At 63.0% G+C, this 54014-nt stretch carries 64 protein-coding genes (2 of these 64 cut by a window edge); 33 read left to right on the plus strand and 31 right to left on the minus strand.

Features of this window, described 5'->3' with window-relative positions; all coding sequences use genetic code 11:
* The 4 genes from NKI52_RS10825 to NKI52_RS10840 all read left to right on the plus strand — a co-directional run.
* Positions 1–413, plus strand: the 3' portion of a protein-coding gene (locus NKI52_RS10825; protein WP_352697926.1) for an ABC transporter permease. Its footprint begins 427 nt before the window's first position; the window shows 413 of its 840 coding nt (coding positions 428–840); its start codon lies off the left edge, out of view; it ends in the stop codon at positions 411–413.
* Positions 410–2158 (plus strand): ABC transporter ATP-binding protein, encoded by a 1749-nt coding sequence (locus NKI52_RS10830; protein WP_352697927.1) that lies wholly within the window; start codon positions 410–412, stop codon positions 2156–2158. The genes NKI52_RS10825 and NKI52_RS10830 overlap by 4 nt, the downstream gene beginning before the upstream one ends.
* 69 nt (positions 2159–2227) lie before the next feature.
* A complete protein-coding gene (locus NKI52_RS10835) occupies positions 2228–3229 on the plus strand; it encodes a serine hydrolase domain-containing protein (protein WP_352697929.1) in 1002 nt (333 codons plus the stop codon).
* 5 nt (positions 3230–3234) lie between these two features.
* Positions 3235–4365 carry an anhydro-N-acetylmuramic acid kinase gene (locus NKI52_RS10840; protein WP_352697931.1) on the plus strand — a complete coding sequence of 377 codons (1131 nt, stop codon included), beginning with the start codon at positions 3235–3237 and terminating at the stop codon, positions 4363–4365.
* On the opposite strand, the gene NKI52_RS10845 is transcribed toward NKI52_RS10840, so the two are convergent.
* Together NKI52_RS10845 and NKI52_RS10850 are read right to left on the minus strand one after the other, a co-directional pair.
* Complete coding sequence (locus NKI52_RS10845) at positions 4366–4794, minus strand: GNAT family N-acetyltransferase (protein WP_352697933.1); 429 nt, start codon at positions 4792–4794, stop codon at positions 4366–4368.
* A 49-nt stretch (positions 4795–4843) separates the two neighbouring features.
* The gene (locus NKI52_RS10850; protein ID WP_023676054.1) at positions 4844–6025 is read right to left on the minus strand and encodes an MFS transporter; all 1182 of its coding nucleotides are present in this window, start codon (positions 6023–6025) and stop codon (positions 4844–4846) included.
* Positions 6026–6073: 48 nt separating this feature from the next.
* Here NKI52_RS10850 and NKI52_RS10855 point away from each other — a divergent pair, with 48 nt between their 5' ends.
* The 3 genes from NKI52_RS10855 to NKI52_RS10865 all read left to right on the plus strand — a co-directional run bounded on the left by NKI52_RS10855 (position 6074) and on the right by NKI52_RS10865 (position 8220).
* Complete coding sequence (locus NKI52_RS10855) at positions 6074–6613, plus strand: Lrp/AsnC family transcriptional regulator (RefSeq protein WP_023676055.1); 540 nt, start codon at positions 6074–6076, stop codon at positions 6611–6613.
* Positions 6614–6752: 139 nt separating this feature from the next.
* On the plus strand, positions 6753–7292 hold the full coding sequence (locus NKI52_RS10860) for a dihydrofolate reductase family protein (RefSeq protein ID WP_023676056.1): 540 nt from the start codon (positions 6753–6755) through the stop codon (positions 7290–7292).
* Positions 7293–7302: 10 nt separating this feature from the next.
* Positions 7303–8220 (plus strand): sigma-70 family RNA polymerase sigma factor, encoded by a 918-nt coding sequence (locus NKI52_RS10865; RefSeq protein ID WP_036238331.1) that lies wholly within the window; start codon positions 7303–7305, stop codon positions 8218–8220.
* 75 nt (positions 8221–8295) lie between these two features.
* Here NKI52_RS10865 and NKI52_RS10870 read toward each other — a convergent pair whose 3' ends face one another.
* Genes NKI52_RS10870 through NKI52_RS10895 form a run of 6 tightly spaced genes read right to left on the minus strand, consistent with a single transcriptional unit; the run spans position 8296 to position 12675 of the window.
* Complete coding sequence (locus NKI52_RS10870; RefSeq protein WP_023676058.1) at positions 8296–9555, minus strand: ABC transporter substrate-binding protein; 1260 nt, start codon at positions 9553–9555, stop codon at positions 8296–8298.
* Between the two features lie 48 nt (positions 9556–9603).
* Positions 9604–10032 (minus strand): DUF4440 domain-containing protein, encoded by a 429-nt coding sequence (locus NKI52_RS10875; RefSeq protein WP_023676059.1) that lies wholly within the window; start codon positions 10030–10032, stop codon positions 9604–9606.
* Between the two features lie 8 nt (positions 10033–10040).
* Positions 10041–11096 (minus strand): aldo/keto reductase, encoded by a 1056-nt coding sequence (locus tag NKI52_RS10880; RefSeq protein WP_023676060.1) that lies wholly within the window; start codon positions 11094–11096, stop codon positions 10041–10043.
* Positions 11093–11452: a TIGR04076 family protein gene (locus NKI52_RS10885; protein ID WP_352697935.1), complete on the minus strand. Its 360-nt coding sequence runs from the start codon at positions 11450–11452 to the stop codon at positions 11093–11095. The genes NKI52_RS10880 and NKI52_RS10885 overlap by 4 nt, the downstream gene beginning before the upstream one ends.
* Positions 11453–11941 carry a DUF3830 family protein gene (locus NKI52_RS10890; protein ID WP_031211593.1) on the minus strand — a complete coding sequence of 163 codons (489 nt, stop codon included), beginning with the start codon at positions 11939–11941 and terminating at the stop codon, positions 11453–11455.
* Positions 11942–11946: 5 nt separating this feature from the next.
* A complete protein-coding gene (locus tag NKI52_RS10895) occupies positions 11947–12675 on the minus strand; it encodes a GntR family transcriptional regulator (protein WP_023676063.1) in 729 nt (242 codons plus the stop codon).
* 126 nt (positions 12676–12801) lie between these two features.
* Here NKI52_RS10895 and NKI52_RS10900 point away from each other — a divergent pair, with 126 nt between their 5' ends.
* From NKI52_RS10900 to NKI52_RS10925, 6 genes are all read left to right on the plus strand, one after another.
* Complete coding sequence (locus NKI52_RS10900; RefSeq protein WP_352697936.1) at positions 12802–13599, plus strand: ABC transporter ATP-binding protein; 798 nt, start codon at positions 12802–12804, stop codon at positions 13597–13599.
* Positions 13596–14345, plus strand: a complete 750-nt coding sequence (locus tag NKI52_RS10905; RefSeq protein WP_352452381.1) for an ABC transporter ATP-binding protein — start codon at positions 13596–13598, stop codon at positions 14343–14345. The genes NKI52_RS10900 and NKI52_RS10905 overlap by 4 nt, the downstream gene beginning before the upstream one ends.
* The gene (locus NKI52_RS10910) at positions 14342–15250 is read left to right on the plus strand and encodes a branched-chain amino acid ABC transporter permease (protein ID WP_023676066.1); all 909 of its coding nucleotides are present in this window, start codon (positions 14342–14344) and stop codon (positions 15248–15250) included. The genes NKI52_RS10905 and NKI52_RS10910 overlap by 4 nt, the downstream gene beginning before the upstream one ends.
* On the plus strand, positions 15247–16224 hold the full coding sequence (locus NKI52_RS10915; protein ID WP_352569443.1) for a branched-chain amino acid ABC transporter permease: 978 nt from the start codon (positions 15247–15249) through the stop codon (positions 16222–16224). The genes NKI52_RS10910 and NKI52_RS10915 overlap by 4 nt, the downstream gene beginning before the upstream one ends.
* On the plus strand, positions 16221–17513 hold the full coding sequence (locus tag NKI52_RS10920; RefSeq protein ID WP_352697938.1) for an NAD(P)/FAD-dependent oxidoreductase: 1293 nt from the start codon (positions 16221–16223) through the stop codon (positions 17511–17513). Before NKI52_RS10915 ends, NKI52_RS10920 begins: the two co-directional genes overlap by 4 nt.
* Before the next feature lie 76 nt (positions 17514–17589).
* Positions 17590–17736 (plus strand): hypothetical protein, encoded by a 147-nt coding sequence (locus NKI52_RS10925; RefSeq protein WP_352452379.1) that lies wholly within the window; start codon positions 17590–17592, stop codon positions 17734–17736.
* A gap of 51 nt (positions 17737–17787) precedes the next feature.
* Here the strand turns inward: NKI52_RS10925 and NKI52_RS10930 are convergent, their stop codons facing one another.
* From NKI52_RS10930 to NKI52_RS10955, 6 genes are all read right to left on the minus strand, one after another.
* Positions 17788–18624: a GNAT family N-acetyltransferase gene (locus NKI52_RS10930; protein WP_352569307.1), complete on the minus strand. Its 837-nt coding sequence runs from the start codon at positions 18622–18624 to the stop codon at positions 17788–17790.
* A 5-nt stretch (positions 18625–18629) separates the two neighbouring features.
* The gene (locus tag NKI52_RS10935; RefSeq protein ID WP_023676071.1) at positions 18630–19370 is read right to left on the minus strand and encodes an aspartate/glutamate racemase family protein; all 741 of its coding nucleotides are present in this window, start codon (positions 19368–19370) and stop codon (positions 18630–18632) included.
* A gap of 2 nt (positions 19371–19372) precedes the next feature.
* Positions 19373–20191, minus strand: coding sequence for an ABC transporter permease (locus NKI52_RS10940; RefSeq protein WP_352451583.1), 819 nt, complete (start codon positions 20189–20191; stop codon positions 19373–19375).
* A 4-nt stretch (positions 20192–20195) separates the two neighbouring features.
* Entirely contained in the window at positions 20196–21107 is a 912-nt protein-coding gene (locus NKI52_RS10945) for an ABC transporter permease (protein ID WP_023676073.1), read from the minus strand.
* Positions 21108–21310: 203 nt separating this feature from the next.
* Positions 21311–22600, minus strand: a complete 1290-nt coding sequence (locus NKI52_RS10950; RefSeq protein WP_023676074.1) for an ABC transporter substrate-binding protein — start codon at positions 22598–22600, stop codon at positions 21311–21313.
* A gap of 36 nt (positions 22601–22636) precedes the next feature.
* Entirely contained in the window at positions 22637–23725 is a 1089-nt protein-coding gene (locus NKI52_RS10955; protein WP_352569303.1) for an ABC transporter ATP-binding protein, read from the minus strand.
* Positions 23726–23983: 258 nt separating this feature from the next.
* Here NKI52_RS10955 and NKI52_RS10960 point away from each other — a divergent pair, with 258 nt between their 5' ends.
* Positions 23984–24697 carry a GntR family transcriptional regulator gene (locus NKI52_RS10960; protein ID WP_352697940.1) on the plus strand — a complete coding sequence of 238 codons (714 nt, stop codon included), beginning with the start codon at positions 23984–23986 and terminating at the stop codon, positions 24695–24697.
* 7 nt (positions 24698–24704) lie between these two features.
* Here the strand turns inward: NKI52_RS10960 and NKI52_RS10965 are convergent, their stop codons facing one another.
* On the minus strand, positions 24705–25802 hold the full coding sequence (locus NKI52_RS10965; protein ID WP_352569302.1) for a lactonase family protein: 1098 nt from the start codon (positions 25800–25802) through the stop codon (positions 24705–24707).
* 190 nt (positions 25803–25992) lie between these two features.
* Between NKI52_RS10965 and NKI52_RS10970 the strand changes: the two genes are divergently transcribed.
* The 9 genes from NKI52_RS10970 (at position 25993) to NKI52_RS11010 (ending at position 34156) form a co-directional block, all read left to right on the plus strand.
* Positions 25993–26544 (plus strand): MaoC family dehydratase, encoded by a 552-nt coding sequence (locus NKI52_RS10970; protein ID WP_023676078.1) that lies wholly within the window; start codon positions 25993–25995, stop codon positions 26542–26544.
* Positions 26545–26547: 3 nt separating this feature from the next.
* Positions 26548–27708, plus strand: coding sequence for a CaiB/BaiF CoA transferase family protein (locus NKI52_RS10975; protein WP_352569300.1), 1161 nt, complete (start codon positions 26548–26550; stop codon positions 27706–27708).
* A 20-nt stretch (positions 27709–27728) separates the two neighbouring features.
* Entirely contained in the window at positions 27729–28871 is a 1143-nt protein-coding gene (locus NKI52_RS10980; protein WP_352575676.1) for an extracellular solute-binding protein, read from the plus strand.
* A 20-nt stretch (positions 28872–28891) separates the two neighbouring features.
* A complete protein-coding gene (locus tag NKI52_RS10985) occupies positions 28892–30079 on the plus strand; it encodes an ABC transporter substrate-binding protein (protein ID WP_352697942.1) in 1188 nt (395 codons plus the stop codon).
* 57 nt (positions 30080–30136) lie between these two features.
* Entirely contained in the window at positions 30137–30874 is a 738-nt protein-coding gene (locus NKI52_RS10990; RefSeq protein ID WP_352621016.1) for an ATP-binding cassette domain-containing protein, read from the plus strand.
* A complete protein-coding gene (locus NKI52_RS10995) occupies positions 30867–31610 on the plus strand; it encodes an ATP-binding cassette domain-containing protein (protein ID WP_352697944.1) in 744 nt (247 codons plus the stop codon). Before NKI52_RS10990 ends, NKI52_RS10995 begins: the two co-directional genes overlap by 8 nt.
* A complete protein-coding gene (locus tag NKI52_RS11000; protein WP_352697946.1) occupies positions 31607–32557 on the plus strand; it encodes an ABC transporter permease in 951 nt (316 codons plus the stop codon). The genes NKI52_RS10995 and NKI52_RS11000 overlap by 4 nt, the downstream gene beginning before the upstream one ends.
* 5 nt (positions 32558–32562) lie before the next feature.
* On the plus strand, positions 32563–33528 hold the full coding sequence (locus NKI52_RS11005) for an ABC transporter permease (RefSeq protein WP_352697948.1): 966 nt from the start codon (positions 32563–32565) through the stop codon (positions 33526–33528).
* A gap of 199 nt (positions 33529–33727) precedes the next feature.
* Positions 33728–34156 carry a hypothetical protein gene (locus NKI52_RS11010; protein WP_352697950.1) on the plus strand — a complete coding sequence of 143 codons (429 nt, stop codon included), beginning with the start codon at positions 33728–33730 and terminating at the stop codon, positions 34154–34156.
* Positions 34157–34287: 131 nt separating this feature from the next.
* On the opposite strand, the gene NKI52_RS11015 is transcribed toward NKI52_RS11010, so the two are convergent.
* Complete coding sequence (locus tag NKI52_RS11015; RefSeq protein ID WP_352697952.1) at positions 34288–35124, minus strand: amidohydrolase family protein; 837 nt, start codon at positions 35122–35124, stop codon at positions 34288–34290.
* Positions 35125–35189: 65 nt separating this feature from the next.
* Positions 35190–35978: an IclR family transcriptional regulator gene (locus NKI52_RS11020; protein WP_352575508.1), complete on the minus strand. Its 789-nt coding sequence runs from the start codon at positions 35976–35978 to the stop codon at positions 35190–35192.
* Between the two features lie 159 nt (positions 35979–36137).
* On the opposite strand from NKI52_RS11020, the gene NKI52_RS11025 reads away from it, so the two are divergent.
* From NKI52_RS11025 to NKI52_RS11060, 8 genes are all read left to right on the plus strand, one after another.
* Positions 36138–37454 carry a type 2 periplasmic-binding domain-containing protein gene (locus NKI52_RS11025; protein ID WP_352697954.1) on the plus strand — a complete coding sequence of 439 codons (1317 nt, stop codon included), beginning with the start codon at positions 36138–36140 and terminating at the stop codon, positions 37452–37454.
* A gap of 142 nt (positions 37455–37596) precedes the next feature.
* Positions 37597–38493 carry a carbohydrate ABC transporter permease gene (locus NKI52_RS11030; protein ID WP_352575504.1) on the plus strand — a complete coding sequence of 299 codons (897 nt, stop codon included), beginning with the start codon at positions 37597–37599 and terminating at the stop codon, positions 38491–38493.
* Between the two features lie 2 nt (positions 38494–38495).
* A complete protein-coding gene (locus NKI52_RS11035) occupies positions 38496–39362 on the plus strand; it encodes a carbohydrate ABC transporter permease (RefSeq protein ID WP_352451567.1) in 867 nt (288 codons plus the stop codon).
* Position 39363: 1 nt separating this feature from the next.
* Positions 39364–40461, plus strand: coding sequence for an ABC transporter ATP-binding protein (locus tag NKI52_RS11040; protein WP_352697956.1), 1098 nt, complete (start codon positions 39364–39366; stop codon positions 40459–40461).
* Between the two features lie 4 nt (positions 40462–40465).
* A complete protein-coding gene (locus NKI52_RS11045) occupies positions 40466–41578 on the plus strand; it encodes a mandelate racemase/muconate lactonizing enzyme family protein (RefSeq protein WP_023676092.1) in 1113 nt (370 codons plus the stop codon).
* Between the two features lie 9 nt (positions 41579–41587).
* Positions 41588–41917: an L-rhamnose mutarotase gene (locus tag NKI52_RS11050; protein WP_352697958.1), complete on the plus strand. Its 330-nt coding sequence runs from the start codon at positions 41588–41590 to the stop codon at positions 41915–41917.
* Positions 41910–42986, plus strand: coding sequence for a Gfo/Idh/MocA family protein (locus tag NKI52_RS11055; protein WP_023676094.1), 1077 nt, complete (start codon positions 41910–41912; stop codon positions 42984–42986). The genes NKI52_RS11050 and NKI52_RS11055 overlap by 8 nt, the downstream gene beginning before the upstream one ends.
* A 1-nt stretch (position 42987) precedes the next feature.
* Positions 42988–43467, plus strand: coding sequence for a MaoC/PaaZ C-terminal domain-containing protein (locus NKI52_RS11060; protein WP_023676095.1), 480 nt, complete (start codon positions 42988–42990; stop codon positions 43465–43467).
* 214 nt (positions 43468–43681) lie between these two features.
* Here the strand turns inward: NKI52_RS11060 and NKI52_RS11065 are convergent, their stop codons facing one another.
* From NKI52_RS11065 to NKI52_RS11105, 9 genes are all read right to left on the minus strand, one after another.
* Complete coding sequence (locus tag NKI52_RS11065) at positions 43682–44638, minus strand: C-terminal binding protein (protein WP_023676096.1); 957 nt, start codon at positions 44636–44638, stop codon at positions 43682–43684.
* Positions 44639–44650: 12 nt separating this feature from the next.
* A complete protein-coding gene (locus NKI52_RS11070) occupies positions 44651–45409 on the minus strand; it encodes an HpcH/HpaI aldolase family protein (protein WP_023676097.1) in 759 nt (252 codons plus the stop codon).
* Positions 45410–45451: 42 nt separating this feature from the next.
* A complete protein-coding gene (locus NKI52_RS11075; RefSeq protein ID WP_023676098.1) occupies positions 45452–46171 on the minus strand; it encodes a hypothetical protein in 720 nt (239 codons plus the stop codon).
* A 26-nt stretch (positions 46172–46197) separates the two neighbouring features.
* Entirely contained in the window at positions 46198–47508 is a 1311-nt protein-coding gene (locus NKI52_RS11080; RefSeq protein WP_023676099.1) for a TRAP transporter large permease, read from the minus strand.
* A gap of 3 nt (positions 47509–47511) precedes the next feature.
* Positions 47512–48024 (minus strand): TRAP transporter small permease, encoded by a 513-nt coding sequence (locus NKI52_RS11085; RefSeq protein WP_352451558.1) that lies wholly within the window; start codon positions 48022–48024, stop codon positions 47512–47514.
* Positions 48025–48101: 77 nt separating this feature from the next.
* Positions 48102–49079 carry a TRAP transporter substrate-binding protein DctP gene (gene dctP / locus NKI52_RS11090; protein ID WP_352569265.1) on the minus strand — a complete coding sequence of 326 codons (978 nt, stop codon included), beginning with the start codon at positions 49077–49079 and terminating at the stop codon, positions 48102–48104.
* A 91-nt stretch (positions 49080–49170) separates the two neighbouring features.
* Complete coding sequence (locus NKI52_RS11095) at positions 49171–49716, minus strand: flavin reductase family protein (RefSeq protein ID WP_352697960.1); 546 nt, start codon at positions 49714–49716, stop codon at positions 49171–49173.
* Positions 49716–50810, minus strand: a complete 1095-nt coding sequence (locus NKI52_RS11100) for an LLM class flavin-dependent oxidoreductase (RefSeq protein ID WP_023676103.1) — start codon at positions 50808–50810, stop codon at positions 49716–49718. Before NKI52_RS11100 ends, NKI52_RS11095 begins: the two co-directional genes overlap by 1 nt.
* Positions 50810–51526, minus strand: coding sequence for a GntR family transcriptional regulator (locus NKI52_RS11105; RefSeq protein WP_352569263.1), 717 nt, complete (start codon positions 51524–51526; stop codon positions 50810–50812). The genes NKI52_RS11100 and NKI52_RS11105 overlap by 1 nt, the downstream gene beginning before the upstream one ends.
* 447 nt (positions 51527–51973) lie before the next feature.
* On the opposite strand from NKI52_RS11105, the gene NKI52_RS11110 reads away from it, so the two are divergent.
* Positions 51974–52249: a hypothetical protein gene (locus tag NKI52_RS11110; RefSeq protein WP_352634508.1), complete on the plus strand. Its 276-nt coding sequence runs from the start codon at positions 51974–51976 to the stop codon at positions 52247–52249.
* Positions 52250–52292: 43 nt separating this feature from the next.
* On the opposite strand, the gene NKI52_RS11115 is transcribed toward NKI52_RS11110, so the two are convergent.
* The 5 genes from NKI52_RS11115 to NKI52_RS11135 all read right to left on the minus strand — a co-directional run bounded on the left by NKI52_RS11115 (position 52293) and on the right by NKI52_RS11135 (position 53820).
* On the minus strand, positions 52293–52511 hold the full coding sequence (locus NKI52_RS11115; RefSeq protein ID WP_352697962.1) for a hypothetical protein: 219 nt from the start codon (positions 52509–52511) through the stop codon (positions 52293–52295).
* A 3-nt stretch (positions 52512–52514) separates the two neighbouring features.
* Positions 52515–52694 carry a hypothetical protein gene (locus NKI52_RS11120; protein WP_292657139.1) on the minus strand — a complete coding sequence of 60 codons (180 nt, stop codon included), beginning with the start codon at positions 52692–52694 and terminating at the stop codon, positions 52515–52517.
* A gap of 127 nt (positions 52695–52821) precedes the next feature.
* The gene (locus NKI52_RS11125) at positions 52822–52980 is read right to left on the minus strand and encodes a hypothetical protein (protein ID WP_023676108.1); all 159 of its coding nucleotides are present in this window, start codon (positions 52978–52980) and stop codon (positions 52822–52824) included.
* Positions 52981–53129: 149 nt separating this feature from the next.
* Positions 53130–53567, minus strand: coding sequence for a GFA family protein (locus tag NKI52_RS11130; RefSeq protein WP_352575475.1), 438 nt, complete (start codon positions 53565–53567; stop codon positions 53130–53132).
* A 34-nt stretch (positions 53568–53601) separates the two neighbouring features.
* Positions 53602–53820 (minus strand): hypothetical protein, encoded by a 219-nt coding sequence (locus tag NKI52_RS11135; RefSeq protein ID WP_023676110.1) that lies wholly within the window; start codon positions 53818–53820, stop codon positions 53602–53604.
* A gap of 145 nt (positions 53821–53965) precedes the next feature.
* Here NKI52_RS11135 and NKI52_RS11140 point away from each other — a divergent pair, with 145 nt between their 5' ends.
* Positions 53966–54014, plus strand: partial view of an FdhF/YdeP family oxidoreductase gene (locus NKI52_RS11140; RefSeq protein WP_352697964.1) — the beginning only. Its footprint extends 2252 nt past the window's final position; the window shows 49 of its 2301 coding nt (coding positions 1–49); its start codon is at positions 53966–53968; its stop codon lies off the right edge, out of view.

Here is a 54014-nt window from a genome sequence, read left to right on the forward strand (position 1 = left end):
CCATCGCCATCGTCTACACACCGATCTTCACGCGCGTCATACGAGGTCCGGCTCTGTCGCTCAAGGCGCGCGAGTTCGTCGACGCGGCCCGCACGTTCGGCAGCAGTGCGGGCTATATCGTAACACGGCATCTGCTGCTCAATCTGGTGGCGCCACTGACGGTTCAGGTGACGCTGGCGCTGGCCTGGGCACTGCTGACCGAAGCCGGCTTAAGCTTCCTCGGGCTCGGCACGCAGCCGCCCGCCGCGTCGCTCGGCCTGATGCTGAGCGACAGCCGCAATCTGATGGAGACAGCTCCCTGGCTGATGATCTTCCCGGGCGTGGCGATCATGATCGGCATCCTCGGTTTCAACCTGCTCGGCGATGCGTTGCGCGATGTCCTCGACCCGAAGATGCGGAGATCGATCGCATGATCTCGCTGCTGTCCGTCAGCGGATTGCGCGTCGGCTTCGGTCGCAACCCGCAAGCCAATGAGGTCGTGCGCGGCGTCAGCTTCGATCTCGCCGACGGCGAAACGCTGGCCATCGTCGGCGAAAGCGGTTCGGGCAAATCGGTTACGGCGCTGTCGATCAATCGCCTTGTCGATTATGGCGGCGGCCGCATCACCGGCGGGTCGATCAAGCTGAGGCGGGCCGACGGCAGCACCTTCGACCTGACAGCCGCAGCCGAGCCGCAATTGACGAAGATCCGCGGGGGCGAAATCGGCATGATCTTCCAGGAGCCGATGACCTCGCTCAATCCGGTGCTGACCATTGGCTGGCAGATCGAGGAATCATTTCGCCTGCATCGCGGCCTGACCGGCCGGCGAGCGACGGCGGCGGCCAAGGACGCGCTCGACCGCGTCCGTATTCCGGACGCAGCGAGGCGGTTGAAATATACGCCCAACCAGCTGTCGGGCGGCATGCTGCAGCGGGTGATGATCGCCATGGCGATTGCGTGCAACCCGCGCCTGCTCATTGCCGACGAGCCAACGACGGCGCTGGATGTTACGGTGCAGGCGCAGATCATGGCGCTGCTCGCCGAGTTGAAGCAGGAAACCGGGATGTCGATGATCTTCATCACCCACGACATCGGTCTGGTTGCAGGCATCGCCGACAAGGTGATGGTGATGCAAGGCGGAGAAGCTGTCGAGCAGGGCGCATTGAACCAGATATTGGACGATCCGCAGCATCCCTATACGCGGCATCTGCTGCATGCGGTGCCGCATTTCGCCGGCGGCGGTGCGACACGCAGGGACGCGCAACGCGAAAAGCAAAAAGCTGCCGAGCCGGCGCTGAAGGTCGATGGCCTCGTGGTGCGATTTCCGGTCAAGGGTGGTTTTCTCAGCCGCGCCAGCGGTGCCGTCCATGCCGTGGACGGTGTGGATTTCGAGCTAATGCCGGGCGAGACATTGGCGGTCGTCGGCGAGAGCGGTTCCGGAAAGTCCACCACCGCCCGCGCGATTCTGGGGCTGGTGCGCTCGACGCGCGGCACAATCTCGGCCAGCGCGCGCAAGGCCGCCGCCGGGCAGAGCGCCCTTCCCGTGCAGATGGTGTTCCAGAATCCCTATGGCTCGCTCAATCCCAGACTCACCGTCGAAAACCTCCTCGCAGAGCCGGTGATCGCTACCGGCGGACGGATAACTGCTGAAACGCGGGCGAAAATGGCAGCGCTGCTGAAACGCGTCGGCCTTCCGGAAAACAGCCTGCAGCGCTATCCGCACGAATTCTCCGGCGGCCAGCGGCAACGCCTGTGCATCGCTCGCGCGCTGATGCTCAATCCTTCGGTTATCGTCCTCGACGAAGCGGTTTCGGCGCTCGATGTGTCGGTGCAGGCCAGGGTGTTGAAGCTTTTGATCGAGCTGCAGCGTGAATTCGGGCTGGCCTATCTGTTCATCTCGCATGACATGGCTGTCGTCGAGCGGATCGCCCATCGCATCGCGGTCATCTATGCCGGCCAGATTGTCGAGATCGGCGATGCCAGATCGGTGCTCTCGGAGCCGAAGCACTCCTATACCAAACAGCTTATCGCGGCCGTTCCTACTATAGACCGGCGGCATGAACGTTTCGAGCTGGACACGCGCCAGGTCCCCTCGCTCGTGCGTCCGCTGGGGTTTGAGCCGGGCCCGGCCAATTGGCAGCAATTCGGGCCGGATCATAGAGCACGGGTGGAAGTGTGATGATTGTCGCCCAAGGATATGAAAGGCCGGAGGGACAGCCCCATCGCTGCCTTCCAAACGGAGGCGTAGTTGATCGACCATGATCTCTTCTCCCGCGCATTCGCCCCGCTCGAAGCGGCCGTGACCGCATCGCGCATTCCGGGCGGCGTGCTCGGCATAGTTGACGGGGACGGCGAACGCATCGTCCGGGCAATCGGCTCAGCCCAAGTCGTGCCCAAGATACGGCCGATGCATGTCGGGACATGGTTCGACCTGGCATCCCTGACCAAAGTCATCTTCACCACGTCGCGTATCCTGGCGCTGGCGGAAGAAGGCGTCGTCGACCTCGACGCGCCGCTGATTTCCGTCCTGCCCGACCTTCGCCAATATGACGAAAAAGCCTGGGAACGGAACGTAACGTTTCGCCAGTGTCTCGGCCATCAGACACCGTTTCCCCCCGTCGCGCCAATCTACACCTATGGGCGTGACCCCGAGCTGCTGCGCGCGTTCATCCTGCAGCGCGAATGGCAGGCTGGCGAGCCGGTCTATTCCGATATCAACTTCATCCTGCTCGGCTTCGTCCTGGAACGCCTGTCTGGCAAGACCATTCGCGACATAGATCCCGGTCCGGGCTTCGCGTTCTCCGCCGAACCGGATCAAGCGGCGGCGACCGAAGACTGCACATGGCGCCATCGCGTGCTCTGCGGCGAAGTCCACGACGACAATTGCTCGGCCTTGCAAGGTGCCGGTCACGCCGGCCTGTTCGGAACGGCGGCTTCGGTCCTCGACTTTGCGCAAGGGCTGCTGGACGGGACCGGCGCGTCGCAGCGTTCGATCGCGCTGATGCGCACGCCCTTGTCGGCAACCCGCACCCATGGCTGGGAGCGACCCTACGAAGGCTGGTCCGGCGGCCGGCTGTGCAGCCCCGAAACCATCGGGCATACCGGCTTTACCGGTGTCGGGCTGTGGGTCGACTTCGACAAATGCAGAGCCTGGACCTTGCTCACCAACCGGATCCATCCGACACGTCATTTCAACAGCGGGATCGCAGCGCTTCGCCAAGCGGTCGGCGATCTCGTTAACGGAGCCTGACAACCATGATTGCGAAAAATGGCGAACCAATGTGGGCCGTCGGCCTGATGACCGGCACCGTGCTGGACGGCAATATCGACGTCGCGCTGATCAAGACCGACGGCGAACGGATCGTGGATTTCGGCACCTACACGCTGGCCCCCTACCCGCAGTCGATCCGGGCCTTGCTGGAAGAGACGTTGCGCCAGGCAAGGAGCTGGAATTTCACAGGGCCGGAACCGGCAATCTTCCACGAGGCAGAGGAGGCGCTGACGCGCGCCCAATCCGCCGCGGTCAAGGATCTTGTCGAAAGTCACGGTCTGACCATGGCCGATATCGGCGTCGTCGGCTTCCATGGCCAGACCGTGCTGCACCGTGCCCCGCAAGTGGGCCGACTGGGCCAGACCCGCCAGCTTGGCGACGGCGAGCTGATGCATGCCGTCCTTGGCACCAGGGTCGCCTATGACTTCCGCTCGGCCGACATGCGCGCCGGCGGCCAGGGCGCGCCGCTGTCGGCCGCCTATCACGCCGCGCTGCTGCGCGAAGCCGACGCCACCGGCGACACGGCGGTGCTCAATCTCGGCGGCGTCGCCAACATCACCTGGTGGGACGGCACGGACAATGTTGTTGCCTTCGACACCGGGCCCGCCAACGCACCGCTGAACGATTTCATCAAATCGAAGGGGCTCGGCGAAATGGACCGCGACGGCGCCCTTGCCCGCGCCGGCACGGTCGACGAGGCACGGCTGGCCAAGCTCCTGCAGCATCCGTATTTGACCAAACCCTACCCGAAATCGCTGGACCGTTTCGATTTCGGCGCCTCGATGGCGGACGGAATGAACGCCGAGGATGGCGCAGCCCTGCTGACGGCCTTCACCGCGGCCGCCGTCGGCAAGGCGCTCGATCTTCTGCCGCGCCGGCCGAAGCGGCTGGTGGTCAGCGGTGGCGGTCGACACAACCCAACGATCATGGCCATGCTTGCCAGCCGCGCTGGCGTCGAAGCGGTTCCGGCCGAGGCGCTTGGCTGGAAGGGCGATGCGGTGGAGGCGGAGTGTTTTGCGTTCCTGGCAGTGCGCGTGCTCAGAGGCTTGCCGATCAGCTTCCCCAGTACGACCGGCGTGCCCCAGCCGATGCGCGGCGGACGCCTTGCCAGCTAACTAAGCCAACAATTTCTTCTGCAGGAAGATACGGCTGCGGCCAATGGGGAAATCGGCAAGCACGCCGAAGGGCAAATAGCCCTGGCGCTCATAGGCCTTGGCGGCCTTGGGATTGAACGTGTCGATCCAGGCGCCGTGACAGTCGCGCGCGATCGCCTCCCTCTCGGCCGCTTCGAGCATCCTGCCAGCCATGCGGTGACCGCGCAGTTTTTCATCGACCCAGAGCCATTGCACATAGAGCCAGCCCCAGGCTGTATATCCCGAGATGCCGGCGACAATAGCGCCGTGCTCATCGCGCACGAACACGGCCAATGCCTTCCTGCAGGAGGCGCCGACATCACTGTCGTTGAACGCCGCAAGCCGCTCTCCGAGAAAAGCCAGGTCGTGCGGCAAGGGATCGGCGGTTGTCTCAAGCGTTGTATTGTCCATCCACCAAGCATCTATCGAAGGACGGGACCGAGAAGCAAGCCTTGCTGCGCTATAGCTTCGGCGAACGCCACGCCGCTGCCGCAGCAGCGATTAGCATGAGCAAAGCTGCAATCACCGCCGATGCTGCAAAACCGAACGTGGAATAGAGCGGTCCGAACGCCGTGGTGCCGACGAACACCGCAAGATAGGTCACCGCGCTGTTCAAACCCATGATCGTGCCGCGACGCGCAGGGTCGAGCGCCGACAGGCGCATCACCAGGACGTTCAGCCCGAAATGATTGGCAAGGCCCCAGACGGCTATCACCGCTATGGTCAGATGAAAACTACTGCTTGCCGCGGCAATCACGACATAGACGACCGCGACAAGCAGATAGGCAAATGGCATGACACGCCGCGCGCCCAGGCGGTCGATAACGCCGTCAAGAAGTGCCGCCGCACCAAATCCGGCGCCATAAGCGAGCGCGGCCAGCCCGTTGGCGCTGACCGGCCGTCCCAAGCCATTGTGAAGGTGATCGCCAAGATAGCCATAGACACCGTAGAACGCGGTCATGAATGCGGCGCAGGCAACCAGAAGCGGCACTATGCCAGGGACGCTCAAGGCGCCCAGCGGCGTCGGCGCCGGGCCGCTCTTCCTGACATCGCTCAGCGACGTCAGCGCCAGGCTTGCCAATGCGAGTGCTGCGAGCACCGCGACCGCCGCGAAAACGGCGCGCCAATGCACCAGGTCGGCAAGTACGGCCGACAGCGAAACCCCGGCGACCATGCTCAGCGTCCAGCCGGTCAGCACGACGCCTATGGTGCCGCTTTCGCGGCCGGGCGGTGCAATCGCGGCTGAGCTGGCGTAGATTGCCGGCATGGCGACACCTGCAGCGATGCCGGCGAGAAGCTGGGCCGCGACCAGCGCCGTCACCGTCGGCGCAGCAGCGCTGGCGACGAGCGCTATCGCCAGCAGCAGCAACGCTCCTTGCAGCATGCGGCGGGCACCAAGCCGGTCGATATAGCGCGCCAGGAACAAGGCGCTTGCCGACGTCCCGAGCCCGAACGCGGCCGACGCGATCATAACCGCCGGCACGCTTGTGCCGAAGGACGCGGCCACCGCCGGCGCGATCGGACCGAGCACCAGCGAGTTCGAGCCGATCACGGCAATGCACCCCGTCAGCAGGTAAGCGAGTGCCGGGATTGGCGGCTTGGGGGCCGCTGCGAATGTAGCGACTTGATCAGTGTTCGACATATGGCAATAATGGCCGTATTAAATTCTGCATCAATCGGGAATTTTAATATGGATGAAGAAACAGATGGCATTCCGCAGAACAGGCCTGCCGCCCGCGATATCGATGCAACCGACCGAAAAATATTAGGCGTTCTGGTCGACGACGCCACGATCAGCTATGCCGAGCTCGGCGACCGCGTCGGCCTTTCACCGCCGGCAGCCCATGAACGCGTCAAGCGCCTCCGGCGCAGCGGCACCATCCGCAACACCGCGGCCATCATCGACCCCAAGGCGGTGCGCAAGCCGCTGCTCGCCTTCGTCCATATCGATACCAAGGGGTGGGGAAAGACGCCGGAGCTGATGGCGATCTCCGAGCACCCCGAAGTCGAGGAGATCCATTCGGTGGCCGGCGACACATGCATGCTGATCAAGGTCCGCACCGAGGACACGCGGGCACTCGAAGGCCTGCTGTCGCGCCTCTACGAAACGCCTGGCGTCACCTCGACCCGAAGCTATGTGGTCCTGTCGACCTATCTCGAGCGGCCAGTGCAGCCCGGGATAACGACGGAATGGCCGACCCCCCGGCATATGGCCAAGCCGCTTTATTAGCTCAAACGATTCTCACGCGTATCCAAAGTCGAACCGGAAACGTCTTAGGCACTGCATCCTGTGGTCATCCGTCGGGCCGGTTCGTTTGCGCCGGTTCTTGGATCCGACGGGATGCCTGTTGCGCAACCGGAGACACGCGATGAGAAAATTAATCGTAGGCAGCTTCATTTCGCTGGACGGCGTCATCGAAGCACCAATGGAATGGGCGTCACCGTTCTTCGACGAAGAGATGAAGGAACACTCCTATGAAAAGGCCGGCGAGGCGGATTTTTTCCTGCTCGGCCGCGTCACCTACGAAATGTTTTCGGCGCGTTGGCCGCAGGTCAAAGGCAGCAAGTACATGGATCGCATGAACGGGCTGAAGAAGCTCGTCGCGTCGCGCAGCCTCAAGGAAGTGAGCTGGAACGCGTCGCTGATCGAAGGCGACATCGCTGCCGAAATTGCCAGGATCAAGCAGCAGGCCGGCGGCAACATTTTGAAGTACGGAGTGAGCAATCTCGACCAGACGCTGCTCGCCAACAGGCTTGTCGACGAGTATCAGCTCTCGATCGTGCCGACCCGCGTCGGACATGGCAAACGCGCTTTCCAGGATGTCGACCCGTCCCTGGTCAGACTGGAGCTTATAGATACCCACCGTTTCAAGAACGGCGTCATTACGTTGACCTATGTCCCGCTATGATCCGTATGCCATGAAGATGCAGCCAAGACTTGACCCGACCGGGCTTTTCGACGTCCGCTACGCCGGTTTTCTGGAGACAGTCGCGCATTTGCGTGGACGGCTGCACCGCTACTGTGCACGCATGACCGGTTCAACGCTCGACGCCGAAGACGTGATGCAAGAGGCGCTGTTCGAGGCCTATCGGAAGATCGAGAAGCTGGACGATGCGAGTGCTCTTCGCCCCTGGCTTTTTCGCATTGCACATAATCGCTGCATCGATTTTCTGCGAAGCCGGCAGGTGCGTCAGCATGCGGAGGCCAATTTCGCCGAAGACGAGATCATCCTGCCGGTCGAGCCGGCGGGCCAGGGCGCGGATCGCGCGATCGAACGGCTGGTGATCCACCTGCCGCCCAAAGAACGCGCCTGCGTCCTGCTCAAGGACGTCTTCGACTATTCGCTGGAAGAGATCGCCGACCTCGTCGGCTCGACCGTGGGCGGCGTCAAGGCTGCGTTGAGCCGTGGCCGTTCGAAATTGGCCGCCTTGTCAGGCGACCCAATCGTCCGTTCGGAGCCCCAACGCGATCCGGAATTCCTGGAATTGCTCAGCCGCTATGTCGAACTGTTCAACCGCCGCGATTGGGATGGGGTACGGGCGTTGACCAGCGCCGACGCACAATTGCGTGTCGCGGATTGCTTCAAGGGCAGGCTGTCGGAATCACCTTACTTCGTTGAATATGAAAGAGCCTCGACGACCTGGAAAATGGCGGTTGGCGAGATCGATGGCCAGGCGGTGCTGCTAGTGCTCCACCATGGCGAAAACGGTTGGAAGCCGGCCCATCCGGTTCGGATCGAAGCCGCCGGCGGGACCATAAATCGCATCGCCGATTACTATGCCTGCCCTTGGATCATGCCGGCGGCAGGTGCGGTGGTCGTTTCCAGGCCGGCCTAACCAGCGGCAGGACATGCAAGTGGCCGGCATCAACCTCATTGAAATGGGATCGACGCCGGACAAGACATAGGCGGCTTACTGAAGCTTCGCCTGCAGGGCGTTGACGTCATCCGTCGTCATTTCGCCGTCGGTCGTCACCTTGCCATCGACGATCTTCCAGAGGCGGAACGGGCCGGTGATGTCGCCGTATTTGTCGAAGGCGACCGGGCCGATGACGCCTTTGTAGCGGATCGGCTTGCCATCCTTGATCAGGCCGAGCGCCTTGGCGAACTCGTCCTTGCCGGCATAGATCGGCGTGCCGGCCGGGTCGACCGCCTTGTACATCGCGTCCTTGATCTTGGCCGGATCCTCGGAGCCGGCAATGGCGATGGCCAAGCCGACGATGGCGCCGGCATCATACGACCGGTCGGCCGCCGGGTTCGACGGTTCGATGCCCGAAAATTCCTTGTAGTTCTTGGTGAAATACTCGGTCGATGCGGTCGGACTGGTGCCGGAGGAAGTGCCGTACGCATCCTTCAGGTAATCCGCGCCAACGGATTCGATGAAGTCCGGGCTGTTCATGCCGTCATTGAGCAGGAATTTCTGGACACCGCCCTGCGAAATCCAGGTGCGGGCGATGGTTGCGCCGTCGACAGGCGTGCTGACGAGATAAAGCCCGTCGGGCTCGCCAGCCATCGCCGCCGTCACTTCCGAGGCATAGCTCGACTGCTTTTCATTGTAGGGCGTGTCGGAGACAATGGTGCCGCCGAGTGCCTTATAGGCGCGCGAAAATTCCGCCACCATGTTGACGCCGAAGTCGTTGTTGACGTGGATGACCGACAGCTTCTTGAAGCCTTTGTCGATGGCATATTTGGCGGCAGCGACGCCCTGCAGCGCATCAGATGTGATGGTGCGGAAGAAGATGCCGTTGGTCTTGCCGTCGCGCCCGAGCGCCGTCAGCGTCGGCGACGAGGAAGCAGGCGACACCTGGACTATCTTGGCCGGAGCGGTGACCGAGGTCAGGATCGGGATCGACACCGAGGAGATGATGCCGCCGATGATCACCGGCACCTTCTTGACCTGCACGAGCTGCGTCGCGGCGTCGACCGCAATGTTGCCCTGGCTCTGGCTGTCGCGCGTGTCGGTCGCGAGATCGCAGCCGCGGACGCCGCCCGCATCGTTGATGTCGCGGAAGGCCATCTCGACCGATTTGGCGCCGGCCTGGCCGTACTCGCCGGCCGGGCCCGTCAGTTCCATGACGAGGCCGACGGTGATCTTGCAATCGGCGGCTTGCGCTGCGCCGGCCGCTGTCAGCAGTGCGAGCGCGGTGGTGATCTGAAGTATGGTCTTTTTCATTGTTGTTCCCCTTTCGTTACACGACTCTCATTGATGTCTTGAGCCTGTTCAGCCTTCCGGCATCTGCAGCCAGGTTTCATGCAGATGTCGCCATTCGACGCCGTTGGGCGCCGATGAACTGGTGGTGAAAACGGCACTCGAGCGGCGGCGGCTATGTTTGCCGGCGCGCTGCTGCGCTTCGATGTAGCTGACGACGATCGTGTCGCCTTGTTGCCAGCCGGCCCGGATTTCCTCGATCGAGATGGTGAAATCGCCGTCACAAGTGGCGCGGCTTGCCCTGACATGGTCGAGCACCGCGTCACGATCGAGGACCTGGCCATCCGGCACAACCATGCAGAAGCCTTCGCCCATGACGCGTTCGAAGCGCCTGAAATCTGCATTGTCCGCACTCGCCGCATTGAACCAGTCGACGAAGAAGCGGTGGAGATCGACCACCTCGGCGCTGGCGCGGGAAAGCAAGGAGGGCTTTTCGTCCATGGCCGCGTTCATTTCCTGCCTGCATTCAAATTGTAATGCATGATCGAGCCGTGGCGGCCGTGACGGTCGCGTTCCAATGTGTAGACGTCGCCCAGCGGCCCACGGCTTTGCGCGATCACGGCAGCGATCCTCGCCCGGTCGTCGGCATCGAGCGCGACGTCCATGATTCTGGCATTGGCAAGGGCGTGCGCCTGGTTGCGGGCGCCGACGATGACGGCCGCCACTTGCGGCTGCTCCAGCACCCAGGCGCTGGCGATGGTGGCGATATCGACGCCGTGGCGGTCGGCGACGGCCTTCAGTGTGCGAAGCAACTCCTGGAAAAGCTCCCAGCCACCAAAGTCGTCAATGATCAGCTTGTATTTGACCAGCGATCGGTTTTCGAGCGGCGTCTGCGGCTCGGCAGCGCTAAGCCATTTTTCGCTGAGGAAGCCGCCCGCCACCGAACCGTAGCAGAGGAAACTGACGCCGTGCCGGCTGGCGAGCGCTGCAAGTCTGTTGGCTGGCCGCTGGTCGAGCACCGAGTATTGCAATTGCTGGCTGACCAGCGGCACACCGGCGGCCAGGATCTCGGCCAACCGCGGCGTGTCGAAGTTCGTGGTGCCGATGTTGCGCACCTTGCCTTCCCTGCGGATTTCGTTGAGCCAGCCCATCGCTTCGACGTAGCCGGGCAGCGCATAGTCCCACCAGTGGAACTGCACGAGATCGAGCCGCTCGGTCTTCAGCCGCCGCAGCGACTGCTCGACGATGCCTCTGATGTAGTCGCGGCTGATATTGGAAAGCCTTTCCAGGTCAGGCACCAGCTTGGTGTGCACCTTCATTTTGGTGGCAGCGTCGAGGCCACGCTCATTGGCAAGGCGCAGGCGCGCCGCGCCGATCAGCTCTTCGACACCGGTATAGATATCGGCGCAATCATAGGTCCTGATGCCGGCGTCGAAGGTGGCGATCAGGTCAGTTACCGCCTGTTGGCGGTCGATCGCGCCGTGCCCGCCGGCAAGCTGCCAGCCGCCGCGAATAACGCGCGAGATCGTGTAGCCGGGGCTGAGCTCGAAAGCCTTGGCGGTCATCTCCGGTCATTCTCCTTCGGCAGCGGCACCGCCGTCGTTTCGGCATGGCTGAACCGCTGCTTGCCGGTCCTGACGATCCGGAGCCGGCTGGCACAATTGGGATCCGGACAAGCGATCTCGGCGTCCGACGTCATCCAGTCGTTCCTGTGGGTCGGGCGCTGCTTTGCGGCCAGAAGCGGCAACACTGCCGCAATGGAATAGATCGAGAAACCTTGCCCCGCCGGCATCGACAGCATCTCGCCGTTCAACTCGAAATAGTCGCCGGGCTTGGCGCCGCAATAGATCGGCTTGCCCTCGGGGATAACCGCCTCGACGCGAAGGTCGAAGAGTTCGAAACTGTCGTCGGTCTCAGCCATTCAGATCTCCACCCGGGTGAAGGTGATGTCGCAGGCACCGTTGCGGCGGATCACGCCACAAGCGGCTGCGAATTTATCGCGATCCTCAGGCACCACCTGCGCGACGACGCTTCCGGCAAGCCAGCCGATCGGGAACAGCAGGCGTGCACCCGCTCCGTAGAACAGGCCGACGTCAAAGATGGCATTCGGGTTGCCGCCCCACATGCGCGGCGGCACGTAGGACAACACGATGTCGCCCGGCTGCGGCGTCAGCGTTGCGTTCTCCGCTGGCAAGGGCCTGGCATAGGTTTGGCCCTCAAGTTCGGCTGATGGAACCGGGCAGGAGATTTCCGGCCCCGTCCACATAGCATGGATGCCGGCAACGACGCGCGGCTGCTCGAGATACGCCAGCAGGAAGGCAGCGTTGTCGGGCGCCTTTTCAGGCAACAGCAGCGCGGTCACGGAAAGCATCGAGTGTGGCTCGGTGATGTTGATGCCAGGCACCGTCATGCCCTCTATCCTTCTTTGCTTGTGGATTGGAGCTTGTCGCGCAGAAAGGCGAAGGGCCGGCTGATGTCGGCCACCAGCGCCTCGCGCGCCGCTTGCGCATCCTGCCTGGAAAGCGCTGCGACGATGCTGCGGTGGTAGTGGGCCGTATCGACCTCGCCGGCGTCGGAGAAGGCGTAAATGGCAACGCGGATGCAAGGCCCGGATTGCAACCACAGGCTCTCGATCATCGGGATCAGCACGGCGGAACCGCAGCAACGGTAGATCTCGAAATGGAAGCTCTGGTTGAGCGTGGCCTCGCGGTCGATATCCTTCTTGTGCTTCAGCGCCCGCATCTCGTCCCACTCGCCGAGCATGGCTTCGACCGAAGCGATCTGGCGCGGGTTCATGCGCGTGGCGGCCAGGGCGATCGCTTCGCCCTCGATCAGGGAGCGGGCCCGCAAGAGGTCGTCGATGCGCTCCAGCGTGATCGGCGGCACGCGCACTGAGCGGTTGGGAAGCGCCTCCAGCGCCTTCTCGGTGATCAGCCGTCCGAGCGCCTCGCGCACCGGCATGGTGCTGGTGACCAGCGCGTCGGCGAGGCCGCGGATGGTCAGAACCTGGCTCGGCTCGAAAAGACCGCCGATCAAGGCGCGGCGCAGCTCCGAATAGACGCGATCCTGCACGGTCTCGCGGCCGACCGGCGTAAGCTGGGCTGCGATCATCTCATTGTTCTTTTCGATGGCGGCCTTCTGCATAGGCAATCCCGGTCTTGGCCGTTTTCGGCTTGCGGAAGAAATTAAAGCCGAATAGCGTGATCAAAGCAAGCGTGATCACAAATCAAATCATAGGCGACGAAGATCGCTTTTCGGCCAGAGGAATTGATGAGCGACACGACGGAACGGCAGGAGGAGATCCGTACGCCGGTCCTCACGGCCAGGAACGTCCTCAGACGCTTCGGCGGCCTGGTCGCGGTCAACAATGTCTCGTTCGACGTCCGGCCGGGCGAAATACTTGGCCTTATCGGCCCGAACGGCGCCGGCAAGACCACGATGTTCGACCTGCTCGCCGGCAGCATTCTGCCGACCAGCGGCGAAATCCTCCTCAACGGCGTATCGGTGTCGGGGGAAGCTGCCCATCGCCGCATTGGCCGCGGCCTTGGCCGCACGTTCCAGATCCCCCGGCCCTTGCCTAACCTGACGCTGATCGAAAACGTTATGCTGGCCGCGCAAGGGCAGGCCGGAGAAAAACTGCTCGCCAATTTCCTGACGCCCCGGCGGGTCGCTGCCGAAGAAAGGGCTGCCGAGACAAGAGCCGTCGAACTGCTCGAGCTCGTCACGATCGCTCACCTCGCGCACGAACCTGCGCGCGTGCTTTCAGGCGGCCAGCGCAAGCTGCTCGAGTTGGCCCGCGTGATGATGGCCGACCCGGCGATCATCCTGCTCGACGAGCCGGCGGCCGGGGTCAACGCAACCCTGCTCGAGATCATTATCGACCGCATCCGCGACATCAATGCGCGCGGCATCACCTTCCTGCTGATCGAGCACAATATCGACATGGTGACGCGGCTTTGCCACCGCGTGCTGGTCATGGCGAGCGGCCAGCTTCTGTGCGAAGGCACCCCGGAGGAGGCGGCGCGCGACCCGCGCGTCATCGAGGCCTACCTCGGAGGCACGGCATGAGCCAAAAGGTACTCGATGTCCGCGATCTCGAAGCCGGCTACGAGCCTGGCGTTCCGATCGTGCGCGGCGCTTCGATCACCGTCGACCAGGGCGAGATCGTCGTCGTTCTCGGTCCCAACGGCGCCGGCAAGTCGAGCCTTATCAAGGCCATCGCCGGCCTTGTCCCGATCACCGGCGGCACGGTGCTGCTGGACGGCAAGGATATCACGGCGTCGCCCGCTCACATCATGGTCCGCCTTGGCCTTGCCTTCGTGCCACAGACAGAGAACATCTTCCCGCTAATGTCGGTCGAGGACAATCTCAGGGTCGCCTGCGGCATCCTGAGGCCGCGCGAGGTCCCAGCCCGCATCGAGGAAATGTATGCGGCCTTTCCCGATCTCGCCCGTCAGCGCAGAACGGCCGCGGGCAATCTGTCGGGTGGACAGCGGCAGATGCTGGCCGTCGCGCGGGCGTTGATCGTCCATCCCAAGGTGCTGGTGCTCGACGAGCCGTCGGCCGGCCTGTCGCCGAAATTCGTGGCGATGGTGTTCGAGATGCTGGCCGGCATCCGAAAGTCCGGCGTCACCATTCTGCTGGTCGAACAGAACGCCAAGGCAGCGCTTGCCATTGGAGACCGCGCCTATGTGCTGGTCGAGGGCAAGGAGCGGCACCAGGGCGTCGCCTCCGAGCTCTGGAACGACCCGGTCGTCGCTGAACTCTATCTTGGCCAGCGCCGCCTCGACCTTGGACAAGGAAGCGCGGCATGAACCTGCAATTCGTCGTCGACGGACTGCTGGCAGGGTCGATGATCGGCCTCGGCGCCATCGGCGTGACACTCACCTATTCGATCCTGCGCTTCTCGAACTTCGCCCATGGCGACTTCATGGCCTGGGGCGCCTATGCGACGCTCGCCGTGGTTGGCGCCATTGGCGCGATTTTCGGCAAGATCGCGCCGATCGCGCCCCTCTCCTTCGGTTGGCCGCTGATCGTCGCGCTCATCATCGGCATGGCGGCCACCGGCCTGCTGGCGCTGGCGCTCGACATGGTGCTGTTCGCGCGGCTGCGGGCCAAGGGGCAGGCGATCATCGTGGTGATGGCGAGCTTCGGCGCCTCGATGGCGCTGAGAAGCCTGCTCGAATTCATCTTCACCTCGCGTCCGACCTATTTCAGCCGGGCGATCCAGATCGCGATGCCGATAGGCTTCGGCATCCGCATCACCCCGGACCAGATCGCGCTGCTGCTGCTGACCGCCGTGCTGGTGCTCGGCGTGCATCTCCTGATGACGCGCACCCAGACCGGCCGCTCGATGCAGGCATTGAGCCAGAACGCGGCACTTGCCCGCATCGTCGGCATCGACGTCGCCAGGGTGGTGCGCGTCACCTGGATCATCGGCGGCGCGCTGGCCTGCGTCGCCGGCGTCATGATCGGCATTCTGATCCAGATCCGCCCGTTCATGGGTTTCGAGATGCTGCTGCCGATGTTCGCGGCCGCCATCCTCGGCGGCATCGGCAGCGTGCCCGGCGCCGTTCTCGGCGGCCTGATCATCGGCATGGCCGAAGCGGCTGCCGTGCAATTGATCGGCGCCGAATGGCGGGCAGCCGTCTCCTTCATCATCCTGATGGCGGTGCTGTTCGTGCGGCCCATCGGCCTTTTCGGAGTGAGGGAACGCTGATGGATCTGCTCGGTTACGGCGCCTTCTTCCTGACCACCGCGCTGATCTTTTCGCTCATCACGCTCGGGCTCAATCTGCAATGGGGGCTGACCGGGCTTTTCAATGTCGGGGTCGCCGGCTTCGTTGCCATCGGCGCCTACACCTCGGCGCTGCTGACCACGCCCGACGATGCCGCGCGCCTGGGCGGCTTCGACCTGCCGATCCTTATCGGCTGGCTTGGCGCCATGCTGTTGGGCGGCGTCGCCGCCGCCATCACCGGCATTGCCACGCTACGTCTGAGATCGGACTATCTGGCGATCACTACTTTCGGCGTCGCCGTCGTCGTGCAACTGGTAGCGCTCAATGCCCAGAAGCTGACCGGCGGGCCGTTCGGCATCGGCTTCATTCCGCGTCCGTTCGGCGGTCTTGCCGAAACGCCGTTGCTGTTCAACCTTTCGAACCTTGCGATCGTCTCGGTGGTGACGCTGATCGTCTATCTCGCGCTGGAGCATCTGTCGCGCAGCCCGTGGGGGCGCGTGTTGAAGGCGCTTCGCGAGGATGAGCGGGCCGCGATATCCCTAGGCAAAAGCGCACGGTTCTACCGCGTCCAGGCCTTTGCCGTCGGTGGCGCCATCATGGCGCTTGCCGGTGCGCTGCAGGCGCATTTCACCGGCTTCATCGCGCCGGACAATTATTTGCCGGCGCTGACTTTCCAGGTCTGGGTGATGCTGATCGTCGGTGGCTCGGGCAGCAACATCGGCGCCGTCATCGGCAGCATCCTGGTCTGGGCGATATGGGCCGGATCGGGAGCCTTGACCAGTATGTTGTTCTCGCCCGAACAACAGGCCCGCGCCGCTTCGCTGCAGATCGTCGCCATCGGCGTGATGCTGTGCGTCATCCTTCTGGTCAGGCCGAACGGCCTGTTTGGCGACAGGCCGCGGCGTCCAAGGTTCGGCAAGCGTGCACGCGTGGCCTCGAGCGAGAGCGGCTCATGAACGCTGTGACCCGGCCGCACGGCGTTTCCCTTTGGCATGCCGTCAGCCGCAGTCGCCGCGACCGGCCCACCCTCGAAGGCGCACTCGATGTCGATCTGGCAATTGTCGGCGGCGGGTTTTCAGGCCTTTCCACCGCGCTGCACAGTGCCGAGAAAGGCATCTCGGTTGCCGTCCTCGAGGCGGAAATCATCGCCTGGGGGGCAACCGGCAGGAATGCCGGCTTCGTCGTGCCGAATTTCGCGAAAAGAGACCCCGACGATATCATTGCCCAGCTCGGGCCCGAACGCGGCGAACGCCTTGTCGATTTCGCCGCCGGCAGCGCCGACCTCGTCTTCGACCTGATCAGGCGGCATGCCATCGAATGCGATGCCGTCCAGAGCGGCTGGATACAACCAGCCCATTCACCGGCCGCTTTGCAAAAGACCAGATCGCGCGCCGAACAATGGGCACCACGCGCAAGGCCGGCTGTTGCGCTGGATAGACAGGCGGTCGAAGAGCTGACCGGCGTTCGCGGTTATCTCGGCGGCTGGATCGACAGATCGGGTGGCGTCCTCAATCCGGTCGAATATGCGCGCGGATTGGCCGACGCGGCGGAAAAGGCCGGAGCGCGCATCTTCGAGCATACGCGTGTCGCGTCGATCGATCACATAGGCGATGGTTGGGCTTTGAAGACGGCCTCCGGTTCGGTACGCGCAGGAAAGGTGCTGGTCGCCACCAACGCCTATGGCGGAGCGCTGGATCGCGCGTTGCAGCGAACCTATTTCCCGCTGAAAATCTTCCAGATCGCGACAGCGCCGCTGCCGCGCGAAATACGCACTCGCCTGCTTCCTGGCGGGCAAGGCGTCGGCGACACAAGACGCAATCTCTTCACCTTCCGCTTCGACAGCGAAAACAGGCTGATAACCGGCGGCATGCATATTTTTGGTCCCGGCGCCGACGCCCGCGTGCCGCGGGCGATCTGGCGGCGACTGGCCAAGCATCTCGATCTTCCGGAAATCCCGCCGCTTGAATATAGCTGGTCCGGGATGGCTGCCGTCGAGCCCGACTTCCTGCCGCACCTCGTCGATCTCGGCCCCGGGCTGATCGCCGGCTTGGCGTGCAACGGACGCGGCATCGCCATGACCACTGCGATGGGCAAGGTGCTTGCGGATTGGGCTGATGGAACAAAACCTCAGGATTTGCCGCTGCCGTTTGCGCCGCCGTCGCCGATCCCGTTCCATAGCCTGATGCGGCATGCACCAAACATGGTGCTCCCCTGGAGCATGCTGCGCGACCGGCTGGATGGCTGATCGACGTGCGTCTCCGGCCGCCGTCCTGATGCCCGAACTGCTAGACTCGCCCACATCATGTTGTTAACGACAGCGGATGAAGCAGAACTATCTTTATCTCATCATCGGCGCTTTGGCCGTCGCCGTTATTGCGTTGGGGATTTACGTTTATCGCGAGGAGACTAGGCCGAAAGGCGTGGAACTTCGCATCGACGATTCCGGCATTTCAGTTCAGGAGAAATAGACCGCGTAGTCCTGTTGCCCGACTTTGCACTGGAAGTCGGCTTGTACCGCCTCACCCCAACTCCAACGTCGTTATCGCAAAAACTCCGGACTGCACGAGCTGCGGCGCCTTTCCCTTGTACATCCGAGCCGTCTCGAAGCCCGGCTGAAGGCCTGCGGACGACAGCAAGTCTGCAAATTGCCGGCTGGTTTCGGGAACGTCGAGATGGACGTTTCCGGGACCGGACATGTGCGCGAGCGCGGCGAAGAGATGGCTTGCCGCGTCCAGGCTGTCGGCAAAGAGCGGGCCGATCTTGCAGCCGTCCCGGCATTGGCGCGCGACGCCGTATCCCGCAATGGCGCCGTGCTTGAGGATCGCAAGCGCCATATGCGGCGGGCGCAGCCAGTGTTCCAGGAAGGATCGCCTCGGACCGGGAAAGAAGCGGCGGTCATAGTCCAGTATGTCCGGCACGAGTTCCGGCCCTATGGCGCGAATGTCGTTGCCGACGGCTGCCGGGACATTCGGTGACCCCATGAACCGGATCGTCCGGTAGGCCGGTGCAAAACCCATGCTGCGGTAGTTGGCCTGCTGTTCGACGACACCGTCGAGGCCGATCGTGCGCTTGCCGAGCCGCGCTATGCCGGCATCCCAAACGACCTTGCCATGGCCTTGGCCACGCTTGTCCGGCCGGCAGATGTAGAGGCCGATGAAGCCGAAACCGTCGCCATAGGCAACGGCCGAAATGCCGGCCGCCATCTCGCCATCGATAAAGGCACCGATGAAGCCCTGCGGGTCGGCTGCCTGAAACAGCGCGGCATCGTTAAGGCCGGGATTCCAGCCTTCCGCCGCCGCCCAATCGACAAGGGTTTGCACTTCTTCACGTGCGAGCGTTCGGATCGTTCGGGGCATTGCGATCACTCGGCGGCGCCAGGCGCGAAGGATTTCAACGCGCCATGATAGGACTTTGCCAACGGGCTTGCATAGGCGCCGCGCTTGGATGTCGTCAGGCCAAGGGCGATCAAGGCCTCGGCCTGTTTCACGGCAGCGCCCACGCCGTCGATGACCGGAAGCCCGAATTCCCGCTGCAGCGCCGCCGCCAGATCGGCCATGCCGGCACAGCCGAGCACGATCGCCTCGGCGCGATCCTCGTCGATGGCGCGCGCAATCTCGTTGCGCAGCCTGAGCAGTGCGTCGGACGCCGGATCTTCGAGGGCAAGAACCGGGATGTCGGCGGCGCGCACACGCGCGCGCCCTGCCATGCCATAGCGCTGCACCAACCCTTCGACCGGCACGCGCGAACGTCCGGTGGTGGTGACGACGGTGAAGCGCTGGGCGATGAACGAGGCCGTGCTGAGCGATGCCTCGCAAATGCCGATGACCGGAATGTTGGCCATGGCGCGCGCGGCATCGAGGCCGGTGTCGTCGAAACAGGCAATGATCGCGGCTTGCGCGCCCGAGCGTTCGCCGGCGGCGATCTCGACCAGCAGGCCGGGCACGGCAAGTGCTTCATCGTAATAGCCTTCGATCGATACAGGTCCCATCGACGAGGTGACGGCAACGATCTTCGTCGATTGAGCAGCGACCGATCGGGCGGCGACCGCGATAGTATCGGTCATGCTGGCGGTGGTGTTTGGATTGACGACGAGGATCTGCACTGTCAGGCACGCTCGCGGCGGCGGCCGACATAGACGATTGCGCCGAGCGTCAGCAGGATCACCAGGAAGGAAAACACGGTCGTCACGGTGCCCAGCGCATAGAGCACCGGCGTCGTGACATTCGTCGTCATGCCGTAGATTTCGAGCGGCAACGTGTTGAACGTGCCCGAGGTCATCAGCGTGCGGGCGAACTCGTCATATGACAGAGTGAAGCCGAACAGGCCGACGCCGATCAGGCTGGGCGCGATCATCGGCAGCACGACATGGGCAAAGGTCTGCCACGACGATGCTCCGAGATCGCGCGCGGCTTCCTCATAGGCTGGCGAGAACCGGTTGAAGACAGCAAACATGATCAGCACGCCGAAAGGCAAGGTCCAGGTCAGATGGGCGCCGAAAGCGGAGGTGTACCAGGCGGGGCGGAAGCCGATCTGCTGGAAGACGACGCCGATGCCGAGACTGATGATGATCGACGGCACGACCAGGCTGGCGACGGCCAGATAGAACAGTGCGGTTGCGCCGCGAAATTTCTGCCGGAAGGCCAGGCCGGCGAGCAGCGACACGGCGACAGTGACGACCATCACCATCAGGCCAAGGACGAGCGAGCGTTTGAAGCTGCCGCCGAAGTCGCCGACCGCCTGGCGCTCGAACAAATTGGCGAACCAGTGCAGCGACACGCCGTTCAGCGGAAATGTCAGACCGCCGTTCTCGCCCTGGAAAGAGAGGATCAGGATCGCCGAAAGCGGGCCGTAGAGGAACAACACGAAAAGACCGAAGAACGCCGCCAACACATAGAATTCGAGGGTGCGCTTGTCCTGGCTCATCGCCTCACAGCTCCTTGCGGATGTCGACGATGCGCAGGATGCCCGCGACCATCAGCAGCACCAGCACCAAGAGCACGACGGCGTTGGCGGCGGCTGCCGGATATTGCAGCAGCGACATCTGGTTCTTCATCATCAGCGCGACGGAGGCGCTCTGCCCGCCGGACATCACCTGCACCGTCGAGAAGTCGGCCATCACCAGGGTGACGACGAAAATGGTGCCGATCGCCATGCCGGGCTTGGCGAGCGGAATGACGACGTTCCACAGAACCTGCCAGCCGGAAGCGCCGGCGTCGCGCGCGGCTTCTATCAATGACTTGTCGATGCGCATCAGCGTGTTGAAGATCGGCGTCACCATGAACAGCGTATAGAGATGCACCATGGCCAGCACCACGGCGAATTCGGAATAGAGCAGCCATTCGATCGGCTTCGGGATCAGCCCCATTTGCACCAGCGTCGAGTTGACCAGGCCATTGCGGCCAAGCACCGGAATCCACGAGATCATGCGGATGATGTTGGAGGTCAGGAACGGCACCGTGCAGACAAGGAACAGCACCATCTGCATGGCCGTGGTCCTGATATGGAAGGCAAGGAAATAGGCGACCCAGAAACCGATGAACAGCGTCAGCGCCCAGACGATGGCGGCGTATTTCAGCGTATTCAGGTAGGTTTTCCAGGTGACCCAGGAGCCGAGCGTGTCGGAATAATTGGTGGTCAGGAAATCCGGATACATCGCTGCGAAATCGTAATCCCAGAATGAGACCACGGCGATCATCAGAATTGGCAGCAGGAGGAACGCGCCGAGGATCAGGGCAAGTGGTGTTGCCTGGAGATAGGGGACGAGGGCGCCGATCGAGAGCCGGCGGCGTCTGGCGGGTTTGGCGGCGGCGGTGGCGGGGCGTTCGAGCGCGGCTGTCATGAACATCTCGGTATAAGTCAGCGATGCGGCGAAGCCGCCTTTCCTTCTCCCCCTTGTGGGAGAAGGTGGCCGAGCGAAGCTCGGTCGGATGAGGGGTGTTCCAGCTTGGCACCAACAGCGCTCCGGCCGGCACCCCTCAACCGTCTTGGCGCTGCGCGCCAATCCACCTTCTCCCACAAGGGGAGAAGGGGAAGACGTTGTACCTACGCAGCGATGAACTCGTTCCAGCGCTTCACCATGTAGCGGTCTTCGTCCATGACCGAGTTCCAGCAGGCGACCTTGCCCATGCGCTCTTCGAAAGAGCCGCCGTCACGCACGGCGCCAGCCTTTTCCATGACCTTGCCGTCCGGCGACAGGATATCGCCCTTTGCCGGCTTGCCTTCGATCCAGTAGCCCCACTCGTCCTCGGACATGAACTTCTTGGCCGACACCATGTTGGCCGAGTAATAGCCCTGGCGGTTGAGATAGCCGCCAACCCAGCCGGACGTGTACCAGTTGATGTATTCATAGGCGGCATCGAGTTCGGCGCCGGAGAGATGGGCTGCCAGGCCAAGCCCGCCACCCCAGGACCGGTAGCCTTCCTTGAGCGGCTGGAACCGGCACGCGATGCCCTTGGAGCGGACCGCGGCCACGGCCGGCGACCACATTGACTGGATCACCACTTCGCCTGAAGCCATCAGGTTGACGCTCTCGTCGAAGGATTTCCAGAAGGCGCGGAACTGGCCGGCTTGCTTGGCCTTGATCAGGAAGTCGATCGTCTTGTCGATCTCCTCCTTGGTCATGTTGCCCTTGTCGGCGTATTTGATGTTGCCGGTGGCTTCCATGATCATCGCCGCATCCATGATGCCGATCGACGGGATGTTGAGGATGGCGGTCTTGCCCTTGAAGGCCGGATCCATGATGTCGGCCCAGGTGGTGATATCGCGGCCGACGAGGTCGGGGCGGATGCCGAGCGTATCGGCATTGTAGATCGTCGGCACCATGGTGAACCAGTTGGTCGGCGCCTTGGCGAAGACCTTGCTGTCCTGCGCCTCGACGTAACCGACCGTGTGCGGCGCGGTGCCCTGGGCGATAACGCTGTCCGGCGCCAGCTTGCCGGTTTTGAACAGCGGCACCAGCTCGTCGTAATATTTCAGCTTGGTGACATCCATCGGCTGCAGGACGCCTGTCGGGAACACCTTCTTGCAGATCCAGTATTCGATGTCGGCGATGTCGTAGCTGTCGGGCTGCGTCACGGCGCGCTGTGCGGCGGCGTCGGAATCGGTTGCTGTCATCTCCAGCGTGATGCCGAGATCGGCCTTGCACTTGTCGGCGATGGCATTGAGGTTGGATACGCCGGTGCCGAACTGGCGCAGCGTGATGTTCGATTGCGCCCAGATGGTCGGAAAGCCAGATATGGCGCCGGAACCGGCGGCGAAACCGACGGCGGCGGCACCTGTCTTGAGCAGCGAACGTCGCGATATTCCAGTCTTCTTGTCGGTGGTGTTGGTCATGTTCAGTTCCCCTGTTTTGATTGGTTATGCTGGATTTCAGGAATCGAGACGACCAAGGACGATCGCGTCCTCGGCGTCCCAGGCGATCGGCACTGCGTCGCCGACGGCAACCGGGCTGGCGAAGAAGCTGGTGTCGTCGACGATTACGGTGAAATCCTCGATGCCGGCGCCATTGACCGAGAGCTTCACGGTCGAACCGCGGTACTCGACGTTTGAAACGATGCCGGTGAAGCCGAGCCCGGCTGCCGGCGGCTCGCCGATGCGCACGTGGTCGGTGCGAATGGCGATGTCGATGGGTTCCCCGGTCTCCCTGCCCTGCCCGCTGGCCGCGAGCGTGACGCCGCCGGGCACATCGAAAACGACCATGCCGTCGCGACTGCCGGCGACGCGCCCGGAGATGACATTGTGGTCGCCCATGAAACGAGCGACGAAGGCCGTGGCCGGCCGCTCGAACACCGTGCGAGGGTGCGCCGCCTGCTCGATACGGCCATCGTTCATCACCACGATCAGGTCGGCCAGCGCCATCGCCTCTTCCTGGCTGTGGGTGACGTGGACGAAAGTGATGCCGAGCGACGTCTGCAGCTTCTTCAGTTCGGCTCGCATGCGGATCTTCAGGAAAGGATCGAGCGCCGAAAGCGGTTCGTCGAGCAACAGCGCCTCGGGATCGGTGATCAATGCGCGCGCAAGAGCAACGCGCTGCTGCTGCCCGCCGGAAAGCTGCGCCGGGCGGCGGCTGGCATAGGCCTCCATCTGCATCAGCTTCAGCATGTCGAGTGCCTTGGCGCGGCGCTCCTCCTTGCCGACGCCTTTCATCTTCAGGCTGAAGGCGACATTGTCGATCAGGTCGAGATGCGGAAACAGTGCGTAGGACTGGAACATCATGGCAGTGCCGCGCCTGGCCGGCGGCAGGTCGGTGACCACTGTGTTGCCGAGACGCACGTCGCCACTCGATATGCTCTCGTGCCCGGCGATCATGCGCAGCGTCGAGGTCTTGCCACAGCCGGACGGACCGAGCAGGCAGCAATAGGTACCCGCAGGGATTTTCAGGCTGATGCCTTCGACGGCAGTCGTCGCGCCATAGACTTTCGAAACGGACACAATGTCGATTTCGGCGGCTTTGGACATCCAGCTTCCCCTTTGGTCGGATTAGCCAAAGCATCATGCGTGCCAGTTGCGCGCCGCCGCACCAACCGACTGAATCCTCGAAGAAATCAGGGCCGCCTCTATATAGCTGCCGATACGTCGCCCTTGTGCAATGCACAAATTATAGGCGATTGCCGCCGATCTTCGCAAAGATCGTATGCAATCTTTTTCATCTCTGTATTCACTTTGTCTCTCGTCCAAGCGATGCGATTCAGGGTAGAAGAACGCAGGACCACTGCCATGAACATTGCCGACCAGACCTTCCCTGCTATCGAGGCCGCCAACGAGGATCGCGCGCAGGCGATCCGCGACCAGTTGCGCGACGCGATCGTCGATCGCCGGCTAGCGCCGGGAACAAAGCTATCCGAAGGCGAAGTCGGCACGCTGTTCGATGTCAGCCGCACCGTGGCGCGTGCGGCACTGCAGATGCTTTCCTTCGAGGGATTGGTGCGCACCGAGCGCAATCGCGGCGCCTTCGTCGCCAATCCGTCGCCGGAGGAAGCGCGGCAGGTTTTTGCTTCGCGCCGGCTCATCGAACCAGGCATCGCGATTGCCGCCGCCGGACGGATGACGCCGGCGCATGTCGCCGCGTTCAAGTCCCAGCTCGACGAAGAAGGCCGTTTCATCGCCGAACGCGGACCGAACGCAAGGCGATCGGAGATCAAGGCGTCGGGGGATTTTCACCTGCTTCTGGCGTCGGTCGCGGGAAACGTCATCCTGCAGCGCTTCATGGAGGAATTGGTCGCTCGTTCATCGCTGGTGATCGCACTCTATGGCCGCTCGGGCATCTCGAGCTGCGGCCACAACGAACACACGCAGATCCTCGAGGCGCTGGAAAATGGCAATGCCGAACGCGCCAGCGCGCTGATGCTGCACCACATCGACCATATCGAGGCCGACCTCGATTTGCGCGTCAGGAGCGGCCCGGCACTCAGGCAGGCGCTCGAGTTCTGAGATCGCGTCAACGCACGATCCTCACGCACATCGGTGTGCCAATCTCGATGGATCGGCCGGTGTCGGTCAGCCGGCCGGTTGCGGCATCACGGGCGAAAATCGAGATGCGGTCGGCATTCTGGTTGGCCGAGAACAGATGGCCGCCCGAGGGCGTCAGTGCCAGATTGCGCGGCGTGGCGCCGCCGCAAGGCGTATAGCCCACAAGGGCAAGCCTGCCGGTTTGCTGGTCGATCGAAAACACCACTATGCTGTCATGGCCGCGGTTGGAGCCGTAGAGAAAGCGGCCGTCAGGCGAGATCTGGATGTCGGCGCAGTGATTGCCGTCGCGCGCCTCGGGCGGCACGGCCGGCTTGCTGTCGATCACCGTAAGCTTGCCTGATGCTTCGTCCAGCGCCAGCGAGACAACCGTCGAATCCAGCTCGTTCATGACGAACACGAAGCGACCGCCCGGATGCAGTGCGAGATGGCGCGGACCCGCGCCTGGCGCAAGCGCCGACTCGGCGAGCTTCGTCAGGCTGCCGTCTGAGCCGATGCGATAGGACACCAGCCGGTCGATGCCGAGGTCAGCGACGATCGCCATGCCGCCGGCAACCGTCTCGGTTACGCTATGGGCATGCGGCCGCTCCTGGCGGGCAGGATCTGGTCCGGTCCCGCTATGGGCAACGCTCGACAACGGCGCTGTCAGGCCGCCATTCTCACCCAACCCATAGACCACGACCGAGCGATCGGGGCCGCCCTCGCCCATGCCGTAATTGGCGACCAGCAGCTTCGTCCGGTCGCGCGTGATGGCGTTGTGCGCCGTGATGCTGCCCAGCGTCGGCTGCTTGTTGATGTAGGACAGCGTGGCGGTCTGCCTGTCGAAACGGTAGGCCGAGACCACCCCTTCGCGCCAGGTGAACACTTCTGAGTTGGCATAGATGTGGGAGCCGTCCGGCGTCACCGACAGGAAGGTGGGATTGTCGATGTCTCCCGTCTCGGCCAGTTTCTTCGTCTGCAGCGTCCCTTCGTCGAAACTGTAGACACCCAGCCCGATGCCGCGCGCGCCCTGAAAATACGGGGCGTCGCGATTGAGGCTGCCGACGAAAACCAGACAGGCATTCTGCATCACTTCCTCCCTTGTTCCGCCGGCATTGGCCCCGACGGAGCAGGCAAAATTTCGCCTGTTCACGCTTGCAACACAACCCCATATGTGAAAATACTATTCACAAAAGAAGATTGACGGGAGGATCGATCATGCATTTCGCTGGTCTGCGGCGCGCCCTGATGGACGATTCCCGCTCCCAGAGGAAGTCGTCATGAGCGGTTTCGCGCCAACCGTGGGCGTGGCATCGACACACCCCGCCAACATGCCTAGGAATCACGCCGACCTTCCCGTCTGGAACGCGGAGAACTGGTTCTACGAAGACTGGCCGGTCGGCCAGAAGATCCGCTCGCTGCGCCGGACCATTGCCGAGGGCGACAGCCATCTCTTCAACACGCTGGTGCTCGACATCCATCCATACGTGCAGGACCAGATGTTCGCCGAGACGCAAGGCATTTTCGGCAAGCGGCTGGTGGCAGGGGCCTTCGTGTTCTCAGCCGGGCTCGGTCTCGTCGCCACCAATTGCATCAACGCCTTTTCGTATGGCTACGACAAATTGCGCTTCATCAAGCCGGTGTTCATAGGCGACACGATCTATTCGATCCGCTCCAACCTCGACAAGAAGCCAAAATACAAGGAAATGGGGCTGATCCGCGCCAGCTATGAAGTCTTCAAGGGTGAAGGCGAGCTCGTGCTTTATTGCGAGCACCTGCAGACGGTGAAGTACCGCAATCCGGCCGATTTCGCCGGCAAGACGGAGAAATAGGCAATGGCTGCCATTGCCGAACTGCCGCTGACCGGGCTCATCGTTGTCGATATGAGCCAGTTCTTGTCCGGGCCTTACTGCTCGCTGCGACTACTCGACCTCGGCGCTCGCGTCATCAAGATCGAACGGCCGGACGGCGGCGATCTGTCGCGCCGGCTCTATCTCAGCGACACCGAGATCGGCGGCGATTCCACCATTTTCCATGCGATCAACCGCGCCAAGGAAAGCCTTGCCATCGACTTAAAGGACGAGGCCGACCTTGCGGCGCTGCGCGGCCTGCTGGCCAAGGCCGACGTGCTGATCCAGAATTTCAGGCCCGGCGTCATCGAACGCCTGGGCTTCGATTACGAGGCGGTGCGCAAGATCAATCCGCGCCTGGTCTATGCCTCGATCAGCGGCTATGGCGAGGAAGGCCCGTGGGTCAAGCGGCCCGGGCAGGATCTGCTGGCGCAGGCCCGCTCCGGCGTGATGTGGCTGAACGGCGACGAGGACCAAGGGCCGGTGCCCTTCGGCCTGGCGATCGCCGACATGCTGGCGGGCTCCGCCGCCGCGCAAGGCATCCTCGCCGCACTGGTGCGGCGCGGCGTGACCGGCAAGGGCAGCCATGTCGAGACCAGCCTGCTCGAAGCGCTGGTCGACTTCCAGTTCGAGGTGCTGACCACGCATCTCAATGACGGGCGCCGGCTGCCGCGGCGGTCGAGCTTCCGCAGCGCGCACGCCTATCTCTCGGCGCCCTACGGCGTCTATCCGGCCAAGGGCGGCTATCTGGCGATCGCCATGACGCCGATCTCGAAACTCGCCGATCTCCTCGGGCTCGAGGAGCTTGCGCCCTATCGCGACCAGCCGTCGACCTGGTTCACCGCCCGCGACGAGATCAAGGCGATCATCGCGCAAAAGATCGCAACGAAGACGGTCGACGAATGGCTTGCCATTCTCGAGCCTGCCGACATCTGGTGCGCCAAGGTTTTGACCTGGCCGGAAATGATGGCCAGCGAAGGCTTCCAGGTCCTCGACATGCTGCAGACGGTGACGCGCGAGGATGATGTTTCGATCCTCACCACGCGCTCGCCGCTCAGGGTAGACGGCATCCGCGCGAAGGTCGAGCGGGCCGCGCCACGCATCGGCGAGCACAGCGCAAAAATCCGCGTGGAGTTCGGGCTGTGAGCGACGTCACGCTCAAAGGCATGACCTGGAGCCATCCGCGCGGCTATGACCCGATGGTCGCCTGTTCGAGACTGTGGAAGCAACAAACTGGCATCGCCGTTGAATGGGACAAGCGCTCGCTGCAGGATTTCGAATCCTTCCCGGTCGAGGAACTGGCCCGTGCCTACGACCTGATCGTCGTCGACCATCCGCATGTCGGCCAGATCACCGCCGAGAATTGCCTGGCGCCGCTCGATGTCGCCGGCCGGGAAGCCGAACGTGCAGCACTTGCGGCGGGCAGTGTCGGCCGGTCCTTTCCGAGCTACGACTGGCAAGGCCGGCAGTGGGCGTTTCCGATCGACGCGGCCAGCCAGGTGCAGGCATGGCGGCCCGACATGCTTTCGGCTGCGCCGGCGAGCTGGGCCGATGCCCTCGATCTGGCCCGGCAAGGCCACGTGCTGTTGCCGCTCAGGCCGCCGCATTCGCTGATGGTGTTCTACACGCTTGCCGGCAATCTCGGCCGGCCCGCCGGTGAAGGCCCTGGCGACCATGTGGATCCGGCAGCGGGCAAGCAGGTCTTCGAGATGATGCGCGAGATCGCAGCCCTCGTCGACCCGGCCTGTCTTGGCATGGATCCGATCGCGGTTCTGGAGCAAATGGCCGGATCCGGCTCGCGGATCGCCTGCGCGCCGCTGATCTATGGCTATGTCTCCTATGCCATCGCCGGGTTTCGACCCAACCGCCTGGCTTTCGCGGATATCCCGGCCGCTGGCAATGCCGGCCCGATCGGCTCGGCGCTCGGCGGCACCGGCATTGCCGTGTCGGCCTTTTCGAAGGCCAGGCAGGCGGCAATCGACTTCGCCTACTGGATCGCCAGCGGTGACGTGCAGCGCGGCCCTTACGCCTCGGCCGGCGGCCAGCCCGGCCATGCGGCAGCCTGGACGGATGCCGCCGTCAACGCCGCCGCCGGCAATTTCTACAAGGACACCCGGGCCACGCTCGAAGATGCCTGGGTGAGGCCGCGGCACGACGGCTACATGGCGTTCCAGCAGGCGGCGTCCGATCGCATCAATCTCGGCCAGAGCGAAAGGCACAATGCCGCTCGCGTCGTTGCCGATCTCAATCGCCTGTTTCGGGAGAGCCTTTCGACGCAGGTGTCCGGCGTTGCCGGCGGAGGAGCCTGAACAACCGAACGGAGGAGAACATGAACAGCCTGATCCGCGGCCTTTTGGCCGCAACCGCACTTGCATCGGTCACGACCATAGCCTGCGCTCAAGACGTTTCGGGCGTGATTGCTGGATTGCCGACCGAACTGAAGGCACAATATGACGGCGCGCCGCAAAAGGTGCTGCCGTCGGCCTGGGATAATTTCACGCCGCCGTCAAAGCCGTGGAAATGGTGCCACTCCGAGTCCTACCAGGGCAATCCGTGGCGCGTCACCGTGACCAAGGAGTTGAAGCGGCTGGTCGACGGCCTGATCGCCGACGGCACCGTGGCGAGCTTCGAGGTGTCGGATTCCAACAACGACGCCAGTCAGCAGATCAACCAGATCCGCGCCTTCATCGACAAGAAATGCTCGATCATCACCTCGATCCCCGGCTCGGCAACGGCGCTGGACGACGCCATCGATGCCGCAGCCAAAGCCGGCATCCCCTTCATCACGGCAGCTGGGTCTGTGACCAGCCCGAATGCGATCAACGTCGATTCCAACTATGCGCGCTGGGGCTACGACATGATGACCGCGATCGGCAAAGCAATGCCGGACGGCGGCAGCGTGCTTCTGGTCGAAGGCATTGCCGGTCACCCGATCGTCGTGCAGGAGCGCCAGGGTGCCGACAAGGAGCTGGCCGAAAATTCAAAGCTCAAGGTCTCGCGCACCGTCAACGGCAATTGGACGGCCAACGTCACCAAGACGGCGGTGCTGCAGGCAATCGCCACCAATCCGGCGCCGATCGATGCAGTGTGGACGACGGGCAGCGAAAGCCGCGTCGTCGCCGAGGCCTTTGCCGAGGCCGGCCGCCCTGCCCCGCTGATCACCGGCTCGATCACCGGCGATGCGCTCGGCTACTGGAAGGCCAATCCCGACAAATACCGCTTCGAAGGCCATGCGGTTCTGCCGCACTGGACGGCCGAGACGCTGTTTCGTGTCGGTGCGCGTATGCTCGAGGGCCAGAAGCCCAGGCTCAACACGCTGCTGATCCCGATTCCGCCGGTGCACAATGCCGACCTCGGCGCCTGGTACAAGGACTGCATGACGCCGGACGCCGTCTCGATCTTCCCGGTCCCGCCGAAGGATCCGATGCCGGAGGAATGGCTCGATGCCTATTTCGCCAATCCGGCACCGACCAAGGGCTGGGACTATTCGAAGGTGCCGGACGCCTGCGCCAAGTAGCATTTATGAGGGCCGGCTCCGCACCAGCGGTGCCGGCTTTCTCCATCAGGATTGCTCATGCTGGAAGTCCAGGCCATCTCGAAACGCTACGGCGAAACGATTGCGCTGGCCAATGCCTCCATCGCATTCCGCGCCGGCACGATCCACACCATCCTGGGCGAGAACGGTTCGGGCAAGAGCACCCTGGTCAAGCTGCTGTCGGGGATCGTGCAGCAGGACAGCGGCGCGATCCTGCTCGACGGAGCGCCCTTTACCGGCCTCTCGCCGGCGGCGTTCCAGACCGCCGGGTTGGCCACCGTGTTCCAGGAAGTGCTGATCGCGCCTGACCGTTCGGTGACGGACAACATCCTGCTCGGCCTCGACGGCCTGCTGACGCGCACCGTGCCGCGCGCCGAGCGGCGGCAACGCGCGCAAGCGGTGCTGAAGCGCTTTGCGGTGACCGAGATCCCGCTCGACCAGTTGGCCGGGCAATTGCCGCTTGCGGTTCAGCAATTGGTAGTGCTCGCCCGCGCCGTGGTGCGCAGCCCGCGCATTCTCATCCTTGACGAGGTTACGGCTGCGCTCGACTTTGCCGATCGCGAGGCGGTTTTCGCCATGATGCGCAAGCTTGCCTCCGAAGGCTGCCTGATCCTGTTCATCACCCATCGCATGGACGAGGTGATGTCGCTTTCGGACCGGATTTCCGTGCTGCGCGGCGGCAGCGTGGTGACGACTGAGGAACGCGGCACGTCCACCGCATCCGAACTTCTCAGAGCGATGGCGCCACGCACGGCGGCGGAGCTGGCGCATGGCTGATCGCGCCAGCCTTTCGGTGCGCGGCCTAGTGATCGCGCCGGGCGCAAGCCCCATGACGCAAACCATTGCGCCGGGCGAGATCGTCGGCCTTGCCGGCCTCGACGGCCACGGACAGGAGCGGTTCCTGAAAGTGCTGGCCGGCCTGGAACGCCCGGCCGGCGGCGAGGTGACCGTCGAGGCGCCAACCGGAGCGCGCGCGATCACCAATTTCCGCAAGGCGGTCGCCGGCGGCATCGCCTATTTGCCGCGCGACCGGCGCACCACCGGCATTTTTCCGACCCAATCGGTGCTCGACAATTTTGCCGTCTCGACGCTGTCGCGCGATATGCGTTTCGGCCTGCTCAGCTTCGCCGCGCGGCGGCAGCGCTATGAGAGCTATCGGGACAGACTGTCGATCATCGCGCCACGGCCGGACGCCCCGATCACCACGCTTTCCGGCGGCAACCAGCAGAAGGTGCTGCTGGCCCGCGCATTGGCGTTGGAACCGGCGATCCTGCTCCTCAACGATCCGACACGCGGTGTCGACGTGGCGACGCGCCACGTCCTTTATGACGTGTTCCGCAGGCTGGCCGCCGACGGCATGGCGCTGGTCATCCTGTCGAGCGAGATCGAGGAAATCCTGCTGCTTTGCCATCGCGTGCTGGTATTTCGCGAACAGCAGGTCGCGGCCGAAATCACCGGAGACGACATGAAAAGCGATACGGTGATAGCCGCCATGTTCGGACGCGCCGCATGAGCGGGTTGCGGCGCATGGCGGCGCGATGGCGCGGCGCTAGCTTTGCGGCAGTTCTGCTGGTCATCCTGATCGCGGTCAATCTGCTGCTTAATCCGGCGCGCTTCCATCCTGCCGCCTGGGGCGCGCTGATCGGGCTCGCCGCGCCGCTGATCGGCGCAGCGGTCGCCTCGGCTCCGGTGATCCTGGCCGGGCGCGGCGGCATCGACATTTCCGTCGGGCCATTGATGGGCTTCGTCAATGCGATGGTGATCCAGCTGCTGTTTCTCAGGCTTGGCATGTCTTCGCCGCTGGTCATCGTGCCGGCGGCGCTTCTGATCGGCGCAATCGTCGGCGCTGCCAACGGCTTCTTGGCGACCATCGTTCGCATCCAGCCGATCGTTGCGACGCTCGGCACCTATCTGATCCTCACCGGCATGACGCTGACCGTCCTGCCGGCGCCGATCGGGCCGGCGCCGGGCTGGCTGAAGGCAATGGCCGGACCCTGGTCGGCACTGCCGCTGGCGCTGATCTTCCTGTTCTGGTGGCTGGTGCGACAGACGCCTTATTACGACCAGCTGATGGCGGTGGGCAGCGACGACCGCGCCGCCTACACGGCCGGCATTCCGGTGACGAAAGTACGTTTCATCGCCTATGTCATGACCGGCCTACTTGCCGCCTGTGCCGGCCTCATGCTGACCGCCCTGATCGGTTCGGCCGACCCTAATATCGGGCCAACCTACACGTTGATCGCGATTGCCGCGGTGGCGCTCGGCGGCGTCAGCCTTGCCGGCGGGCGCGGCGGGCTCGCCGGCGCCGCCATCGGCGCTGTCGACATCTTCCTGCTGCAGAGCGTGCTGACCGCCTTCAACGTCTCCACCTATGTGCTGCAGATCGCCTATGGCGCGATCCTGGTTGTGGCCGTCATCATGACGGCGCTGCAGGAACGGCTCTCGGGAGGGAAAGGCTGAGAAGCATGCGCCAGACCTGGTTCCAATCCACCAATGCCCGCGTCGCCGGTGCCTTTGCCGTCGCTGTCGCCTTGCATCTCCTTGGCACCTTGCTCATCCCGGGCTTCTCCCAGCCGTTCGCCATCCGGGCGCTGCTGGTGATCGCCTCGCTGCTGGCGGTGGCATCGATCGGCCAGACCCTCGTCGTAATCCTGGGCGGTATCGATCTGTCGATCCCCTTCATCATCGGCTTTGCCAATGTCGTTGCCGCACAGCTCTACGGCGGCGGCTGGAATTTTGCCCTTGTCTGCGCAGTCGTCGTCGCGCTCGCCATACTGATCGGGGCGCTGAACGGCCTGATCTCGCGTGGGCTCGACATCCACCCGCTGATCGTCACGCTCGGCACTGGCATGATCGTGCAAGGCGTCGTCCTGTTATGGACCGGCGGCTTTCCATCCGGATCGGCGCCTGCCGCGGTTTCCGCCTTCGTTTCGATCGGCGGTTCGGTCGGACCGCTGCCGGTGCCGGGGCTGGTGCCATGCGTCGCGGTGCTGACCTTGCTGGTGGCGCTGGTGCTGGCGCGCACGCCATACGGCCGCCGTCTCTACGCCCTAGGCAGCAATCCAGGTGCTGCGCCGCTGGCGCTGATCGATCCGGTCCGCATGTGGACCGTGACCTATGCCGCGAGCGCCTTCTTCGCCGCCGCAGCCGGCGTGCTGCTGCTCGGCTTCACCGGCTCTGCCTATGGCGATGTCGGCCAGCCCTATCTGTTCCAGACGATCGCGGCAGTGGTGGTCGGCGGCGCCGCCCTTGTCGGCGGCCGCGGCAGCTATTTCGGCACCATTGCCGGCGTGCTGGTGCTGACGGAGATCAACACGCTGCTGATCGGCCTCGGCTTCCGGCCCTCGACCGTGCAGGCGGCACTTGGCCTGGTCATCGTGCTCCTGGTTTCGCTGTACGGTCGCGAGCGGCACGTCTCGGCGACGATCTAATTCACGTCGCGCAAAAGCATGCCCTCGGGCGTGAACCGAGGGTGCGCAACGGTTTTGCGCTAACGACATGCATAAAAACAAGAAACTTGAAGCGCCTCCCATGAATCCGTTCAATCAGGCGGCTGCCCGCCCCTTTCGCCTGAAACTCAGCAAAGGCGGACATTGGCGCTAGACTTTCCACGCGGTATGGTGCTCTCCAATGCGATATGAACAGGTGCATGCAATTTGGGATTTTTACGACGGGGTTCGGACCGGCGTAGCTGATTTGGATGGCGCTCCCCACTATTTCGCTTCTCAGTTTGACGAAGGCGCGGACGACTACTCTGACAATTTCAAGCTCTATCCCATTGGGCCTGAGTTCATGCGACGCGCAATGCGCAATTGGGACATCTATCGGGCTTGGGAGCGCAAATTTCATAGCGGCGACGCTGAACTTGAGACCCATCCGGGCTACGGCGGCGACGCTGAATACGACGAACTGCAGTTCTGGCTCGACGAACAGATAGCGCGACTTCAGGAACTGCCGACCCTTTATGGGGCAAGGTTCCGCGCATTACCCGGTCAAGATGGTCTTCCCGGCGGAATGCTCCGCGAGCTTGAAGTCGCATGGTCGCCTTCGCCTGCTTAGCGTACCGAGCAGCCGCCGCCTCGCAAAGCCGAGGGTCCGGTTCTGGAAATTCCTAGCTGACCGACCTACGACCGAAATGGTCGAACTCGGCCGTTCGGAGTGATTGAGTTTTGACCCTAAAGTAAGCCGGCTTACAAACGCCACAGCCGCTTGGCGTTGCCGGACAGCAGTTGTTGCCGTTCATCGGTGCTGGTGCCGGCAATCAGCGCGTGCGTTGCCGCAATCCAGGTCGCAAGCCCGCCGCCGAGCGTGCAGACCGGCCAGTCGCTGCCCCAGACGACGCGGTCCCAGCCGAAGCATTCGATGGTGTGCTCGACATAGGGAAGCAGCGTTTCGACAGTCCAGGATCCGGCATCCGCATAGGCGACCACACCGGAAATTTTGCCGACGACGTTCGGGCGCCGCGCGATCTCCGCCATGTGCTCGCGCCAGGGGTGCTCGGCACCACCCTTGATGTCGGGCACGCCACAATGGTCGAGCACGAACTGCACGTCCGGCGCGAGGTCGGCGAGTGCAATCGCCTTGGGGATCTGGTGCGGCAGAACGACAAGGTCGAAGCTCAGGCCGGTGCCGGCAAGCCGCTTGATGTTTTCACGAAACAGCGCGCCCTCCGAAAGCTCGTCCGGCATGACGTGCAGCACGCGGCGAAAGCCTTTGACGAAAGGATCGGCGCGCTGGCGCTCGAGATAGGCGGCAAAGCCGGGCCCTTCCGGACGGCAGGAGGCAATTGCCCCCCGCAGCAAGCTGGCCTTTTCCCGCGACAGCGCTTTGACACGGCTGGTTTCAGCCTCGATGTCGGCAGGATCGACATCGACCTCCATATGCAATGCGCCCTCGATGCCGGCGCGGCGGGCCTGGACTGCATATTCGTCGTAGGAGAAATCGCGGTTGAGCGCCGGCACGCCGGCCAGCCAGGGATAGCGCAGCGCGGACTGATCGATCAGGTGCAGATGGGTGTCGAAGATCATGGTGGCGCTCCTCCTTGGCGACTTCGGGATCATCTCACGGAGAAATTCTTCATTCAAATAAGAATTCATCGCGATTGCTTGACGGTCGATCCCGCCAGTTGCGACAGCTTTTCGGTCGCTGCCAGCAGCAGCTCAATCGTCCTCGTAATGTCGGGCGCCTTGGGTGCGTTGACCAGGGTTATGTAGGGGATCGACAGTGCGGCGATGGCCTTGCCGTCCGAGCCGAGAACGGGCGTCGACAGGTTGAACACGCCTGCCGTCTGCATCGACGCCATCATCTCGTAGCCGCGTTCCCGGATCTGATCGAGGCGGGCGAAGAATTCCGGCGATTGCGGTGGCTTGTCGGTGCTGCGCAGATGTTCTGAGATCATCATCTGCCGCTCTTCCGGCGGGCGGAACGCCAGCAACACATGGCCGGAGCCGGTGTCGAACAGGCTGATATGCGAGCCAACGCGGATCGAGATGCCCCAGTAATCCGGCGCCTCCTGCTGTGCGATCACCACCGCGGAACCGCGATCGAAGACGACGAGCTGATTTGCCTGCTGTGTGGTTTCGGCCAGTTCGCGCATCAGCGACGTCGCATAGGAAACCAGCCGGCGCACCGGCGCGTGCAGCTGCGCCAGGCCAAACAGCTTGAGCGTCAGCGAATAACGGTCGCCATCCGGCCGCGTGACGTAGCCGCGCCGCACCAGCCGGTCCAGCATGCGGTAGAACTCGTTCGGGCTGCGGTCGAGCTTCTTGGCGATTTCCGCCTGCGTCAGGCCGCCGTCGACGCCGGCCAGCAGCTCGAGAATGTCGAGCCCCTTGTCCAACGCCGGGGCTCGATAGCGGTCGTCTTCCTCGTCCTCTGCCATTGGGCTTCTCCAGTGAATTTCATCTTTCATATACGCATAACGGCATTGCTTCCGGAAGAACTTTCGGCTTGACGATCCTATAAATGTTTTGTTTGTATATGAATGAAGCTGCCGATCAGCCCTCGCTATGGATCGACGCAGACTCTTGGGAGGATACCAATGACGAAACTGTTTTGCGGCCTGTCGGCCGGCGTAACGCTGCTCGCACTGGGTGCGAGTGCCCTTGCTGCCGACCTGCCCGGCAAATTCGACGGCGTCACCATCGACGCCAAGCTGATCGGCGGCCAGCAATATGAAGGGCTGTACGCGCGCATCGGCGAATGGGAAAAACTGACCGGCGCCAAGGTCAACGTGATCTCGAAGAAAAATCACTTCGAGCTCGACAAGGAAATCAAGTCGGACATCGCCTCCGGCAGCATCAACTGGTGCGTCGGGTCGAACCACTCGTCCTTCGCGCCGCAATATCCTGATATCTACACCGACCTAAACAAGCTGCTGCCGAAGGAGGAGATCGACGCCTTCGTGCCGTCGACGATCAAGGCCTCGACGCTCGACGGCAAGCTGGTGATGCTGCCGCGCGCGCAGTTCGACGTGTCGGCGCTCTACTACCAGAAGAGCCTCTACCAGGACGAAGCCAAGAAGGCCGCCTACAAGGCCAAGTACGGCAAGGAACTGACACCGCCCGACACCTGGGACGAGGTCGCCCAGCAGGCGGAATTCTTCGCCAGCCCGCCCGATTTCTATGGTACCCAGTTCGCCGGCAAGGAAGAGGCGATCAACGGCCGCTTTTACGAGATGCTCATCGCCGACGGCGGCGAATACCTCGACAAGGATGGCAAGCCGGCCTTCAACTCGGAAGCCGGCGTGCACGCGCTCGACTGGTTCGTCAATCTCTACAAGGCCAAGGCGGTGCCGGCCGGCACCACCAACTATCTGTGGGACGATCTCGGCCAGGGCTTTGCCTCGGGCACCGTCGCCATCAACCTCGACTGGCCGGGCTGGGCAGGCTTCTTCAACGATCCGAAGTCGTCGAAGGTCGCCGGCAATGTCGGCGTGAAGGTGGCGCCGAAGGGATCGGCCGGCATTCGCACCGGCTGGTCGGGGCACCACGGATTTTCGGTCACCGAAAACTGCGCCAGCAAGGACGCCGCGGCATCGCTGGTCTGGTTCCTGACCAATGAGGACAGCCAGAAGCTCGAGGCGGCAAGCGGCCCACTGCCGACCCGCACGGCGGTGTGGGACTGGGACATCCAGCAGGCGGCCAATGATCCTTACAAGAAGGAAGTGTTGGCGGCTTTCCAGGAAGAGGCAAAGCACGCTTTTGCCGTGCCGCAGACACCTGAATGGATCGAAATCTCCAACGCCGTCTATCCCGAATTGCAGGCCGCCATCCTTGGCGACAAGACCTCAAAGCAGGCGCTGGACGACGCTGCCGCCAAGGCCACGCAAATCCTCGAGGACGCCGGCAAGCTTTGACCGTTCTCCCAAGGGGGCGCCGCGCTCAGCGAAGAGCGGCGTCCCCGAACTTTTTACGAACCATGCGCAACACGCTTTGTCTTGATCCCAGCTCGCCGATGGCGGCCTTCGGTGTCCGGGCACCAACCAGAACCGGATCGCCATGAAAGGCTGGAGACCTTCGCCGCCATTGCTGCTCCTGCTGCCGGCGGTGATCGTTCTGGCAGCGGTGGTGGTGGTGCCGCTGCTGCTTTCGCTCTATTCCAGCTTCACGCCGTTCCGGCTGACCAGGCCGGAGACGTTCTGGGTCTTCATCGGCGCGCGCAACTACGTCACCATCCTGACCAGCCGCGCTTTCTGGGTCGCCTTTGCCCGCACCGTGGTGCTGCTGACCGTCGCGCTCAACCTGGAAATGCTGATCGGGCTCGGGCTGGCGCTGCTGGTGGAGAAGGCATCGCGCGGCCAGCGGATCCTGCGCACCATCATGATGTTCCCCATGATGTTTTCGCCGATCCTCGTCGGCTTCCAGTTCAAATTCATGTTCAATGACAATATCGGCCTGGTGAACAACGCCCTGCAGGGGCTCGGCCTGACCGATCGCGCCATCCCGTGGCTGATCGACGGCAATCTCGCCTTCATCGCCATCCTGATCGCCGAGATCTGGTCGTCGACCTCGGTGTTCGCGATCCTGATCCTGGCCGGGCTGCTGGCGATGCCGCGCGAACCGGTCGAGGCAGCCCGCGTCGACGGCTGCACGCCGTGGCAGACATTCCGCTATGTCACCTGGCCGTTCGTCATGCCGTTTGCCTTCATCGCCATGACCATCCGCTCACTCGACGTCGCGCGCGCCTATGACATCGTCAAGATCATGACCGACGGCGGCCCCGCCGGCCGCACCGAACTGGTCTGGACGCTGGTCGCCCGCACCGCCTACAGCGATGCCAGGATGGGAATGGCCAATGCCATGGCCTATTTCTCGATCCTGCTGTCGATCCTGTTCACCGTCTATTTCTACCGCAAGCTCGCCGCAGCGCGCACGCAGATCGCGGCGGAGTGGTGAGCATGGACCAGAACAGCCTGCATCGCGTCGGCAACAAAGCGCTCGGAATCGTTCACGGCATCGGGCTGTTCCTGGCCATGCTGGTCATCTGCCTGCCCGGCATCTGGATCGTGCTGTCGTCGCTGCGGCCGACCGTCGAAATCATGGCCAAGCCGCCGGTGTGGATCCCGCAGCAACTCTCGCTCGACGCTTACATCGCCATGTTCAGCGGCGTCGGCCAGGGCGGCATTCCGGTGCTCGACTACTTCCGCAATTCGCTGATCATCTCGGTGACCTCGACGGTGATTGCCATCGTCATCGGCATGGCCGGCGGCTACGCCTTTGCGCGCTACCGCTTTCGCGCCAAGTCGGCGATGTTCCTCGGCCTGATGCTGACGCGCACGGTGCCCGGCATCGCGCTGTCGCTGCCGCTGTTCTTCGTCTTTGCGCGGCTCGGCATCATCGACACGCATTTCGGGCTGATCCTGGTCTATGTCGCGCTCAACGTGCCGTTCACCGTCTGGCTGATCGACGGCTTTTTCCGCCAGGTGCCGAAAGATCTCGCCGAAGCCGCGCAGATCGACGGCTGCACGCGCTGGCAGGCCTTCTGGCAGGTCGAGTTTCCACTCGCCGGGCCCGGCATCGCCTCGGCCGGCATCTTTGCCTTCCTCACCTCCTGGAACGAGTTCGCGCTCGCCTCGCAGCTGACGCGCTCGATCAACTCCAAGACCCTGCCGGTCGGCCTGCTCGACTATACGGCCGAATTCACCATCGACTGGCGCGGCATGTGCGCGCTCGCCGTGGTCATGGTCATACCGGCGCTCACGCTTACCTTCATCGTCCAGAAACACCTCGTCGGCGGCCTCACTTCCGGCGCGGTGAAAGGCTGACATGGCAACCGTATCGCTCAAGAACCTCACCAAAAGCTACGGCCCGGTGGCGGTGGTGCACGGCATCGACCTCGAGGTCGCCGACCGCGAGTTCATCGCGCTGGTCGGGCCGTCCGGTTGCGGCAAGTCGACAACCCTGCGCATGATCGCCGGCCTCGAGGCGATCAGCGACGGCGTCATCGAGATCGGCGGCCGCATGGTCAACGACCTGCCGCCGCGCTCGCGCAACATCTCGATGGTGTTCCAGTCCTACGCGCTCTACCCGCATATGACCGTGCGCGAAAACCTCGGCTTCTCGCTCAAGATAGCCGGCGCCGCGAAGGAAGAAATGGACCGTCGCGTCGCCGAAGCGTCCGGCATTCTCGGCCTCGACCAATTGCTCGACCGCCGGCCGTCGCAGCTGTCCGGCGGACAGCGCCAGCGCGTCGCCATGGGCCGCGCCATCGTGCGCGATCCCGACGTCTTCCTGTTCGACGAGCCGCTTTCCAATCTCGACGCCAAGCTTCGGACGCAGATGCGCACCGAGATCAAGAAACTGCATGCCAAGGTCCGGTCGACGGTGATCTACGTCACCCATGACCAGGTCGAAGCGATGACATTGGCGGACCGTATCGTCATCATGCGTGACGGTTTCATCGAGCAGGTCGGCACACCCGACGAGGTCTTCCGCCGGCCGCAGACACGCTTCGTCGCCGGCTTCATCGGCTCGCCGCCGATGAACCTGCATGAGGCGGTTGTCGACGACGGACAGTTGCTGTTCGCCAGCGGCGAGAGATTGCCTCTGCCCAGCCAGTTCAAGGCCAATGTCGGAACCGGCGACAAAGTCGTGTTCGGCCTCAGGCCCGACGACATCTATCCGACCGGGCATGGCATCAGCTCCGGCGAAGACGTCGACGTCCACCAGGTGGAGTTGCCGGTGACCGTCACCGAGCCGCTCGGCAACGAGACGCTGGTGTTCGCCGAATTCAACGGCAGCGACTGGGTATCGCGGATGCTCAATCCAAAGCCGCTGAAAGCCGGCGACCGGGTCAAGATGAGCCTGGACCTGTCGCAGGCCCATCTGTTTTCCGCCGAAACAGGCAGGACATTGCGAGGTTAAAATCATGGCAAAGATCGAGAAAATCGAACTGCGGATGGTCGACCTGGTGCCGAAGGTCAAGCGCACCGATGCCATCCAGAGTTTTGTCAGCCAGGAAACACCGATCGTCACCATCACCGACGCCGACGGCGCGGTCGGCACCGGCTACAGCTATACGATCGGCACGGGCGGCTCTTCGGTGATGCGGCTGCTGGCCGACCACCTTGCGCCGCGGCTGATCGGCCGCGATGCCGACATGATCGAGGCGATCTGGCACGAGCTGGAGTTCGCCACCCATGCCACGACGATCGGCGCGATCACGGCAATCGCGCTGGCGGCCATCGACACTGCCCTTTGGGACCTGCGGGCCAAGAAACAGAGGCTGCCGCTGTGGAAGCTGGCCGGCGGCGCCAAGGACCGCTGCCCGCTCTACACGACCGAAGGCGGTTGGCTGCATATCGAAACCGAGGCGCTGGTCGCGGATGCGCTGGCCGCCAAGGGCAAGGGCTTTCGCGGCTCGAAGGTCAAGATCGGCAAGCCGCACGGCTCCGAGGATCTTGTCCGGCTGACGGCGGTGCGCCGGGCGGTTGGAGACTCCTACGAAATCATGACCGACTGCAACCAGGGCTTCTCGGTCGACGAGGCAGTCCGCCGGGCCGAGCGCTTGCGTGAACTCGATCTCGCCTGGATCGAGGAACCGTTGCCGGCCGACGACATAGACGGCCATATCCGCCTGTCGAATGCGACGTCGACGCCGATCGCCGTCGGCGAGTCGCTCTACTCGATCCGGCATTTCCGCGAATATATGCAGAAGGGCGCGTGCTCGATCGTGCAGGTCGATGTCGGCCGCATCGGCGGCATCACGCCGTGGCTGAAGGTGGCGCATGCAGCCGAGGCGTTCGACATACCGGTCTGCCCGCATTTCCTGATGGAACTGCATGTCAGCCTGACATGCGCCGTTCAGAACGGCAGATATGTCGAGTATATTCCCCAGCTCGACCAGCTGACCGGCAAGAAAATGCGTATCGAGGACGGGCACGCATTGGCACCGGACGAACCCGGCATCGGCATCGACTGGGACTGGGATGCGATCAAGGCGAAGAGCATCGCGGAATTCACCATGGCGATAGAAAAATAGGAGGCGGACATGCAGCGAATGGGAATGGTGCTCGGCCTCAAGCCGGAGAAAGTCGCCGAGTATGTGCGGCTTCACGCTGCTGTGTGGCCGGACGTCCTCAAGATGATTTCCGCCTGCAACATCAAGAATTATTCGATTTATCTGAGGGAGCCGGAGCACCTTTTGTTCAGCACCTTCGAGTACCACGGCACCGACTATGCCGCCGACTTGGCGAAGATGGCCGCCGATCCCACGACGCAGGAATGGTGGGCGCTCTGCATGCCGTGCCAGGAGCCGCTGCCGACCCGCAAGGAGGGCGAGTGGTGGGCGTCGATGGACGAAGTCTTCCATTATGACTGATGACATTTTCGATCCTGCCTCGCTCTCCCAGGCCTGGGCACAGCCGTCAAAGCCCAGGCCGATCGTGATCTTCGGCGCCGGCTCGATCGTCGGCGATGCGCATTTCCCGGCCTATGGGAAAGCCGGTTTCCCGGTTGCCGGGCTTTTCGACCCCGACCTGGCCAAGGCGGAAAGACTGGCGCAGAAATGGGGCGTCACCGCTTACCGGTCGGTCGAGGAAGCTGCGTCAATCAAGGACGCCGTCTTCGATCTGGCGACGCCGCCGGCCTATCATGCCGGGGTGCTCAGGGCGCTGCCCGATGGTGCGGTGGCGCTGATCCAGAAGCCGATGGGCAGCAATCTCATCGAGGCGACCGACATCCTCGAAATCTGCCGCTCCAAAGGCCTGAAGGCGGCGGTGAATTTCCAGCTGCGCTTCGCGCCGATGATGCTGGCGCTCAGGGATGCGATCGCCAAGGGCTGGCTCGGCGACGTGGTCGATTTCGACGCATGGCTGGCGCTGGCGACACCCTGGCAGCTCTGGGAATTCCTGTTGCAGGCGCCGCGCGTCGAGATCACCATGCATTCCATCCATTATCTCGACCTGATCCGGCAATTGCTCGGCGACCCCAAGGGGGTTCATGCCAAGACACTCGGCCACCCCGGCCATAAGGTTGCGCAAACGCGCACCAGCGCGATCCTCGACTATGGCGACACCGTGCGCTGTGCACTGTCGATCAATCACGATCACAAATTCGGTCGAAAACATCAGGCCTGCGAATTCCGCATCTGCGGCACCGAAGGCGCCGCTTACCTCAAACTGGGCGTCAACCTCGACTATCCGCGCGGCGAGCCGGACATTCTCGAAATCTACCCCAAAGGCGGCACGGACTGGGTTGCGGTTCCACTCGTCGGCGCATGGTTTCCGGACGCCTTTGCCGGCCGCATGGCCAATGTCCAGCGCTACGCGTCGGGCGAGGACGCCGAGCTTGTCAGTTCCGTCGAAGACGGCTGGAACACGATGGCGCTGGTCGAAGCCGCCTACCGATCGAGCGCGGCGCCGGCAACACCGATCGCGGCGAGGCCCTGACATGGAGCAGACTGTCTATTTCGAGGACTACCGGATCGGCTCGTCGCGCATGACCAGCGGGCGCACCATCACCGAGACCGATTTCGTCGTCCATGCCGGCCATACCGGCGATTTCTTTCCCCACCACATGGACGCCGAGTTCATGAAGACGACGCCGTTCGGCCAGCGCATCGCCCACGGCACGCTGGTGTTTTCGGTCGGCGTCGGGCTGACGGCCAGCGTCGTCAACCCGGTTGCCTTCTCCTATGGCTACGACCGGCTGCGCTTCATCAAGCCGGTGTTCATCGGCGATACGATCAGGACCCGCACCACCATCTCGGCTAGGGAAGACGACCCGAAGCGACCCGATTCAGGCCGGGTCGTCGAGCGCTGCGAGGTGATCAACCAGCATGGCGACGTGGTGCTGGTCGCCGATCACATCTACATCGTCGAGCGTCGCGACAAGCCGAGCAGAGCCTCGACGGATGGCGCTGAAACCTAAAGACAAAAAAACCGCCTTGCGGCGGGTCCTCGGTGCGAATCAGCACCATACGCAAATTAGTAGCATAGCTGCCGGCACAAAGCAAGAACAAAATGTGGCAAACCGGACAACCGCGACAGGTTGCGCTGCCCCTTATCGCCCTGCGAACGCCGACTTGCAGGACTTGGGTTCCGCGGAGCAGGCGGATAGAGGTGGTGCAGACATCGGGAATTGGTCATATCCGGTTGACCGGATATACCGGCTTGCCGCCGCGCAGGACCGATGCGACATCGGCAAACACCTTGTTGCGAACCTCCGCGTAAGACTGGGTCGAGTAGTGCGCCGCGTGTGGACTGACCAGGACGGTGTCCAGCGCCAGCAGCGGATTGTCGGGCGAAGGCGGCTCCCGCTCGAACGTGTCGATGCCGGCGCCTGCCAGATGGCTGCGCCGGATCGCGTCCGCCAATGCGACCTCGTCGACCAGGCCGCCGCGGGCCACGTTGATGAGTATCGCCCCTTCCTTCATCCGCGACAGGGCTTGCGCCGACATGATGTTTCTGGTCTCCGGTGTCGCTGGAACGTGCAGCGAGACGATATCGGCCCTGGCCAGCAGATCGTCGAAGCCGACCGGTTCGGCACCACTGGCCGCGATGCGCTCGGCCGGCATATGCGGGTCGTAGGCGATGATGTGGTAGCCGAAGACCCGCGCCCGCTCGGCAGTCAGCCGCCCGATCTGGCCGAAGCCGATCAGGCCGAGGATCTGCCTGTCGGGCCGCGTGATGCCGGCGCCGTCGGTCATTGCAGCCCAGCGGCCGGCGCGCACCGCGCTGTCGAACTGTTTCAGCCTGCGCGTCAAGGCCAGGATCAGGGCTATGGCGTGGGTGCTGACTTCAACCAGATTGGCGTCCGGCACGTAGGTTACCTGAACACCGGCACGGCTGGCGGCCTCGACGTCGATCGAATCGAGCCCTACGCCGAACCGCCCGATGACCTTGAGCCTCTTCAGTTCCGCCAAAACGCGAGCCGTGATCGGCTCCCGCAATACCATCAATGCGTCGGCGTCGCGGCAGTGTTCGATCAGGGCATCTTCCGTGAGCAGCGTCTTTTCGACAAACTCGGCGCTCAAGCCGTCGAGGTAGCGCAGCTGCTCTTCCTCGACTGACAACACGCCGTCGGTCTTGATGATCTTCATGGCAAACTCTTGCTATGAGGCGCTGCGCGCCGAGGCGACGCCGGCGGCAAGGCCGGCCCCGAGAAACATCGTATCGCTGGCCAGCATGTAGAAGCTGATGCCGTGCCGCGACCATTTGCCGACATCATCCGCCGAAGGGCGAAAGATGCCGACGGCCTTGCGCGCCGTGCGCGCCGCGGCCGCGATCCTCATAATCGCGGCATTGAGCTTGTCCTGGCCGGCCGGCCCCATCGCGTCGATCGAGACCGACAGGTCGCCGGGGCCAATGAAGACCACGTCGACGCCGTCGACCTGGACGATGTCGTCGATGTTGGCGAGCCCTTCGGCCGTCTCGACCTGGATGGCGACCGTCAGGACCTCGTTGGCCGATTTGAGGTAGTCCGGAATCCTGTAGCCATAACCGGCGGCGCGGCCCGGGCCGACACCGCGGGCGCCGACCGGCGGGTACCGGCAGGCCATGACCGCCATGCGCGCTTGCTCGGCCGTGGAGACGCGGGGTACCAGGACACCCGACGCGCCGGCGTCGAGCGCGGCCGCCATCCACTCCGGCGTGTGGCCGGGAACGCGCACCATCGCGGGAATCCTGTGGACATCGGCGGCGCGGATCAGATCCTCGAGCCGTTCGCGGCCGATCTGCGAATGCTCCCAGTCGATGCACAGGAAATCGACCCCGCTGGCGGCGGCCACTTCGACCGCCACAGGGTGCGGGATGGCACAGAAGGTACCGATGAGGCGATCGAGAGAGACACATTTCTTGCGAAAGTCGTACATGAAATCTCCAGAAATTTTCGGCGTCGGCGAAAACTGTTCGCGCTAGGTTGCGGTGGTCCGCGACAAAGGAGGCATGGCTTCCGTCGACATCGGGAAATGCCGGCTGCCGCCTGAAAACGGCGGGAAGGTCTTGTAGTCGGCGCGCATCTCCAGCCGCGCCGGCGATTGCAGCGCGTGCGTCAATGCCGCGGGACTGTCGAACATGACCCGATTGCGCTGCATATGGTCGACCCGCGGCCAGGGAAGCGAACCGCACCAATCCAGTCGCGACAGAACCTCGATGTGGCGAATACCGGGGAAGCCCCGCATCAATTGCGGATGATGCGTCACATAGTGGTAGAGCCAGGCATTCATGTCTTCGGCCGGCCCGGGATAGTGGACAAGATAGCTGCAGGGGAGCCCGGATGTCTTGACGCCAGCGTCGTCGACGGGAAACGGACGCACGCACATTGCCTGTTGCGTCGGCCTCGAACCGGCGATGCTCGACAGCATACCAGGTGCGGCAAGCGTCTGCAGATGGCCGGACGGCGCCAGCGCCGCCTCCATGTCCGCCAGTTCGTCGAAATAGAGCTGGAAGCCAAAGACCGGCGGTGGACCATCGTTGTTGAACATGTCCGTCGCCACTTCGGGTAGATAGATGTTTGCAAGCGCAAGGCCCGGCGTTGAAGCAATCACACGCCGCACGGCGTCAACATCTTCGCCGGCGATGGCCAAATTTGCCTCGCGGTCATCATGGAAGAAAGCAAGATAGGCAAAGCGCATGTGGACACCTGCTGGATCGAGTTCGACTAGATCAAATTCGGAAGAAAGAGAGCGATCTGCGGAAAGAGGACAATCAGCAGGATCAGCAGAAGCGTCAGCGCGATGTAAGGCGCCGCAGCCATGGCAACCGTCTTGAGCGATGTGCCTTTCGGCGCAACGCCGATCATGATGAACAGCAGCAGACCAAACGGCGGCGTGGTGAAGCCGACCTCGTAGGCGAGCAGCAGGATCAGCCCGAACCATACCGGCTCGTAGCCGAATTGCTGGGCGATCGGCAGGAAGATCGGCAGCGTGATCAGCATCATCGAGACCTGATCCATGAACATGCCGAGCAACAGGATGACGAGCACCATCATGAGCAGCATGGGATACGGTCCAAGATCGTAGCCGACGATGAACTGGATAAAGCCGTTGGAGGCGCCGGAGAAGGCGAATATCTGCGAGAACGTCGTCGAAGCCGAGATGATCAGGAAGGTCATGCCGGTGACCTTCATCGCATCGTCCAGCGACTTCCAGACAACCGACCAGCTGAACCGTCGGTAGACAAACAACAAGGCGAAGACGGCGGCACAGCCGAGTCCGGCCGATTCCGTCGGCGTCGCTATCCCAAGGATGATCGTGCCGACCACCATGAACACGATGACGCTCATCGGAATGATGTTGACGGCGACCGCCCTCACCTTCTCGGCCGCGGGAACGGCGGGTACCGGATAGTGCGGAGCGGCGTCCGGATCGATCTTCGTCTGCGCGAAGATCAGGGCCGCGTACATGACAACGAGCAGCAGTCCAGGCAGAGCCCCCGCTATGAGCAGCGCGCCGACGTCGATCTGGGCAAGCGAGCCGAGCAAGACGGCCAGCGAGGATGGCGGGATGATGACGGCAAGGCTTCCGGCGCCAAGCACCGGGCCGTAGGCCATATGAGGCTTGTAGCCTCGCTTCAGCATCTCGGGCACCATCAGCGAGCCCATCATGCCGGTATTGGCGAGGCTGGAACCTGACAGCGCGGAAAAGATCGTGCCGGCGGCGAGGACGACATAAGCGAGGCGTCCGCGCAGATTGCCGATGCACAGGTCGAGCGCGTAGATGACCTTCTCGCCGAGGCCGGAGCGGAAAAACAGGCTGCCCATGACGAGAAACATCGGCAGCGGAGCAAGCGCATAGGTCGAGACAGCGTCGGAGAAGTTGGCGACCATCTGCGTCACGCCGATCGAACCGCCGAAGAACAGGTACAGCCCGATCACATTGGTGACGAAGAACGCGAAGGCGACCGGCAGCCCAAGCCCCATCAACACTAGGATGGTGCCGACGAGCACGGCGAATGGAAACAGCCAGGCCACCGGTCAGAGCCCTTCCATTTCCAGCGGATCGAGCGTGTACAGCGTGTCACGGCCGAGCAGATATCTGAGCCATTCCAGCGCCGAGAGATAGAAGGCGAGCATGATGGGCAGAAAGACCAGCCATTTCGGCATATCGAAACTGCGCGTTTCGTATTCGCCGCCCGCCACAGCACTTGTCAGCGAAGACAGAGCGACGCTGCCAAGGTAGAGGCTGACGGCAATGCAGGCGAGATAGACCAGCTTTTCAAGCACCGCCCGTGCCCGCACCGGCAGCGCCTGGCGCAGGAACTCGACGAAGACATGGCCCTTGCTGTGGACCAGCCAGGGCATCGGCAGAAATGCCGCATAGAGCAGACCGTATTCCGTCGCCGATACTGCCCAGGCAAGCGGCCTCAGGCCCAGATTGCGGACGCACACATCAGCAACCACCGCGACGATGATCAGGCCAAGCACCACTTTTGCCGCCGCCGCCAACGCAAGGCTCAGCTTCCCGATCGCTGCAAACAATCCGTCCATGCCCGACGACCCTCACGTCCACCTTTGCCCCTTGGTCCAGCTTTGATGGAGGGCGCACAAGGCACCCTCGGCTCGGGCTACTGGAAGAATTTCTTCAACTGATCGATGTTGGTGGGATCGCGTTTGGTCATTCTCGCCCAGCTTGCCTGCGTGGCAGCCGCCAGGAATTTGTCGCGGCCGGCGCCGGTCAAGCTGATCACCTTCTGCCCGCCGCCGATCATTGCCTGTGCCTGCTTTTCGGACTCGGCGAGATTGGCGTCATAGCTCACGCGCTCGTATTCGACGGCCGCGTCGGCAAGCAGCTTCTGCGCCTCGGGTGACAGCGTGTCCCATTTCGCCTTGTTGATCGAGATCAGCACGTCGGTTTTGAAGAACTGCGGGTCGACACGGTATTTTGTGAATTTGTCCCAGCCGAAGGACGCATAGCCAAATACGGTATAGGCGTTGGCATTGACGACGCCGCGCTCGAGCGAAGTGTAGACGTCTCCCGGCGCTTGCACGATCACCGTTGCGCCCAAGGATTCAAGGAAATCGCGGTAGAGCGGCGACGAGCGGATCTTCAAACTGCTCCACTCGATGCTGCCTTCATCGTTGAGCTTAGGTTCGTCGACGGTGAAGACGTTGAAGCCCGAGCCCGCGTCGACATGCGCCAGCAGATGGGCATTGGCCTTCTTCTCGAAAATCCCGCTGATGAAATCCCAGCCGCCATTGTCGCGGACCTCCCACGGCGTCTTCGTCGATGCGGAGAAAACCTCGCCTTCGGGCACGAGTTCGAGGAACTGCCCTGCCGGTGTGTCGATCACGTCGATCAGGCCGCTCCTGAGCGCCGCGCCCTGCTGGATCGGCGGAATGACCTCCGGCCCGCCACGCACGTTGATCTGGACCACGCCCTTGCCCTTTTCGTTCACCTTCTGAACGAACTTCAGGAAGCTCTGGGCGTAGCCGTTCTGCGTCGGCGTAAAATGCACGGCGTTGAGGACGACCTCTTCGGCCGTGGCGATACCCGCTACACCCGACATGAGTGCAGCCAGAACAAGGGATTTCCAAATGCGCATTGCCGTACTCCCTCTGATAGTTCGCCCATGATCCGGCCCATGATCGGGCCGATCTGAAATTGCAATCGCCGCGCCGCCACGTGAACGGCGGTTAGTTGGCATCATCTCCTACTGTCAGGAACCGCCCATGCGCGTAGAAGACCGGCGATCGATGAGCGCGGTCCAGCGCAACGCCCGAGACGATGCCGATGACGATCATGTGCGATGCCCGCACGATGATTTCGGCCACCCGGCATTCGAATATTGCCCGTGCCCCGACAAGCAGAGGCGCGCCGGTTTCGCCACGCACCCATGATCCGGACGAGAACCGCGCGGCGCCCTTGGCTTTGGTCATGCCGCCAAAGGCACGGACAGCGTTCTCCTGGTCGCCGGCGGGAAGATTGACCGAAAACGGCAATCCTTCGCGGATGGCCGAGGCAAAGGTGCTGCCGCGGTTGACGCAGGCCAGCAGCGACGGCGGCTCGGCGCTGAACGAACAGAGGGCCGTCGCCGTGATGCCGCAAAAGCCGATCTCGTCATGCTCCGACGCGAGGATGGCGACGGAGCCCGCCACGGCCCGCATCGCCTGCTTGAAGGCGCGCGGATTGATGGCGTCGTGCCCATCCACCCACGGGGTCGGAATGGCGGCCGCCGGCATCAATTGACTCGAAGCCCGGCCTGGCGCATCAGCGGCAGCACGCGGTCGCAGAAGAAGGGCAATTCGTAGGTGTAGTTGACGAATGTAAGGGCGGCGCCGGAATAGCCCTGGTCCATGATCTCAGTGAGATCGTCGACGATCTTTTCCGGCGTGCCGATGAGCGGGAACGTTCCGGCACCGCCGGCGAACCTTTGCCGATATTCGGTGAAAGCCTTCGCGTCGTGCGAGTTCGCGAATTCCTTCTTCTTGCGCATGTGCTCGTCGACCGCACCCTCGTCCGCGCATTCCAGCGCGTAATGCCGGTAGTAGTCCTCGGCTTCCTGCTGGGTCTCCCGGCAGACGACGTGACAGACCGTATAGACGCCGACTTCGCGTCCGACTTCGGCCGCTCGGTTGGTGATGTCGACCACATGCGCACGGCCGTCGGCGATTTCGGAAAAAGTCGAAAACAAATAGTCGCAGTGGCGCGCTGCATAGTTGCGCCCTGGCGCGCCGAAGGCGGCGTTCATGGTCACCGGTCGTGGCGCCTGCAGACTTGGCGGGCGGCTGACGACCCCCTTCAGATCATAGAACTCGCCGCCGAAATCGAACGGCTCCCTCGATTGATAGGCACGCACGATGATGTTGATCCATTCCTCGGCTTGATCGTAGGTTCGATCGCCGACCGTCTGCCCGAACATGGCGAACTCGTCGGGGTTCCAGCCGCAGACAATGTTCAAGCCGGCCCGCCCATTGGAGATGTGGTCGACCGTCGCCAGCGCTTTTGCAGCCTGCAGCGGATGAACCAGCGGCACATGCACCGTCATGAACAGGCCGATGTTTTCCGTGGCGACAGCAAGGCCCGCCGCCCAGGTGAAAGTCTCGAACGACCATTCCCGCACATGCGTCAAACCGCCGAAGCCGCGCCAGCGGGCGATCGGCAGCAGAAACTCGAGGCCGGCGCGATCGGCGATGCAGGCGGAGTTGAGGTTGTCTTCCCAGCGGGCATGCCAGCGCTCGAGAACGGTGGTCATTGCCAGGCCGCCATCGGCGTTCATGGAAAAGACGCCGAGCTTGAACCTGTTCGGCCCTTTCAGCGGGTGCTGCTTCCTGATCATGCTTTCCCCTGCCGCGACATGCCCTCACCTTCACCGTTGGAGTCTTGAAACGGTGGGCTAAGCTTCATGAAACGCTCCTCGGCGTTCTGAATGAAGTGGGTCATGCGGTCGTAAGCGGCGACGGCGTCGCGCTTGACGAATGCCTCATAGATTGCGCGCATGCCGGCAACGATAACGGCCTGCGTCGGCTGGTGCGACAGCGTCCTTAAGCGGACGACGAGCACGTGGTCGGCGAACCTTGCAATCGTTTGGGAAAGGCGCTCGTTCTCGACGGCGCCGAGCCAACAATTCCTGAATGCCGAATTGGCCTGGAAAAAGCGGTCGGCATCGCCGGCGGCGGCCGCAGCCTCGGCCTCCCGAAGCGCGGCTGCCAGGGTCTTGAGGCCAGCGGCGTCAAGTGTCCGTGCGGCGTGCGCGGCGGCCCGTGGCTCAAGCAGGCGGCGGACCTCGAAGATGTCGGCGACATCCGTCGCGGTAAGCGTGGGCAGGGTGAAGCCGCGTGTGGTGCCGACGAGATAGCCCTCATGCACCAACTGCATCAAGGCGTCGCGGACAGGCATTCTGGAAATGCCGAGCTGGGCGGCAATATCGACGTCGACGAGCTTCTGGCCAGGCGCCAATTCGCCATGCTGTATCGTCAGCCGGATTTGTTGATAGACCTGGGCACGCAGATTGCCATCGCCAACCCGTTTGAGCTCTATCGTTTCCGTCATCCACGCCTTCCCATGCGAAGATTTCGTATATCGTTTGAGGCTGTGTTCTCGCAGTCGTGCCGTTTGAAATGCAGCCACGTGTCGGCAGAAATCGACCTATCAGCCATGTTCCCGGCTCAAGTGGAGCATAGGCTGGATCACCTGGCAAGATGTTTTAAGTTTATAATGTATACTGTTTGAGTTCGCTGTCCGGAGGGCAATGGATCGCGCCATCCGTGCTGCCGCGCCGCGCGACGGCGGGGACAGCTAACGATCCGCGCGGTTCGGTAAAAAACGTACAGACGTTTTTCCGTGACACATCGAAGTTGACGGATTTAACTAAAATTACTTGCGATCTGCGCGCGCCGGCACGCCCACCCCGATCCCCTCGCCGGTACGCATTACTGGATCGCCCGCCGTATCGAAAGGTGCGGCGGGCTTTTCGTTTCGTTTGGCGGGGAGGCGCTTATGCGAGACTTGCCCAGGAATATCGACGCCGACGTCGTGATCGAAATCAGCAAGCTGCTCGACGACCGGGCGAAGTCCGTGCCGGTGCCGGTGCACAAGCTGGCGGCGATGATCCGGCTGGGCGTCGAGACCCGTCTGACCGATCACTCGATCGAGGAGCTGATCGTGGAAATGGCCGCGACGCGGGGGCTTCCGATGCTGTTCGACTTGCCGGTGGTCCCGGTAGTAAATGTCGACAACGTCGTGCCGTTTGCCTTGGCGCGCCGTCCCCGCTGACACTTCGCTCGAACCTCACCGATCGTCGCATCGCCGCCCGACTTCACTTGTCCTGATGCGCGGACCGAGTGTCGCCTTTCTTTTCGGGGTCGTGGGTATGGTGGCTGTCGCGTTCGCCGCCGCCGCCGGAGACCTTGCTGTGGCTGCGACGGTCGGAGTCGGCCGGCGGCTTTTCGATGCTCAGCGGCTTCTTGGCGTTTTCGTGCGCGGCGCCGGGACCGCCCTGGCGGATGCTGGCAGGAGTCTTCTTCGACGTGGACATGACCTAGCGATCCTGGACGTTGCCTTGATGGGTGGTATTGACCTTCGTATTGCCTTGCTGGCCCTGCTTGTCGGGATCCGGAACGGCAGATTGCGGCGCCTGGTCGGCTGCTACCGATTTTTTGTCACCGGCGCCTTTTGGGCTCAGATTCTTCGGCGGCACAGGCGGAGGTTTTGTGCTCATGGCGTTTCTCCTTCCGCCACCCAAACAAGCGGCTCGGGAGAAAGGTTCCCGAGGGTCCGATACTAACGGTGATTGCCGCAACGAGCCGGGTCCACAGGCCGTGGCTTGGGGCCGGCGGGATCCAGGATTATTTCTTGATGATGTTTCCGTTGTTCAGATCGAAGGCCTGGGCACCGAACGCCTGCCTGAAGAAATCCTCCTGCAGATCGCCCCATTCGCCGAGATAGGCGCCGCAATTGCTGCAATGGATCGGCGTCGAATCCTTCGGGTTGTCGGGAATCTCCATCAGGATCGTCCCGCACGCCTTGCAATCGAGCTTGTCATCCAAACGGCGGCCCATTGGCATATGATCGCGCGTTTTCAGCCGTGCGCCAATTGTCGTTTTCATACCAAGTCGCGAAAGGCACGTTTCCCAACCACTGAAGGGATCGAAAGCTAGCGTTCCGCCGGATTTCCGAAGGCCGGATCGCGCCGCCTCGAATACGTCCCCACCCGCGGCAGCTCGTCTGGAAAGTCGACCCATGGAAGCCTCATGTCCCAATATGCGTGGGCCTGCGGCGGAAACCGTTCGGGATGATCGAGGAAGCCGATCGCCAAATAGAGTTCGTCGGGCAGGCCCTGGTCGACATAGCCGATCGATGTTCCGCAATCCGCACAGAAGGACCGAAGCACGCCTGGGGTTTTCGAAAAGGTCTTCGGCGTGCCGGTGAGCAAGGTGAATTCAGAGGGCCGATAACCGACCCACACCGTTAGCGGGCTTCCTATCGCCTTGCGGCAGTCGTCATCGTGATCGGAGCAAATCCAGAAAGGCTCGCCGCGCATCTCCGCCGTTATGGCGCCGCAAAAACAGGAACCCGTTTCAGTTCGTGGCATTGCCTTGCTGCTGAATTTCATTGCTGGCCCTACGTCATTGCTGGCCTGGCATTTCGGTATTTTCCTTGGGGTTCTTCTTGATGCCGGCGGCAGGCGAGGTATCGGCCGGAGCATTGCCACCCTGGTTCTGTTCAGGGGCTCTTTTGAGCGGCGAAGTCTGCCAGCCCATATCGCCGTACAAAAAGCCTATGAGAAGGCCGACGATGATGATGGCCGAAATCACCATCGCAATTAACGCATTACGTCGCTCCATTTCGCGCGGCTCCTTTCTTCGAGCCGAACAAACGATGGCGGAAATGGTTCCGGTTAGACGGACGGCGTGACGGTACGGACCCAGCCCGGAACATTCAGCCTCACCGCGGGTTCGTATGAGTGCTCTTCCACAGGGAGTGGCTTGCATGAGACCCGCCGTAACCGATCGCATCGAAACCAAGAAATACGACCACC

The sequence above is a fragment of the Mesorhizobium sp. M0590 genome (genome assembly GCF_040320905.1).
In the GTDB taxonomy this organism is placed as follows: Bacteria; Pseudomonadota; Alphaproteobacteria; order Rhizobiales; family Rhizobiaceae; genus Mesorhizobium.

What these genes read in the sequence shown, in the direction of transcription:
- NKI52_RS10830 (WP_352697927.1), top strand. Translation starts at nt 410, where the DNA reads ATGATCTCGCTGCTGTCCGTCAGCGGATTGCGCGTCGGCTTCGGTCGC.
- NKI52_RS10840 (WP_352697931.1), top strand. Translation starts at nt 3,235, where the DNA reads ATGATTGCGAAAAATGGCGAACCAATGTGGGCCGTCGGCCTGATGACC.
- NKI52_RS10845 (WP_352697933.1), bottom strand. Translation starts at nt 4,794, where the DNA reads ATGGACAATACAACGCTTGAGACAACCGCCGATCCCTTGCCGCACGAC.
- NKI52_RS10850 (WP_023676054.1), bottom strand. Translation starts at nt 6,025, where the DNA reads ATGTCGAACACTGATCAAGTCGCTACATTCGCAGCGGCCCCCAAGCCG.
- NKI52_RS10855 (WP_023676055.1), top strand. Translation starts at nt 6,074, where the DNA reads ATGGATGAAGAAACAGATGGCATTCCGCAGAACAGGCCTGCCGCCCGC.
- NKI52_RS10860 (WP_023676056.1), top strand. Translation starts at nt 6,753, where the DNA reads ATGAGAAAATTAATCGTAGGCAGCTTCATTTCGCTGGACGGCGTCATC.
- NKI52_RS10865 (WP_036238331.1), top strand. Translation starts at nt 7,303, where the DNA reads ATGAAGATGCAGCCAAGACTTGACCCGACCGGGCTTTTCGACGTCCGC.
- NKI52_RS10870 (WP_023676058.1), bottom strand. Translation starts at nt 9,555, where the DNA reads ATGAAAAAGACCATACTTCAGATCACCACCGCGCTCGCACTGCTGACA.
- NKI52_RS10875 (WP_023676059.1), bottom strand. Translation starts at nt 10,032, where the DNA reads ATGGACGAAAAGCCCTCCTTGCTTTCCCGCGCCAGCGCCGAGGTGGTC.
- NKI52_RS10880 (WP_023676060.1), bottom strand. Translation starts at nt 11,096, where the DNA reads ATGACCGCCAAGGCTTTCGAGCTCAGCCCCGGCTACACGATCTCGCGC.
- NKI52_RS10885 (WP_352697935.1), bottom strand. Translation starts at nt 11,452, where the DNA reads ATGGCTGAGACCGACGACAGTTTCGAACTCTTCGACCTTCGCGTCGAG.
- NKI52_RS10890 (WP_031211593.1), bottom strand. Translation starts at nt 11,941, where the DNA reads ATGACGGTGCCTGGCATCAACATCACCGAGCCACACTCGATGCTTTCC.
- NKI52_RS10895 (WP_023676063.1), bottom strand. Translation starts at nt 12,675, where the DNA reads ATGCAGAAGGCCGCCATCGAAAAGAACAATGAGATGATCGCAGCCCAG.
- NKI52_RS10900 (WP_352697936.1), top strand. Translation starts at nt 12,802, where the DNA reads ATGAGCGACACGACGGAACGGCAGGAGGAGATCCGTACGCCGGTCCTC.
- NKI52_RS10905 (WP_352452381.1), top strand. Translation starts at nt 13,596, where the DNA reads ATGAGCCAAAAGGTACTCGATGTCCGCGATCTCGAAGCCGGCTACGAG.
- NKI52_RS10910 (WP_023676066.1), top strand. Translation starts at nt 14,342, where the DNA reads ATGAACCTGCAATTCGTCGTCGACGGACTGCTGGCAGGGTCGATGATC.
- NKI52_RS10920 (WP_352697938.1), top strand. Translation starts at nt 16,221, where the DNA reads ATGAACGCTGTGACCCGGCCGCACGGCGTTTCCCTTTGGCATGCCGTC.
- NKI52_RS10925 (WP_352452379.1), top strand. Translation starts at nt 17,590, where the DNA reads ATGAAGCAGAACTATCTTTATCTCATCATCGGCGCTTTGGCCGTCGCC.
- NKI52_RS10930 (WP_352569307.1), bottom strand. Translation starts at nt 18,624, where the DNA reads ATGCCCCGAACGATCCGAACGCTCGCACGTGAAGAAGTGCAAACCCTT.
- NKI52_RS10940 (WP_352451583.1), bottom strand. Translation starts at nt 20,191, where the DNA reads ATGAGCCAGGACAAGCGCACCCTCGAATTCTATGTGTTGGCGGCGTTC.
- NKI52_RS10945 (WP_023676073.1), bottom strand. Translation starts at nt 21,107, where the DNA reads ATGACAGCCGCGCTCGAACGCCCCGCCACCGCCGCCGCCAAACCCGCC.
- NKI52_RS10950 (WP_023676074.1), bottom strand. Translation starts at nt 22,600, where the DNA reads ATGACCAACACCACCGACAAGAAGACTGGAATATCGCGACGTTCGCTG.
- NKI52_RS10955 (WP_352569303.1), bottom strand. Translation starts at nt 23,725, where the DNA reads ATGTCCAAAGCCGCCGAAATCGACATTGTGTCCGTTTCGAAAGTCTAT.
- NKI52_RS10960 (WP_352697940.1), top strand. Translation starts at nt 23,984, where the DNA reads ATGAACATTGCCGACCAGACCTTCCCTGCTATCGAGGCCGCCAACGAG.
- NKI52_RS10965 (WP_352569302.1), bottom strand. Translation starts at nt 25,802, where the DNA reads ATGCAGAATGCCTGTCTGGTTTTCGTCGGCAGCCTCAATCGCGACGCC.
- NKI52_RS10970 (WP_023676078.1), top strand. Translation starts at nt 25,993, where the DNA reads ATGAGCGGTTTCGCGCCAACCGTGGGCGTGGCATCGACACACCCCGCC.
- NKI52_RS10975 (WP_352569300.1), top strand. Translation starts at nt 26,548, where the DNA reads ATGGCTGCCATTGCCGAACTGCCGCTGACCGGGCTCATCGTTGTCGAT.
- NKI52_RS10980 (WP_352575676.1), top strand. Translation starts at nt 27,729, where the DNA reads ATGACCTGGAGCCATCCGCGCGGCTATGACCCGATGGTCGCCTGTTCG.
- NKI52_RS10985 (WP_352697942.1), top strand. Translation starts at nt 28,892, where the DNA reads ATGAACAGCCTGATCCGCGGCCTTTTGGCCGCAACCGCACTTGCATCG.
- NKI52_RS10990 (WP_352621016.1), top strand. Translation starts at nt 30,137, where the DNA reads ATGCTGGAAGTCCAGGCCATCTCGAAACGCTACGGCGAAACGATTGCG.
- NKI52_RS10995 (WP_352697944.1), top strand. Translation starts at nt 30,867, where the DNA reads ATGGCTGATCGCGCCAGCCTTTCGGTGCGCGGCCTAGTGATCGCGCCG.
- NKI52_RS11000 (WP_352697946.1), top strand. Translation starts at nt 31,607, where the DNA reads ATGAGCGGGTTGCGGCGCATGGCGGCGCGATGGCGCGGCGCTAGCTTT.
- NKI52_RS11005 (WP_352697948.1), top strand. Translation starts at nt 32,563, where the DNA reads ATGCGCCAGACCTGGTTCCAATCCACCAATGCCCGCGTCGCCGGTGCC.
- NKI52_RS11010 (WP_352697950.1), top strand. Translation starts at nt 33,728, where the DNA reads ATGCGATATGAACAGGTGCATGCAATTTGGGATTTTTACGACGGGGTT.
- NKI52_RS11015 (WP_352697952.1), bottom strand. Translation starts at nt 35,124, where the DNA reads ATGATCTTCGACACCCATCTGCACCTGATCGATCAGTCCGCGCTGCGC.
- NKI52_RS11020 (WP_352575508.1), bottom strand. Translation starts at nt 35,978, where the DNA reads ATGGCAGAGGACGAGGAAGACGACCGCTATCGAGCCCCGGCGTTGGAC.
- NKI52_RS11025 (WP_352697954.1), top strand. Translation starts at nt 36,138, where the DNA reads ATGACGAAACTGTTTTGCGGCCTGTCGGCCGGCGTAACGCTGCTCGCA.
- NKI52_RS11030 (WP_352575504.1), top strand. Translation starts at nt 37,597, where the DNA reads ATGAAAGGCTGGAGACCTTCGCCGCCATTGCTGCTCCTGCTGCCGGCG.
- NKI52_RS11035 (WP_352451567.1), top strand. Translation starts at nt 38,496, where the DNA reads ATGGACCAGAACAGCCTGCATCGCGTCGGCAACAAAGCGCTCGGAATC.
- NKI52_RS11040 (WP_352697956.1), top strand. Translation starts at nt 39,364, where the DNA reads ATGGCAACCGTATCGCTCAAGAACCTCACCAAAAGCTACGGCCCGGTG.
- NKI52_RS11045 (WP_023676092.1), top strand. Translation starts at nt 40,466, where the DNA reads ATGGCAAAGATCGAGAAAATCGAACTGCGGATGGTCGACCTGGTGCCG.
- NKI52_RS11050 (WP_352697958.1), top strand. Translation starts at nt 41,588, where the DNA reads ATGCAGCGAATGGGAATGGTGCTCGGCCTCAAGCCGGAGAAAGTCGCC.
- NKI52_RS11055 (WP_023676094.1), top strand. Translation starts at nt 41,910, where the DNA reads ATGACTGATGACATTTTCGATCCTGCCTCGCTCTCCCAGGCCTGGGCA.
- NKI52_RS11060 (WP_023676095.1), top strand. Translation starts at nt 42,988, where the DNA reads ATGGAGCAGACTGTCTATTTCGAGGACTACCGGATCGGCTCGTCGCGC.
- NKI52_RS11065 (WP_023676096.1), bottom strand. Translation starts at nt 44,638, where the DNA reads ATGAAGATCATCAAGACCGACGGCGTGTTGTCAGTCGAGGAAGAGCAG.
- NKI52_RS11070 (WP_023676097.1), bottom strand. Translation starts at nt 45,409, where the DNA reads ATGTACGACTTTCGCAAGAAATGTGTCTCTCTCGATCGCCTCATCGGT.
- NKI52_RS11075 (WP_023676098.1), bottom strand. Translation starts at nt 46,171, where the DNA reads ATGCGCTTTGCCTATCTTGCTTTCTTCCATGATGACCGCGAGGCAAAT.
- NKI52_RS11085 (WP_352451558.1), bottom strand. Translation starts at nt 48,024, where the DNA reads ATGGACGGATTGTTTGCAGCGATCGGGAAGCTGAGCCTTGCGTTGGCG.
- dctP (WP_352569265.1), bottom strand. Translation starts at nt 49,079, where the DNA reads ATGCGCATTTGGAAATCCCTTGTTCTGGCTGCACTCATGTCGGGTGTA.
- NKI52_RS11095 (WP_352697960.1), bottom strand. Translation starts at nt 49,716, where the DNA reads ATGCCGGCGGCCGCCATTCCGACCCCGTGGGTGGATGGGCACGACGCC.
- NKI52_RS11105 (WP_352569263.1), bottom strand. Translation starts at nt 51,526, where the DNA reads ATGACGGAAACGATAGAGCTCAAACGGGTTGGCGATGGCAATCTGCGT.
- NKI52_RS11110 (WP_352634508.1), top strand. Translation starts at nt 51,974, where the DNA reads ATGCGAGACTTGCCCAGGAATATCGACGCCGACGTCGTGATCGAAATC.
- NKI52_RS11115 (WP_352697962.1), bottom strand. Translation starts at nt 52,511, where the DNA reads ATGTCCACGTCGAAGAAGACTCCTGCCAGCATCCGCCAGGGCGGTCCC.
- NKI52_RS11120 (WP_292657139.1), bottom strand. Translation starts at nt 52,694, where the DNA reads ATGAGCACAAAACCTCCGCCTGTGCCGCCGAAGAATCTGAGCCCAAAA.
- NKI52_RS11125 (WP_023676108.1), bottom strand. Translation starts at nt 52,980, where the DNA reads ATGGAGATTCCCGACAACCCGAAGGATTCGACGCCGATCCATTGCAGC.
- NKI52_RS11130 (WP_352575475.1), bottom strand. Translation starts at nt 53,567, where the DNA reads ATGCCACGAACTGAAACGGGTTCCTGTTTTTGCGGCGCCATAACGGCG.
- NKI52_RS11135 (WP_023676110.1), bottom strand. Translation starts at nt 53,820, where the DNA reads ATGGAGCGACGTAATGCGTTAATTGCGATGGTGATTTCGGCCATCATC.